Origin of the sequence: Candidatus Nitrosocosmicus agrestis, from assembly GCF_008389435.1 — an archaeon.
Taxonomy (GTDB): domain Archaea; phylum Thermoproteota; class Nitrososphaeria; order Nitrososphaerales; family Nitrososphaeraceae; genus Nitrosocosmicus; species Nitrosocosmicus agrestis.
Genome location: NZ_VUYS01000016.1, coordinates 57,672 through 98,558, shown reverse-complemented (window position 1 = coordinate 98,558; position 40,887 = coordinate 57,672). Strand labels below are relative to the sequence as shown.

Below are 40,887 nucleotides of genomic sequence, written 5' to 3'. Positions count from 1 at the left end.
GATAGTAGGAAGATGGAAGATTATGGTTATGGACAATCCTTGCTTTCACTTCCTTCTGGATACAGGTCACAGTTTAGCAAGAGAGATAAGAAGCTATATTTCTATCGAATTTTGGGATAGGCTCTAAGTATATATCCTCCGGCTCATTTAACTGAATATCATCTTGTACTACCTAAATACAATATCATCAAATAATATGATATAGTCCATTAACTATAATTCGCTTTGTGTAATGCACTTTAAGAAGATAAGTTCTATTTGGATCGTTTAAATAAAATTTGTATGAGTAGTTCCCTTATTTATGATTCTAATCGTAGTAATAGAATGCCATAAATATTAGTCATGCTATACAGTTCATAAAGCTAAGAATGAGTGATAGCGTTGAAGTTATTCAAAACAAAGAAAATGGCCAACTTCGACTTAATGGGCTAATAGAACACACTCAATCAGCTTTAGATCTTTTAATCGGATTAGATGGTTTGTTATTTCTGAAAAATGATTCTAAATTTACTAAATTATGTTCAAATCTAATCAAAAGCGGTGGGATAATTAGGTGCATCATAAAATTTCCATCAAGGAATCATTTTGAACTTCCACCGTTCCTTAATTTATGTACTGAAATTAAATGCCTTGACAAAATTGATGGGATTGTTGCCGTATCTGAATGTGAATATGTGAAATTGTCTATTAGTGCAACTGGTACAGCTATATTGGATGGTATGTATAGCAATAATAAAGACGTCTTGCCAATTACTCGATTTTCATTTGAGACTTTGTTTGCAAATGCGTCACCTTTTAGATCACATATGTTGAAATTAGTAAAGAATAGGGATCATTCTTTATCTTTGCCCTGCATTAATTCAACTGATAATGCAGCATATAAATTGTCTCACTTCATAGAAAAGTCAGAGCATATCTGCATATACTCATCAATTGATGAACTAACATTTGGTTATCAGGATTACATAGATCAATTTAAAGTCATAACATCCAAGGAAAAAAATGGACAACATATAAGGATTAGATGGCTTACCACCATTAGAAATAAAAATGATATACTTTTTGTTAATAGGTTCTTAAAAATGGGAATTGAGATTCGCCATTTAAGCGAACAACCTGCGTTTAGTTTTGCAGTATCTGACAAATATTTTACCTCAATCATTAAACGAATTAAAAAGGGAAAGAACGTTATCGATAGACTTTTCCTAAACAGCGATCAGGATAATCTCCTCTACTTTCAAAATACTTTTGAAAAGTTATGGGATACTGCTACAGATTGTGACGAAAGAGTGCAACAGATTGTAAATCATATTGACGACAAGATTGAAGTAATTTATGACTCAAACCAAGCACTACAGAGGGTATATGATCTAAGCACTTTGGTAAAAAAAGATATTTTAATCATCTTACCCTCTATGAATGGATTTTATCGTACAGAAATTTCAGGAGGTTTTAAAATGTTAAACAGATTGGGTGAAAGAGGAATCAGAGTCAGGATATTAACAATTCCTGATCCAGGGAACTTAATGGAAGTAAACAAAATCAAATCCAAGTATCAGAATCTAGTGTTCAGGGATTTAGAGCAGACTATGATGTCCTATAATAGAATAATAGTTTTTGATGATAAAAATACCTTATTATGGGAAGTAATAGATGATAATCAGCAAAAGTATGCAGATGCACTGGGCTTGGCATTATTCATTGAGAGTAATAAGATAACCGAAACCATAACCATAATTTTCAATAGTTTATGGAGACAGTCTGAAATACATAGTCGTCTCAAAGAAGCACACGAAAATCTGAAATCTCATGGAAGAATGCAAAGCAGGTTCATGGATCTGGTTGCACATGAGCTACGTACGCCCCTGCAGTCAATCTTGGGTATTACTGAGTTACTCAAAGAAGAGATCAAAAATAATGATCAGAATTTTATGTTACGTGTAGCAATGGCTAACGCCAAGAAACTTCAAAGACTATCGGAGAATATATTGGATATTACTCGACTCGAAGGAAATATACTTTACCTAAATAAGGAGCACTTTAGTATCAATCATTTGGCAATACAAATAACATCTGATCTGGTAAGGAATGTAGAATACAACAAATATGTTGCTATAGAGTATGTTAATTTTGATAAAGATATCCTTATATTTGCCGATAAATTCAGAATAGGGCAGGTAATTCAAAATTTGGTGGATAATTCAATGAGGTTTGTCCGAAATCGAGGTAAAATCACACTGAAACTTAACACCAAACGAGTCCATTCTAAAAATATTCTCGAATTAAGTGTAGAAGATGATGGTGAACAGCTTAAGCCGGAAATTTTCTCAAAACTGTTTACCAAGTTTGCGTCAGACTCATATTATGGCCCTGGCATTGGGCTGTATCTTTGTAGAAAGATTGTCGAGGCACATAAAGGCAGGATATGGGCAAAGAACAATCATAAGAATCATGGTTGCACTTTCACTTTCGGGATTCCCATTTAAATCGTTGTTGTATGTTTGCAAAAAACAATAATCAGCCATATTGTGATAATTTAATAGGTTGTCAATTAGTAACATTTTATAACTTGTCTTAACTTTTCAATCATCGAAAAAAAACATTATTCTGTGTTTCATGATACTTTTACATATTGAAGAAATAATCATTGTAATTGATAAAAGTGTTTTACCTAGCGGTTATCGTAAAGTCCGAACAAATAACAAAACGCATGGTTAATAGATCCAATAAGCAAAAAAGGGCTAAAAGAATTAGCCAAGCGGAATAGTTCTTATATTGGAGAACCATTTATGAATTTTAGATAGTATTGAAAGTATTGCGAATTTAGTTATAATTAAAATTAGCATTATTATTCAACTAATTCTCTCAATTTTTCAAATCGTTTTATATATTCATGGCCTTTGGGAGCGATAACAAAGTACTTGTAATTCTGATATTCACTTATCAAATTTTCCTTAGGTTTCACTTCTCTAATTAATCCTTTTGCCAAGAGAATCTTCTGTACGTTTGGATTATTGCTAATCTTACTTAGTGTTATTGGGTGGGTAATTTTGGTATTAATAAGATTAAGAGATTTATAAATCGCATCATAAATTGTCACATGACGGATGGTAATATTCTTTCCACCAGGTTTTTGAATGATACTCATTTTTATGTTGACGCGCATATGATATATTTCAGCTATAAAGTTTAGTTATTTAGAAAGTAATCTGCAAAAGCCTCAATTACAAATTATTATATGATTTGTATTGATGAAATCAGTTCAATATGAGTCAATAAATTGTAAAAATTGATTGACTATGATACCCTTCACCCTTCGAATTCCAATACAGTTGGATTGTTATCTAAACTGTTATAATTTATATGACGCAATTAGGATAGATCACAATCATTAAATGGCTTTATTATAGTATTTTAGATTCTCGATCAGTGAGACTCGTTTTGATTTATAGTTTAAATGTTTTTTCAGAAAACTGCCCACCTTTATCTAATTTTTTGCACTCGTCTCTTGATGCATTATTGGTAACAAAATAATCACATTCAACGTGTTTGGGTAAAGTGTAAAATACTTAACTTTATTGTTTTAAGTATTTTTAAATATTAAATATTTAATGCTTATAAATAGATATTTTTAATAGTAAAATATGATGACCATACTGTTAGATCTCATTTTCATCGTAAAATTTACTCAAAAGAAATAATAGATAATTTACTTGGCCAATATTGTAATATTTCTTCAAAATTTTTCTAAGTTTTCAGAGTGAAGATGGGTTTACAAATTTTGTACAAATTTATGGACGTCTATGCTGTAGATTTCAAATAACTAACAACTAGAACATCTTAAATATCTTTTTGCATTTAATAAAACCTATGGTAAAATTAATCAATCCAACTGATTATTTGCCTTGTAAAAACTGTTCTCACTCCAGAAGTCTACACGTAAAACACGCTGAATTACCTAGATGCACTAAGGGTGGTTGTAAATGTACCTCTTACAAAGGATATTTTTGAAGACTATTGGCTGATCGAATATAAAAAAAGACAGATAGTTGCCTATAGAATTTGTGTCTTACTAGATTTCTCATATGTTCTTTGAACAACCACGTGTAAATTAACATTTTTAATTTTAATGTCTCGTATTTGCATATTTGGACACCCTGTTAGTTTAAAGTGAATATATCGGTCATACGATAGATTTATATGAATTGGGTATAAAACAAGATTATGGTAGACAAAAATGCAATAGTCACTGGTAGTTCAAGCGGTATAGGAAAAGAAATTTCTTTAATACTGGCAAGAAATGGATACAACACGTTTGCAACTATGCGTAATTTGGATAAATCATCTGAATTAAGATCAATTGTGGAGAAAGAAAAACTTTCCACATTGCAATTCGAACAATTAGATGTCACCAATGAACAATCGGTACAAACCGCCATAAGAAATATCCAAAATAAAGCAGGCAAAATTGATATACTAATTAATAATGCTGGTTATGGGCTTGTCGGAGCATTTGAAGATACTTCAATAGATGAAATCAAACAACAATTTGAAACTAATTTCTTTGGCCTCATCCGTACAACCCAGACTGTTGTACCGTTAATGAGAGCGCAGAAATCTGGTCTAATCGTAAATATCAGCTCTGGTGTTGGCAGATTCGGAATACCAACACTATCTGCATATGCAAGTTCCAAGTTTGCACTAGAGGGGCTTTCTGAGTCAATGTCATATGAGCTAGAACCATTTGGGATTAGAACAGTATTGATAGAACCAGGGGTAATCAAAACTAATTTCTTTAATTCTACTGTTTTTGCCAAGAAATCACAGGATCCGAATTCTCCTTATGCTGATTTTATGAAAAATATGGAAAAAAATTTTACACAAATGATTGAGACCAAAAGCTCAACTCCAGAAGAGGTTGCAAAAGTCGTCCTAGAAGCGATAATAGATACAAATCCAAAGATCAGATATCTAGCTGGGAAGGATGTTGAAGAATGGATTCAAGCAAAGAAAAAGATGACTGATGAAGAATTTCATAGAATGTTTAAGGATCATTAAATTTTCTATTGTTTATTAAATAGTCATATATTGCTTTTTTACATCCTTAAGAAGAATATCGCTAAAACCGCCTAAAGATTTACGCATCAAATTTGCATACGGGAGGAATTTAAAAAAAACTAAAAAAAAAGAATGGTTTACTGATAAGAAATTATTATGTTTTATTGTTATAACTTTTTTGAAGAATATGGAGCTATTTAATGATTAATGCACCAACAATATCATGTTAAATGTTCTAATCTTTAGTCTGCTTGTTTTGATCACCGCAGGCTTTTCAATACCTGTGTTTGCTAGTGGTGGCCTAGGAGCGGTTTTTGATAATAAATCGTCAACTAATAGTGCAAATCTATCTTATACTGATCTTAACCATAACCTGAACTTCACTCGCGATAATACCACAGTGGGAGCCGAGGACGAGGTGCAAAACACGCTCGGAAATACAACAAAGTCTCCACAAATAGATCCTAATCCTAAGCCTCCTAATATGACTCAGGATACAAAGTTTGAAACACAAAATAGAGGTATCTGAGAAGGAGGATTATTTCATTATTTCTTAACAATGGTTATTGGTACCACAGTGTTTGGATACACTGGTCGATAATTTTATTCGAACCCAGAAAGTTCGTCCTTATCGACATTCTTTTGAAACGGTTTCTTATAATAGTAATAATCTCCATATTCTTTGGAAATGTTCTTACCTGTATTATTATGAAATTGTTTCGTTAAAGAGCCCATTGTATTGTCTTTTCGTAAATTGAATATTTTTTCTAAATTAAATGAGTCCGCCCATACTTCACAACTAGGACATTCACTTAATTCTTCGTTTAATTGAATTTTCTTTTTCATATCTAAAAAGCAATGTGGACATTGGATAGTCATATTCTAATTTTTACAAATATAGCTTATAACTCATTTTATGTACTATTCTGGAAAAGTTTCATACTCTAATTTTAGCATTTAAATTGGCTTATATTTACAATATTTACCAATAATATCCCAAATTTTATATAATAAATAAAAGTTTAGAAAAGGACATCCATCCAATATGTTTTGAATCAATTAACAAAAAAGTAGTTTATGTAAATTATTAATTCATAATTTAAACCCACACATGAATCCACTCTTTGATGGTGTGTATACTGCATAGAAGATAAATATGTGAATTCCATCACTGATCTTTGGTCTACATGTGGACTAGAATTTAAAAGATGAGGTGTGAGGAACATCTACACCAATGCCTTCGCCACTTTCCATCCGATCTAATCCAATCGAAATCTTTTCCAAGACTTTATAAACCAGGTTAGTAATGCCTGATTTTGCAAAGTCTCTTTATGGATCAGGACTTGATTGAATACTGCTGCTTTATAGATTGGATTTAGAAACGTATTTGTAGATCAATTCTATATCTTTGCTAATGACGATAATTCTTAATGTCTTAACAGAGATAAATCAATATTAGATTGACAATAAAAAGAAATAAACTCTGAAATATGTAGTTTGCAATTTCTCAAAAAATCTGTATCTTCATTTTTTAGTGAATTATAAAAATATGTAATTACACTTTATCCGTTAATTTAAAAAAAGAAGAAAGTTAGTCGTTTGATTGTGCAGCTGCGTTATTACCAGTGTTACCTTGGAATTGGAAGTTAAGGTTATTTCCTGAAAAGAAGGTACTACCACCAGAAACGACTTGGCTATTTTGTTTTGATTTTTGAGATTGAGTAATAGCTTGTTTTGCTTTGTTACTCTTTTTTGCTAATGCATCTTCTGAAATTGCCAATGGAGCTAAAACCAAAGCAAGTGCTAAAACGACTGCTGCTGATACTAGTAATGTTTTACCTGTATTCATACTTGTAAACTTGATTACAATAATTCCATATATATTAGCTATTTTAGAATTTTTGGTAAACAAGTTTAAGTATTGTCTAATAGTAAAGAATTCTACACGATTTTTCTATAGTTCAACCATAAGTACAAGTGAACAAGTTATATTTCTAAAGCCAATTAATGTTTGTGCTTTGTAAATATTCGTCTTCAAACAAAACTCAATACATCCAATTTATCTTTGACCATTTGAATAATGTTCGAGTAAATTTTTATTGTAAAATTATTTCAAATCAAATTATAGTATCTATGCATAACTTATATAGAAATGATGTCAGAAAGAGATACTCGTATCCTATTAGTTGAAAAATGCAAGTATCTGATGTCAAAGCTTCCAGCAGGCGAGTTTGAAATTGATGAGATGGGCACTACCATAATAGTAATTGATAGATTTTCTGCTTGGAATAACAGACCTATTAGGGAAATATTGATAAATATGGAACCTTTGGATAACCACGTACTCTTGTCTTCTTTTACTACACCTGAATTAATTGATTTGGAAATAACACTTTCTCGATACTATCAATATAACAGCTTTGTATAGGGGTAGGTTTTAACTAGCAGATAAAAAGAGACATTTCCAATAATTCGTTTGCAATTTTACTTTGACTCGGGTTGGGTAGGTAATCGGTCTATCGGAAAAAGAGATTGATTGTAGATTAAACTTGCAGATTCAGACGGATATTAATTGATATTTGCCATTATCTTGAAAAAAAGGATTTGCAAATATCATTTTTATTTGTGTATAATACTAATTACAAAAGTTTTATGAAATATGATTGATAATTAAAATATCTTGTGCTTTTAAATCAACTAATAAAAACAATGTACGGATAAAATACAAAAGCAGTTATTTATTAAAATATGATCTTATATCTTTCTTTTTGGCATTTGTTACAGAATAAAGTTTTCAAGAGGGCGGATTTGTTCTTAAGTATGAAAGTAGCAATGATGTTCAATGCACTTTGAGCATCAAGAATGGGTATTATGTCACGATCTGGATGCGTGCAACGCAAACCTTTGACTAGGTTTTTATCTGAACCTCTTGGCAAAATCGCATGAACTCTCTTTTGAAATGTTGATTACCGCGATTGCCAAAGTAGTTTTAGTACGTGAATTCGATATTCAAATCTTGTCAGTAGCTTTGCATACAACAATATTTCCATATAATTCATTTTCATTCGCTGTTTTGCTCTCATCTTTTTTTAAAAGATGTTCATATATGTGAATTATCTACCTTAGTTGAAATTTCCGGCTTTACAATTGATATCCTCTTGCGTCAACATATCCATTCTTGTCTATCGTTGAAACGGCAGAATAGAAATGAGATCTGTTTCTTTTATTTCCAAAAGAAAATTTACCCAAAAATACTAGTCTTTGCAGGAATAGTTATAACCAAAACAAATCCTAACGACTTGAATCATCTAACATTTCATCCTGCTCCATATATTATAAAGACAAGTTAATAAATTTAAAATGAATTATTGGAATTGGGATGGTTGAAGAAAAGATTATATTTGCATTTTTTTTTGGCAAATTTTCTTTAATGGTGTAACCTGTTATTATTGTTGTACCCTGCTTCCTTGAAGCGCTGGGATTCTTTTCAAGTTTGTACTTGTAAAATATGGATTTTAACCTGAAGATTTAAGTAACCCATTGTCAAATTTAAGAACAGCAATTAAGGGACCATGACCTAGAATAATGTATATGAGAAAATAATGTTGTTTATTTATTATATATTGTTTATTTGAATTTTGGACAATAGTAATAGTTATTATTTATAAGAATAACTGTTCGATATATTCTTATATTACCCATAGTAACATATATGTAGGCTGATTTTTTTGACGAATGGCAAAAATGGTGGATTTACTTTTAACACAATATTTGAAAAAAAGAATCTTTTAATAAATGATACTAATAATCAGATGTATTTATTTGTATTGGGGTTTTGTTTATTGCTAACAATGTATATATTTGCTTTTTCAAGTACTGCATCTCTGGCAAATTGGGCTTACGCTACGGTAGCCCAGAATCAGAATATTTCAAGTCAATTGGTGCAAAATGTGACTACTGGTCAAACACAAGAATTACCAAATATAGATGCTAAACACATATTTGATACAAAAACCGCAACTCTTGGTAACAATATTAAAAACCTAATTATACTCATCCCAGATGAAGCACATCATGGTAACGGTGAAGCAAAAGAGAACAGATTCATTGAACAATCTTTCTTACCACAAAATGCGATTATAAATAAAGGCACTAATGTCATATGGTTTAGTGGCGATGTTAGTCACGAGCACAGGATAATCATTAACAACGATGAAAGTCTGTTTGATAGTGGCGTCCTACCGGAATACTCTGCATCAAACCCTATGGTTTTTAATACCATTGGAAACTTTGGTTACTACAGCCCCGATATAGATCAAGAAGCGGTGCAGAAGGGTTTTGTGATGAGGGGTGATGTGAAGGTAATTGATCAGCCAAACAAATTAAACACCAATTCAAGTTCTAATATAGAAAGCGTTGGTGTGTTCATGGTACCAACAAAAGATATTGATGACTATAGTAAGGATTTCACAGAAAAAGGCTTTTCAATTGAAAGTACATACTCATTTAAGGACCTGAGGGGTATAGCCAGAGATACTGATTCAGAACAAACATTGGTGGTGTGGACTGCTGGCCCAAGCATGACAACAGAAATGATCATCTCGGCATTACAAGATATTGGTTCTAATTTGCCTTATAAATGAATATACTCACACTGTTGATTTGAGGTAGCCAGCCATGATTACTCATCGCAATACGTTACAGAGTATTTTAGCACTGTTTGCATTTTTGTCATTTTTAACAATTGTATTATATGGTAACTCTGTACATGCTTCGATTATTAACATTAGTAGAGCCGGAACGGACAATTCAACAAACGACGACATGGTAAATTTAAAAAATGTTCTTATGCAGAATCACTCAAATTTTGCCAATGATCCCATTTATAATGGATCTCTTACGGTATCAGAATACGATAAATTTAAAAATTGCGCTATGGACACCGATAAGAGACCAACTTCCATTGAATATCTGACTTTTTTTAATTGTGGCCATGTGATTTCTGAAATCAAAAACAATAGTAAAAATAGCTTTAACCAAACGACTAGAGAATTTACATTAATCATAGATGAAAATAGCTCTATACCTATTGCTAGTAATGGATTAGTTTTTGACCATGCTTGGACATTCAACGGTACTATCCCCGGTCCCACAATGAGGGTAACTGAAGGAGATATTGTAAAAATAAAAGTAATCAATCCTCAAAATAATAACCATACTCATTCATTGCATATGCATTCCATTCATCCAGGAGATATGGATGGAGTCGATGGCCCGGGTGGATACATAAAACCAGGACAAAACTTTACTTATATTTTTAAAGCAGGTCCTTATGGCGTATATCCTTATCATTGTCATGTATCTCCTGTAGATCAGCACATTAACAATGGATTGTACGGTGCCTTGATTATAGATCCAAAAATACCCAGGCAAAATATGACTGAGATGGTTATGATGATGAATGGATATGACTTGGATTACGAAAAAGAAGGAGTGGGTCCAAGTCGCATTCCAACGCCTGAAGAATATGAAGAAGATTACATGCCCCAAGAATTTGAGCACGGAAACGAAGTCTACACTGTAAATGGAAAAGCCTTCGATTACATGGAAAATCCAATCCCTATCCACCAAAATACAAACTATAGAATATATCTAATCAACATGCTAGAATTCGACCCGGTAAATTCGTTCCACCTTCATGGAAATGTTTTTAAATATTATCCAAGTGGCACATCAAAAATACCGTCCTTTGTTAATGACATTTTGACTTTGGGACAAGGAGATAGAGGAATTATCGAATTTAGTTACCCGTACACAGGCCAATACATGTTCCATTCTCACATTAATGAATTTTCAGATTTGGGTTGGATGGGTTTGTTTAACGTGACTAAATAACTTGACGTTGGAAAATCGGATTTAAATGATCTTTATTATATGTCGCCATGATCAAACCATTGTCCAACACCTTTAAGGAAATTTCATAAGCTGCATTGTCTGTGCCTACGATCATAGCCTTTATTTAATAATCTGATAAGCAAGGTGTTTTTTTAGAAAAATTTTTACAATTTACAACGTATTCAAACTTGACTTTTTGCTTTTTAGTTTGGAATTATTTATTTTCTTCTCATTATATTTAAGTTAGTCTTATCGCACTCATGTGAGCAAGTCCTGGCTAGTAAATTATCACAAGTACGATTAGTTCTTCCAACTTTTGAAGGTAGGGCATATCCCCATCATTGATACATGATTTTTTCCCTCGAGTATGAGTACAATGTCTACTATCAGAAGTGTAATTGAAATTTACCCTGTATCCTGACAAGATCTTACTGCATCTCCCATAACGCTACTGACTAACGGGCGCCTATAGCCAAATTTGTATTAAAAATCTCTCGTTGAGGCAATTCTTTATTAGTATTGTTATATTCTCGTAATCAGGATAGCGATGAAAAGTAAATCTCTATACCAAGGATCAGTTCTGCCAAAATATGCAAATCCATTCTACTTGAAAAATGATCAAAGACTAATAAAAAGGAGATCTATTCGAACACCTTGTCAAAATGCAGTGAAGAATGAAATAGGATAAATATTGTTACCCTTCGGTTAATATAGTCCGCCTTCTTTATCTTTGCTTTGACAAATTCCATGTCATGCTTTTTTGGTTCAATCTCATTACTATTCAAAAACCTACCTGAAATAGAACCACAATCAATTTATTTACAAAGAATAAAATCTCATTGTAACGCATTTTAGTTCCTAAATTTAGGATACTTCATATATTAGTAAATTAGACTAATTTTAAAAGACCTTTATAATCTCAAATACTTTGAATTAACAAAACTACGCAAACAAATTCATTACAAAAGAGTCATTCATATATTTTCTGCCTTATTGGTGAGTTAACTATGAAAATATTTAAAAACACGTGTATGATCCTGGCCTATAAGGATCTACTTAAAAGTCTTGACCTGATAAATTGCCACAAGTTTTGCGAATGCTTATATTCTTATATTGCAGAATAATGGCTATGAATGCAAATGATCCTACTAATACTTCTGAACCCTTTAACTTTGACAATGAACAGGCATATCAATTATATGATCTAAGTAAGATGGATTTCAGAATTATCTTAACTGGTGAGCAAACCAGGGGTAAATATTCTATACTTGAAATTGATTTTTTATCAGACGGAGATCAGGAGGTTCCTTTACATGTGCACAGTAGAGAGAATTTGGTAATTTATGTTATGGAGGGAGATTTCCTATTTAGGTATGGTGGAGACGTTATTTCTAGTTCAAAAGATAAAATTCTAATTTTAGACAAGGATATACCGCATTCATACAGGAAAATTGGAAAAGGTAAAGGGAGTTTATCCATCATGTTTATCCCTGCGGGTTTTGAACATTTCTTTAAAGATTTGGGTTTAACCCATCATCATGATTCTGATAGAGAAAGGAATGAAGAACAGATTTTGTTACACCTGTTAGAAAAAAAATATGGAGGCAAATTTGTTTTTGGGTAAATGGGCCCAACTATTCAAACCATATTAGTATTGATACATTTAGTTCTATTATTTAGTAATATAATTCGATCAAATTAAGAGGTATAGATCGAATAATATTTGAATAGGTAGTAGTTTTTTGTATTTATCTTTAACAAAAAAGGTTTGTGACAGAATCACGATCTAATAAAAAAGTGGCTTTTGGGAAATAGGATTAAGACTTTATTAGATCAACTCGAAGTTATAAACCACTAGTTGATAATTCGGTAATTGAAATATGTGTAAAATAAATTCCCATTTGCATATATTAAACGTCAAGATATATTTTGAACTATTATTTCTTCATATAAATTGTGGATGTAAGGTATATCTACTTAATACTATTATAAACAAAGTGAATAAGCAGTTATGAAAGCAGCGGTTTTTAGAGAGCATGATAAAGATCCTGAAAAAGTAGTAAAAATTGAAGATATAGATATTCCCAAAATAAAACCAAATGAGGTTTTGATAAAAGTTGAAGCAGCGGCATATAACTATAATGATTTGTGGGCTATTTGGGGTAGCCCAATTAAAGTTCCAATGCCTCACATATCAGGGACCGATATTTCGGGCACTGTTGAGGATGTTGGTGAAGAGGTTACTTCAGTGAAAAGAGGTGATAGAGTTGTATCGCACGGAAATTTGAGCTGTCGAATATGTAATCTCTGTACTTCTGGTAGAGAGTATGATTGTGAAAAGAGGCAGGTATGGGGATTTCAGACAGGTCCTTTGTGGGGCGGTTACTGTCAATATGCACATTTACCTGAGGTAAATGTCACAAAAATAGCAGATAATGTATCATACGAATCGGCTGCGGCAATCTCCATGGTTGGAATGACATCATGGCACATGCTTGTAGACAGAGCTAGGATAAAACCTGGTCAGACGGTGTTAATAATGGGGGGAACTAGCGGTGTTGGTATGGCTGGTATTCAGATCGCTAAACTCTACGACTGCGCTGTCATTGCTACAGCAGGCAATAAACAAAAAATGGACAAATGTATTGAGTTGGGAGCCGATCACGTTGTCAACCACAGAGAAGAAGATTGGTACCGGAAGGTCAGAGAGATCACCAACAAGAAAGGGGTAGATATTGTTTTTGAGCATATAGGGAAGACGGTATTTCCACAGGAAGTATCGCTATTGAAGATGGGGGGCACATTGGTTTCTACTGGTGCAACTACAGGATATGATTCTACAATCGATTTGAGATATCTCTTTTTCAGAGGGATAAATCTAGTCGGTGCTACACAGGGTACAAAAGCAGAATTAGAAGATGTATTATTTTGGACATCAAAACAAAAAATCAAACCACTCATAAACGCTGTGTTGCCATTTAGCGAAATGGTAAAAGGACATGTGATGATGGCACATGGGGATCAGCTTGGCAAGACAATTACTACACCGCAAAGGATGTAATCCGCAAATCAAATAAATGGACTTTATCATTAGTGTAACAAGAATTCCTATCAACACTCATTTTGTTACCAATATATGAAAAAAATATGATATATATGATCAAATTTATGAGTATAATTTCTTGGTATGGCTCTAGCAATATGGGATAGTAAGAACCATTACTTACAAATGATGAGAAATACTACATAGGATAGTTGAAAACAATATCTAATTTTTTTTATTCATGATATCGCTATCTTTTTATTTTTAGTTACTTGGAAATTTGTTATTTTAGCGACTCGAAATACTGGAATTATATTATGGGAAAAGACTTTCACATCTGTACTTTGGATAATAAAAAAATGTAGACATATTGTTTTTATTATAAGCCTGATATCGAATACATTATCAAATAATGGTCTCAATTAATAACGTTAAATTAGATCATGTTATAGCATTTGGAGATGCAATATTTGCTTTTGCTATTACCTTTATAGCAGTTTCAATAGATATACCAGATTTGCCATCCAATTTGTCAGAAGGTGAAGTTACAAATAGACTTCTTGATCTTTTACCTCAATTCGAAATATACTTTGCAAGTTTTGCTGTGATAGGGATATTTTGGATTAAATATCATCTAATATTTAACAAAATTAAAGATTCACATTCTATCATGCTATGGTTAAACCTCTTATTTCTGTTTTTAGTTACACTAATATCATTTGGTACTGCTTTGCGTTTTGAAGGCGACTATGTTATCACATTTGCTTTATATGCAATAATTTTGACCGCTACAAGTTTTTTACTTTCCCTGATTTGGATTCATGCCTTAAGATACAATCTATTAAAGGATGATCATATGACCATTAGGCAACAAAAATTATATATATTACAAGGACTGATACCTGGACTGATATTTGCGAGTTCAATTGGTATTGCATTTTTTAATTTGCAAATTGCATCTTACTTCTGGCTTTTGATCATACCTTTTCAAATTATATTCAAAAAAATGACTAATCTGAGCTAGAAAAGAAGCGAAGAAAACTCTATCACAATAGAGTGAAATATCCTTTCATGGTTTTAACTTTGAATCTTAAATTCATCTCACAATGAAAATTTATTGTTTGTTTCTTTTACTTTCGAATACCCTTTGGATAAAATAGTTTGAGGCCTTTTAAACCATTTTCTATTGTTAATCACTATTATTTACTGTCATAATAAGTTAAAATAGAATACAAAAAAACAAAAAAGAATCTAAGTTAATAATCCACAACCGTAGTTTGATTAAGCAGGTTGGCCATTATTAATGGTGTTCCTATGATTGAACCATTTATCACATCGGAATTGTTATAACCTGCAATTTTGAGGCAAATTTCGCATATTATTACCTTACCTCCATTATGAATGAAATCAGTGACGTTACTAGTTAAGGGTTCTAATCCAAGATAATGGTGGGGGTCTTTTACTCCTATCTGAACTCCCTCGATACTGAGCATTAATGTAACATTGTATCCCATTTTTAGCATTGTTTGTGAATCCAAGAGGGCAATTGTAGCTCTCCAAGGTTCATCACTGCTTAAGTGATAAACAAGTTTAGTCTTATTGGATGCCGTCGGATCAGTTTGAGCAAAAACAAACTGAAAGGTATCATCAGATGATTGTATCTTGAGGTATGTAAATACTGAGTTTAACTGCTCAGGATTAATAAATAAATTACATGTTCCTGCTATTAATGATACAAATAATATTATTCTAATTTTAGATTCTATTTTTTTTGGATATAGTCGATAATCCATTACTATTGATGATGATAATGGTGAAGTAGTTATTATCATTTTTTTTGATTTAAGATGTTTAAATTCCTTTAACCTTTCACTCAACTTAAAAAACTATTTACTGTTTGATTGTAAAGCCAATAGTGGACATAAGAAATAGAAAGCTGAGGTGATTTTTTGACAATTAAAGTTTGGTTATTGATAAATAAATCATCTTTTTTCAGTCTAAATGTTTATTACATTAAAAAACCGATACGTACATCTTGAAAATTTTCTTTAATGATTCTACCTTTTCTTCACAATTATTAAGAACTTTGGGATCTGCCTATTACAAGTGTGCGGATATAGGAGAATGTTTCTCAACAGCCTATCGCGTGAAGGAAGGGGACTTTGAAAGTTGGCATTCAGAGTGGTTTAAAACAGCCGAAAGAGTACGCAAGTATGCCAGTGAATCGCTTTCTAAGGGGCATTTCACAAGTGCAAGAGAAGCATTTCTTAGGTCTTCTAATTACTATAGGTCCTCTGAATTTATGTTAATTGATCCGTCCGATAAAAGAATTTTAACCACGAGCCAACTGAGTAAAGAATGTTTTAGACAAGCCATTTCGTTATTTCCATTTTCAGTGGATAGACTCCAAATTCCATACGAGAATACGACTATTCCTGGGTACTTTTTTCATCTAAGGAATTCAAATAAAAGCGAGAACAAGGGTTATTTCAAAGAAAAAAATGAAAATGAGATGATAAATCAGGACAAATTTGATCATCTGATCTACAAAGAGGATACTTCTTTGCCATCTACTTCAAATTTGCGACCCACGTTGATTGTTCATGGAGGATTTGACTCTACTATTGAAGAACTTTATTCATTTGCAGCGGCTCCGGCGTTAGAAAGAGGATACAATTGTTTAACATTTGAGGGTCCTGGTCAGGGTGAAGTTATTCGTACTCAAAATATTCCCTTTAGACACGATTGGGAAAATGTTGTGACACCTGTCATAGACTACTTATTGGAAAGGAAAGAGCAATACAACATTGATCCTAAGAAAATAGCCTTGATGGGAATTAGCATGGGAGGCTATTTAGCAGCGAGAGCTGCTAGTTTTGAACCACGATTGACTGCATGTATCCTCTATAATGGTGTATACGATGGATTTGATTCAATTCAATCGGGGTTTCCTGAGGATCTGTCTAAAGCAGTAAATAGTGGAAATGCAGATTATGTAAATGATTTTCTGAATGAATTAATGAAGTCGGACACAAACATACGATTCAACATGATGCACGGAATGTGGGTGGCTGGTGCAAAATCACCTTTTGAGTTGATTCTTGGTGCAAAAAGGTATACTGTAAAAGACCTTTTGCCTAATATTAAATGCCCAACCCTAGTTTTGGAGGCAGAAAAGGATGATTCATTTCCAGGCCAGCCAAAAAAAGTATACGATGGTTTGAGTTCGTTAACTCCTAAACAAAAAAAACATATTGTATTTACAGAATTAGAAGGCGCAGAAGAGCACTGTCAGTCTGGCGCTGCCTCATTGACAAATCAAAGAATATTTGATTGGCTTGATGAAATGTATGATAACAATATTAATTCTAAGGTAGAAGGCGACTGATTATTTTAAACGAGTAGCAACCTACTATATTTCTATAATTTATGAAATTACTACATTGTAGACCATAACTAATCAATTCGAGTTACTTTTATTTGTACAGAAAAAAATTACAGCATACTTGACAAATAATACAATATGCAAATAATGGTTAGGAGCCAGAACAAGCTGTCAACGTCCCTCCCCCTTTCTCATTTTTTTCAAGTTTTGGCAAAAAAATATTAACTCTGTGCTGCTGCATTGCTACCAGAGTTTTCCTGGTTTTGGACGTTGATATTGTTACCAGAGCCTATTGTATTTCCACCAGAAACTACATTGCTTGTTTGGCTTGAGGATTGTGATTGACTGATACTTTGGTCTGCAAAGTTGCCGCCATGACCACTTTGAGCTAATGCGTTGCTACCAGTATTTTTTTGATGTTGGAAGCTTAGATTATTGCATGAGAGAAATGTTGTTCCACCAGAGACACACCCAGCATTTTGACTTGATGACTGTGATTGTGATATAGACTGTTTTGCTTTATTTGCTTTCTTATGCGTTGCAAAAGCGTCATCGATAGCCACTAGGGGACTTGCTATCAAAGCTAATGCGACCACTATTGCGATTGATGCTGAAATTACGTATTTCTTGTTGTGAATATTGGTTTTATTCATATATTTGCTATAATATAAAAAATATATGGCATTTGCTAACTAGATGCAATACTCTAATATTCTGGCACTTTTAGAATTAACTTATAGAATCCGAAAATAATAGGGTCCTATTACACTTTACAAATAGTAAATCCTTTGACCTAAGTATGTTTATTTGTGCTTAAAATAGGACAATTTGAATTGCTTCTTAGTAACAGTCTGGGCGCGTGTGGGTTAGGTTCAAGATTGAATCTAATTTACTATCAACGAAATTTATGTCAGGAGTTGGAATGTAAAATCCTTTATAGTTTACCCGGACCCGGAGGATTGCAGGTCACATTTATCTGTAATTTATTTAGATATCAATATTTAGAAATACTATAAAATGTCATTTGGAAAAGTACGATACCGAGTTGGTTTAACCTGTTGAATAAATATCGATTATTTGAGATATAAAAAATAGGGAAGGGTATCTACAAATATTATCCATTATGAGTTACTTAGTACCATTAAAATCAATTTTATTAACTATTTCGGGCTGAACCAAATTTGCTGACAGTTGATATGAAACAAGAAAAGGTTTGTCCTCTGGATACCACAATCCAACACTACTAGCAACAAATGGAATGGATGCAGAATAGTATGGAGTTGAAGACCCATAGTCTGGCTGAATGCCTCCTATTATTTGGGTAGTGGAATTAGTCAGATTGTGAATTGATGATGCAGGATCTATCCAATTCGGTGATGATTCTCCAAATCGTTCAGTAATCTGAGAAAGAGTGGAATTGTCTATATTAATTCTACTCAGGAAACCTATTTCCACCGGGCTAGATGCTGAGTACGTCAAAACACCCGAATAAATCTTCCCGTCATCTCTATGGGGTAAAAGGAGTGCAACTTGCGACGTTTCATTTGGTCCCGATTTAGATGATAAAATCAGACCTTCTCTGTAAAGTGGGTTGTTTGACTCGTCTTTAGTGCCGTTAACTGGGCTGCTATCAGCAGAAGTTTGAGTGACAGTACTTTGACCTAAAGCTTGTTGATAAAATATTTGAGAGTATATGATGTTACCTAATGGGATGTAATTAAGTATTAACAAACCCGATACGAGAACAGTACTGATGGTGTAAATTGACAGTGTCATAATGATTAATGATTTTTTAGTTGTTAGCATGTGGAGTTATTTAATATACTATAGGTAGTTAAGTTTTATCTTTAATCATGATTAGAATGGTGATGAATTAGTTGAATCAAAAGTGTAACCTGTACTGAACCTAGGAGTCTTTTTGTAGAATTTGGTTAATTATTCCAAAAAAGTCATTAACGATGTTAAATGGAGGCACGGGGGGATTAAGTTCCCTGTAGTAGTGGGGTTCTATAAAACAACTATGATAAAATAAGCGCAACATATCTAAAACCATTAGTGTTTTGAATCTAGAGACATGATCAATATACAATTCTAAAGCAAATCGGAAATGTTTCTGTGGCGCGATGTTATCATTCTTATAAAAAACTTTTGTATCTTGATAGACAGTTTTATCAGAACCTAGAACAATAAAGTTGTAGTGTGAGTAGTCAATATGGTCGTCATATATAAAATTGGAATATATGAATAGTTAAAAAAACTCAATCTTTTTAGTAATTACACATTTTTAACAAGGATAATCTTACAATATCTGCCGGATCTTAGAAAAAAAGAAAATATAGATGTTCTAATAAGCAGAGACAATTAGGGAATATCCACTAACTGTCCTCTTATTTCACCATTGGGATTTGCTTCTGTGTGAACATTTACATATGTAGTATTATTCTTTATCGCATCAATTAAGTCGGCCACAGTTTTTCCTTGCATCGGGCCTTCCAGGTTATTTGCAGCTATACTTCCGTTTATGGAAATACCGTCTTGAACAGGATTCAATGTAAAGAGAGTTACTATTATTGGTCCATTCTCTCCAGGGCTTCCACTATGTATATGAGCCTGTGTTACTGCTTTAATCCCAGTAGCATTTACATAGAAATCTATTGTATCATTTCTTGGTTGAATCGGAACAAATATGGCTTCACCCATTGCTTGTGTATCGACCGGGGGAACCTCTTGTTGCCCAGTCATGTTAGTTGCGAACTCGTGGTTTGCAAATACGGTAGCTGGAGTGAAGCTCATTGATGCGGCCAGGATTCCAGCAATTGTTGCGGTCATTGAGAATATCATTATTGTCATTACAGGATTTCTGATTGTCATCACCTAATAATCTAGAGGGTAGTATATAATATATTTGATAAATTCAGTACATTTTTTTTAAAAAAATGAATAAAAATAATGAAAGAGAAATTGATTTTATTATTTTCTAAAAAAATTAAAAAATTTTTATATTAGGAAAAATTAAGAGGATATATGAAAATTGTGATAAAACTATGCACGATGGTAATTGCCATAATATCCTTGGCCTTGGCTCCATCGATATTATACACTCAACCTGTCGAGGCTGCATCGCACTGGTGTGAGAATCAAGGAAAATCTCAAAATTGGGTAAATGGATGCAAACAGGGTTGGAGTGATCATGATCATTGTTATTCATATAATCCAGATGGTGAATCAAATGCCTTTGCTAGCGGATATAAAGTAGGATGGAAACACGGTTCCTGTAAGTAAATAGCGAGTCCGTCGGAATATTCAATTATTTTTGGTTGGATCAGCAGTTAATACAATATCTATTTTTATGTTATACTGAAATTCAGTATCTTACATTAGATTTCTTTCAAAGCCCAATGGGATATGTTTCATATATAAGTAATAATTTTCATTCACGGGTATTAAGTTACTAGAAGTAACAAGATTCCAATTCAACTTAATTATTTTCATAAAAGCAGATCGGACAAGGATTTAAAAAAGTATTATTAAAGCTTTTTGTGTTTAAGATTTGAATCATAGTTCTGGAATGCGAACACAATTTAGCATTTGCAGGCATTGGATCTTGGTATTGAGATCTGTTGGCCGCATCTCAAGACCTTTATTGGCTTTCGCCAAAGCCTACATCCTTTTGCAGAAGGAGTATACATATACGTAAAATTAAAATAAATTATTTTCTAAAGCGGAATTTTTTACCTTTGTTTTTGTTTTTGTTTTTTTATCTTGCAGTATTGGTGACAATTTAAAGACAAAATTTAATTTCTTCATTCTCACAGAAAATACACAATTCCTGACAATAAGAATAAAAAGAAAATTATATGCTACTAATGAATCATCGGTTTTAGTCGAGTACAAAAATGCTATGGTGCGCCGACGTGGGGACACGTTTCAAGGTTGAATAGAATCCGTATTAGAACCAATAGAACAGGTAAAAATATTTGGATTCAAAATAAATTATATGGTTATCGACGACAAATTACAAAACTATCCATATTTTTATATTATTTACCACCTATGTCATCTTATTTTCTTGCTACTGTCAAAAGATAACCTAATCGTATATTATTTTCTACTACATATGGTTCTATGACGCGTAAGAAATCATCTCTAAACGAATTGATTTGTTCAACACTATTTTGACTCTTTAAAACCTGTATTGTTTTGAGCAAAGGACCATAATTTGTACTCATAAACTCCCAAAAGTGACCTGGACTAAGAATGGGAAATAATGCTGTACCTCTTTCAAAGTAGATTTCTGATACTCCATTTAATCTCTCCTTTACGACCTCTGGGTTTCCCCAAAGAATTGGTGAAAGTGGTGCGTCTGGTTTTTTTGGCAAATATTTACCGTTTACTCTAAATATCGACCCAATAGCCAACTCAGGTGGCCAAGTTGCAAATGCTATTTTACCACCTTTTTTTGTTACACGAATCATTTCTTTGCTCACAAGATCAGGTTGCGGTGCGAACATGTGTCCAAAGCTTGAAAGCACTACATCAAAGGATTCGTCCTCAAATGGTAGATTCTGGGCATCTCCTTCCTTCCATATTATGCCATCTAGTAACGCTATTTTTTCTTCCTCCGCAGCACGCTTCAATAGGTCAGATGTGATATCAATCCCAGTTACGTTTGCACCCTTTCTTCTGGCAGTAATTGCAGTGTTACCATTGCCACATGCTACATCAAGAACATATTCTCCTGAATGCACATCAGCTAGCCTCACCAAATGATCAGAAATAGGAGGTAACATGGTAGATATACTACTATAATTGCCCAGTTTCCAAACATTCTCTGCTTTCAAATTCAATGATTTTTCTCTATTGCTTTCTATATTTAATTGACTCATAATTTGATATCACGATATCACAATATATATAGCTTTTTATTACTGATATCGTGATATCACTTATATGATGTGACATATATAATAAAACTGTGACGCGCAATTTAATAATCCGCGGCTTTGACGACGAGATCCATTCACAATTGGGCAATCAATCAAAAAAGAAGGGCGTCTCTATCAATTCTATTGTCAAAGATGCCGTGGACCAATGGCTAAAAAAACAAGATGAAATACCAAAAAGACATCACTTGCTTCTCTATGATAACGAAGAATCGATGCAAAGGCTGATGAAGTCACTAGATAAAATGACTCAAAAAGACGACTGGTTCAAATGTTTTGTTCGTTCTTCAAATACTTCAATCACAAAAGCCCTTGAAGGCCTGCGTTGGTTCGATGGAACAATAGTGCAGTATAAACAATCCCAAAAAGATAAGATGAAACATATTAAAGACATCTTACAAAATGTTTGGCAAAAGTCTAACAACAAAGAGATTTTGTTAGTAGATTTTCTCATCAACGATATTGCATCTTCCTCAATTTCTGAAGCGGTTTCGCTGGAAAAGCAATACGATAAGAATAGAATGGCTGGTCTCATATTTTGTGCCTATGAGATGACCAATCTTTTTAATGCATCTTCATCAGAAATTATAGAGATGTTTGATTCCCATGATCAGGTATTTCTCCTCAAAGATGATCAAATATTTAAAATACACATAACCAAAGAAAATACACACAAACTACTATTGAGTTAACTCTATGCTAAGAATGAAAAGTAAATGAAAAATTGGCGATAACTTATCCACCTCATGGTGATATTGCCTAATAAGAGATCACTTAGTTTGACCGCGTGGAGATTAGTGATAAATTTGACTATATTTAAGAGTGCAGGTCAGCATTTCATAGAGAAAATTAAGAATCCAAGGGGATAAGTAGCATAAAACAGATTTCCTTTAAAGCCTAAGTCAGAATATTTGATTTATTCCATTAAGATGACAAAGTGTTACCAGATATAGTTGTCGAGAATTAATGTTTGGATTTGTAAGAATAGATCACTCTACTTTTCACAAGTATGGATTACATTTTTCGAGTGATCTAATCTAATATGATCACGTAATACTCATATCAAAAAATGTTTTCCTGTTAGCAGTTTACTTATTTGACCATTTTTTCATCCATTCTAGCAAATATATTATCGATTCAACAAGTTCTTGTCCTTTTTGTGTTAACCTATACTCTACTCTTGGTGGGATCTCATTATAATACTGTCTATCCAAAATCCCTCCTTTCTCAAGTTCCTTTAGACGACTTGCCAAAGTTTTGCTACTAAACCCCTTCATTGATTTTCTAAAAGTCATATATCTTACTGGATCAATTGAACAGCATAGCGGAATCAAAATCTCAAATGTTCCCCTTTTTGTGATTAGTGCTCGGAGTTTGGATGTCTCCTTCATTAATGTACCTGTATTGTAGCCCTGAAAGTTGCATGTTTCTTGATTTTGTAACAAAGGTAACTTGGACTTGGAATACCGGTTTGCTTTTTCACTCAATTTTCTGAAACTCCTTTAGTTTCTTTGATTTCACTTACTTTACTACACTCGCCTTGCTAACTTAAATAGTTTCCTTGGTAAACCTATTACCATGAGTAAACAATTACAAATAAAAGAAAGAATAAAAGAACAATACGGAAAGTTTGCTTTGAGTGGAGATTCTGACTCCTGCTGTTCTCCAACAAAAAACTGTTGTGGAACAAAAGATAATTACCTTAATGCTATCAGAAAAGCAGGTTTTGTTGATATTGAAATACTTGATGAAATACTGTACAGTAAAGTGGAAGATGAAAATAATAGTAATGTAAAAAGCAGAAAGGTTTCAAGTATCACCATAATAGCATACAAGGCATGATGGATGAAGTTAAAATGAGACTCCTATTAACGGTAAACTAAGAAGTCTTTTTCTTATTATAATCGCAATATTTCAACACTAAGAAGATATATTTGCTAAAAAGACAAAAAAATCATTGTTCGTATTATTAATTTGGTCATTTTACCCAAAAAGTTTTTAACTAGTTGATTTTAATTACCACGTTTAGAACTTGTCCAAGAGGAGCAAAAGAAATAATAACAATAAAAAGATTTCTTCTACCAAAAACAAAAGAAATAAGATACCTGAACCTATCAGTTTAGAAAACCCACTTATCTTTGATAAAATAAATGTTGAAATTATTAAACATATTTGGAAGAATCCGGATATTAGATCTTCAGAGATATCAGAAAAAGTCCATATTCCTTTGTCTACCATCCAAAGAAGAAGAAGCAAAATAGAGAATTCGACTTTATTTACCAAAAATTTTGATCTAGATTATCATAGGTTGGGAATGAGAGTAGCAGATCTATTGATAAAGACTTTAAAAGGAGATGTTGAAAGAATTGTAGACCAGATCACCGAGAAACATTCCAAAAGTATTCTAGAAGTTACAGTACGCATCGGTCATCCTGATGTCAATCTAGTAGTTAGGATTGCATACAAAAATAACGATGAGATTTATGAAATAATACGCACATTAAATACACTTGAAAATGTAGAAAGCATTCAATGGTCTGAAATTCTTAAAGAAATAACTACTGATAAACAAGGACTAATAGAAAACCTTTTTCAGAGGTCAAATCCATAGGATAACCAGAACGTCTTGTACATCTAGTACGAGATACTTAATTTAGTTCCATAACACCATATAAAACTAAATCCTGCATTTGATAGTATGATTACAAATTTAAAGTCGATTTACTGCTAGATGGCCTTTTTTCCTTACGTGTATTAAGTTTGGAAGCGGGGACACGGTTTAAGTTGGAATCTAATCGGGTTCAGTTTAACTAACTGTATAAAGTAAAATTCAAATTTTATTGCATAATCATAATCCCATCAGTTAGCACTAACTTATTGATGGAAGGTATTGGGATTAGAACACGGTTTGTATCTAATTCAAATTCCCAATTGAAAAGGAACAAATTAGTAATTCCTTTACTAGGATGTATTTTGTTTATATACTATCTCAATAGAATTTGTTTATGTATAGCAATAGTAAGTTAAGAAAAAATCATCTTTTAATCATAGTAGTTCTATCGAGTTTACTTTTATCAAGTACTTTATTAATTGACGATGGTCATCATGGTGTTACTAGTGTTGTGTTTGGTCAGACAAATACTACTCAGCAGATCAATTCCTCTCATACTACTCCAAACTTGGTAAATCTACAAGATATTTCCTTAGAAAAGGTCCGTGTTGGGGATATTGACATCGCATACAAGATGTTTGGCAAAGGTGATCCTATAATACTTTTTAATGGCGCCTCTGATGGTCTTGATGCTTGGGATCCAGCACTTTTGACCGTTATTTCTACAAATCACTCTGTTATTGCGTTTGATCAACGTGGAATTGGAAATTCGACGGTTGGTTCCCAACCCTATACTCATCAACAACTTGCAAATGACACTGCAGGTTTGTTGGATGCGCTAAATATTTCAAAAGTAGATGTTGCAGGATTATCTCTTGGATCATATTTGGCTCAACAATTTACAATTATGCATCCAGACAAGGTCAACAGCTTAACTCTTGTTGGTTCTTCTTGCGGCGGAAAAGATCATACACCCAAACCAGCCGAGTTTATAAAATTACAATCAGATATTGTAAACAAATCTCTAAATAACATTTCACTTTCATCTAATGAATTAAGAGAGCTGGTTGCTGCTTCATTAGGTCCCGGCTGGGTCAAACTACATCCAGAATCAGTTGACCTTCCAGCAAACATTACATCACTACAGCAATTGAAACCAGGCTTGCCTCCTGAAATAGCTGACAGTCAAAACAAGGTAGGAAAATATTGGGAAGACAATCCACAATGGAGTGGTTCTTGTGATAAACTTGCTACGTTGGACAAGCCCACTTTGGTTATAACCGGAACCGATGATATAAAATATCAACCTTATGTCAATTCTTTAAAAATTGCAGAAAAGATACCAGGCGCTTGGCTTGTACAGATAAAGAATGCGGGTCATGCAGTAATGGATCAATATCCCGAAGAGGTAGGTATGATCTTAAACACATTTCTTTCGACCATAAAATGATGACCGATCTGACGAAAAGAAATGGATAATGAATAGGATAACTGGATTATGATTATTTATGTTCACTCTAGTTATACCAATATCATTATCATATAAAATATCATTTAGTTTGGCCGCGTGGGGATTAAGTCCTAGCTGGTAGTGGAGTTCTACTACTTGTAATGAATTTAAGGAATCGAAATGGAAGTTGTATGATTCTATATTAATCAGGCCCGAGATATAGTTATTGCAAAGTAGTGATTAATTTACAATTGGTAAATATCATCTACATTGATTTTTTCTATTTCTTTTATCTATCCAATAAAGAATATTATCTTGTATTTTCTTGTATTGATTGAATGAATAATAGTACGAACGAAACAACAAATAATGGGGTAAATACAAATATGCTGAAAACCCTGTATGAGTCTCTTCACAATAATCCTTCTGAAATGACAACAGCAACGTTTTATGTGAGATCTGAATGGAATGGCGGTTTTGGTGTTACATCCAGTTCCAAAAATTTCAGCCTTGGCGGTAGAACCATGGAAAGGAATACTGAATTCAAAATGAATTATGATTTTCCAATTCAATTTTCTGGCGAAGGAAAAGGTCCCACTGTTTGTGAAGTCTGTATGGGCAGTTTGGCAGCATGTCTAATACAAACTATAGTAGCTCATGCCACCTCAAAGGGTATTCTAATCGATAACATCAATATTGATGTAGAAGGTGATGTTAATTTGCGTGGTTTTACAGGCATAGATTCAAACGTTAGGCCTGGAGCTCAACAGTTTAGAGTAAATCTAAAAATCAATAGCAATACTGCATCAAAGGAACAAATAAATGAACTATATGAGATTGGTAAGAAGTTCTCTCCTGCATTTGACACTCTAACCAACGGAACTTCAGTAGTTATAGTTGGCTCTGAATAACTCGATACCCTAACGCTAAAATAACTTATATTAGTAGCAATCTGGGCGCATGGGGATGTAGTTCACAGTTGGATAGAACCTCCGTTACTTAATGTAGTTTTAAAACCCCGTGAATATTATGAGCACTTCAATCCCCTTTGACAGAAAAAACGAAAATGGTTAATTACTTAGTACCCCACCATCTGTTGGAATCTTGTTAGATGTTCCTCTATTTGAGACTTCTGATTCTTTTAGAACTCCACCATTATTGCCACTTTCATCGTCACCATCGTCTGGTACATTACCACTAGTTGATCTAAACTGGAGCTCTGGTTGTTCGCAAGTAGAAATTTGACCTGTCTGAGGATTAACTGTGCATGTCTGACAGTAAGATTCTCCAAGATTCGTTCCTGTAGATGTCCTATAACAACAGGTTTTTTGTTTAGTACCCTTCCACGTACAATCCCCAGATGATTTGTAGCCAGTTGTAGGAGGTTGTGCAAAAACGACGGTCACGACGGAAGTGGAGATCAAGAATACAGACAATACACCTACAACAACATATATCATTAGTTGTCTATTTATCCGATTTTCTTTTATATTATACAAATTTCTCATATCATTTGATTTTTTGAATCAATTACTTAAATTAATCTAACTAAATGCAATACTCTAATATTCTGGCACTTTTAGAATTAGTTCATACTCTAGTACTAACTGCAATAGTTTATGCTATAGGATATCGTTCTGGTACACAGGTTAATCCTGCTGTTACAATCGGTCTGTTAGTGACCAAGAAAATTGGAAGAAAGGAGGCAGTTGTATGTGCATAATCGCTCAAAGCATAGGTGCAGTAATTGTTGCTGCGGTCGTCTATTCAATCTTTGGTTCTGAAATGTCTGCAAGTGTAACATTGCCTTCCGAAGATAATGTTGTAAGGGCTCTCACTTTAGAAACTGTAATGAAGTTTACATTGGTATATGTTGTATTTGTTACTGCCACTTCAAGGAACTTTAAGATAGTTCTCTTAGCTGGAGTAGCCATAGGTTTTACCCTTGGGTTAAATGTTATTTACGGAGGCTAAATTACTGGAGGATCATTAAACCCTGTACGCTCCTTTGAACCTGCTTTGATAACATGGGATTTTGCATATAACTGGATTTATTTGATAGCGCCGATTGCTGGTGGAATAATTGCAGCAGGAGTATAAATTACTTCATCCCAAAGAGGAGGAGGAAGAAAAACTTCCACCAATAATTTTAAGAGAACCGTTTCCACCTTCTTAGTTAATACGTATGTAATTAAAATTGAATGTTTTCTACGGTATTGATTCTCACTATCACTAAAGTCTATCATAGATACAGATCAGTTCAGATACATGTTACTTCTACTATATCGAAAACAAGGACCGAGCAATAACTTCTTAGCTTCTATTTTAAGCTGAAACAGCACAAATCTAATCTTTTAACACCATACTTTTTGCAATTAGTTTAAATAATTGCTATTGATCCAGATATTATGAGTTCGACTAATACAAATCCTATCGACTCTAAGAAACTTGAAGAATTTGTAATGAGGGCAGTAGCCGATATGGGCATCAGTTTGAGTGCTATGATGATTATGCTTGGTGAAAAACTTGGATTATATAAAGCGTTACAACAGGGGGGTCCGTTAACTTCGGAAGAACTATCTAATGCAACCAATACCTCTGAACGATATATCAGAGAATGGCTTGCCAGTCAGGCTGCGGCTGGTTATATAAGTTATAATCCGTCAGACAAGAAATTTTCCATATCTCCTGAAAATGCAATGGTTTTGGCAGATGAAAATAGTCCAACGTATCTATTAGGAGGTTATCAAATTTTAAGATCCATCTTTAAAGATGAAGATAAATTCGTAAAAATTTTTCAAACCGGTGACGGATTAAGATGGGGTGACCATCACCATGACCTTTTTGAAGGGACTGCAAAATTTTTCAAACCGAGTTATATGAGTAATTTGGTTCAATCATGGATACCTTCTCTTGAAGGAGTCGAAGAAAGACTAAAAGAAGGGGCCAAAGTTGCTGATATTGGTTGTGGATATGGGGTATCAACCGTGATAATGGCAAAAGCATACCCAAATTCAAAATTTTATGGGTTCGATAATCATCCACCTTCAATCGAAAAAGCTAAGGAGAATGCTAATAGATATGACTTGAGAAAAAATACTAGTTTCTCATTAGTTTCTGCTAATGAATCCATAGGTAATGATTATGATCTTGTGGCCTTTTTTGACTGTCTTCATGATATGGGCGATCCTCTTGGAGCATTGAATTTTGCAAAACAATCCCTAAAAAACGATGGAACCTGTATGATTGTCGAACCAATGGCAAATGATAACATGGAAGATAACTTAAATCTGACGGGTAGAATATATTATGCGGCATCATCTTTGATCTGCGTACCAAATTCTTTAGCAGATGACGGGATTGCTCTGGGCGCACAAGCAGGAGAAAAAAGAATAAAAGATCTAGTCCATAAAGCCGGGTTTACTAAGTTCAAACGAGCTGCTCAAACACCATTTAATATTGTTTATGAAGCAAAGCCATAATTTTTTTGTAATTTATAGGTAAATAATTTGTTGATAAATTATTATTCCTTTAAATTGCCTTAATTCAAAAGATGATATACTTCTTGCATGATCTAGCCCTCATCTAATTTTTTAAAGGATTGATGATTTCGATCTCATTTAGGTGATGGCGAAGACATGACTTTAGATGTGCATAACAATATAATTTTGAGCAACAAAGACATCGTGCTGTTGGTTTAGTCAAACAGCCATCATATATACAGCGATTAAGGTTGATAGACTTCACGCAGTTCACCTACACTACAAGATTTGTCATTTCTGGATCAAGAAGATAAACTAACCTACTTTGGTTATACTTTTTTGCCAATTTGGAGTTATGCGCGGCTAACTGATGTTCCATTAAGCGGGATTTTCGAGATATTACTCTTTTCATAGTTACAGTCTCTGATAAAAGTATAAAAAAAGGAATGTAATGTAATTTAGATTCCATATAACATAATTACCATTAAATTGCAATTCGACTGAGGAGTAATGTTCACACTGTCATGTGAGCGGGTTAGAGAATTCCGATTTTAATGAACCTTATGAAAAATCTAGATGCATATCTGGAGCATATGAAGGGTCGGAAGAGATGAATGCCAAAGTTGGCAGCTGTTATTACTACAAAAAGATGATTTATTAAAAAAAACAGATCTAAAATGATTTAATCGATTTTGAATTTGCATGATTGTTTGACAATGATTTAGATTTCTTTTTATGATGACCTATCATATTTTCGGCCATTTTACCTGCCTTAACAATTCAAAAATTGAAGATAATATGGGAACTGATTATCTTTTTCTTGAATTACGCAATATACATACTTGAAATTACTAATTCAAAGGTATCACAAAATGAATATCAATTTTCTTAATCTGTAAACGTATTTCTAAATTGACTTAAGAGATGTGATATATGTATATGTATAATTTAATATTAAAATAGCAAAAATATCTTTATGGCTGATTTTGATTCACATGTATGGCAAATATTTAGAACAAAATGCAAACAGACACAAAATTAAATTTTGATAACCAAGAACTATTGTTAATAATAAATTAAGAAACTAAAATTATTAATTTAGGAAAAAAAATAAATTATTGTTGAGCTGCTGCGTTGTTTCCGGTGTTTGTTTGGCTTTGATCATTAACGTTATTACCTGAAGCAGTAGTATCACCACCAGAAACTACACCACTCTTTTGGTTTGAAGATTGAGATTGGCCTATTCCTTGATTGATGCTATTACCACCTTTTCCACTTCCTTGTTGAGCTGCTGCGTTGTTTCCGGTGTTTGTTTGACTTTGATCATTAACGTTATTACCTGAAGCAGTAGTATCACCACCAGAAACTACACCACTCTTTTGGTTTGAAGATTGAGATTGGCCTATTCCTTGATTGATGCTATTACCACCGCTTTTACCTTTACCTCCACTGCCACCTTGTTGAGCTGCTGCGTTGTTTCCGGTGTTTGTTTGACTCTGGGAGTTTAGGTTATTACCTGAAGCAGTAGTATCACCACCAGAAACTACACCACTCTTTTGGTTTGAAGATTGAGATTGGCCTATTCCTTGATTGATGCTATTACCACCGCTTTTACCTTTACCTCCACTGCCACCTTGTTGAGCTGCTGCGTTGTTTCCGGTGTTTGTTTGACTTTGAGCACTCAAGTTGTTGCATGAAACAAAGGTTCCTGTTCCAGAAACACATAATGCATTTTGGTTTGAAGATTGAGATTGACCTATTGCTTGATTGGCTTGATTACCACCGCTTTTTCCGCCCCCACCGCTTTGAGCTAGTGCGTTGTTTCCGCTATTTGTTTGACTTTGAGCATTTAGATTGTTGCATGAAAAAAGAGTGCCGTCACCAGATACACAAACTCCTAATTGAGTCGAAGATTGAGATTGGCCTATTCCTTGATTAGCCTTATTGCCTTGAGCAAATACGTTCATGGTCAGCAAGGTTGGACCCACAAGAAGTATGAACGAAATTGCTAGAACTGTTGATGCAATTAATGCTTTATTTACACTAAATCTGCTATTCATAGTTTGTATGTAGTTAAAAAAATATATAAACTAAACTCTATAATTAATAGATATAATATTTTATAGTGTATTTGTAATATTGAATTTGTACATTAAATTTTAGAGTATCATATATCAAAGCTAATACTCGACTATTAACGCGTAAAGGCCGAGGTATGATCAATCACTATCAATATTGTTAATATTTGGACAACATGCAACACACCTCATACCTCTTTCAAACTCATTTCGATCAAATACCAGATTTTAGATCTCAAATTAGAATTTATTGAACTCGATGGCTAATTTCAAATATTAACAGAACATGGCGCGAATAAATCCGGATTAGTCTGGGTGGGTTGCGTTGCAATGTTGGTCTGAATAGAATAAAAGAAAATTCGCATGGAAGTGTAGACATTGATTAAATTACTTTGATGTGGGGGACGCACAACATCATTACCATGTCGAGCATCATTTAGTTTGAGCATGTGGGGGACAATGTTCAAAGTGGAATCTAATCCAAGATCAGGATTTCCATCGAATTCATCCTTAAGGATCAAGTTTCTGCTGTTAATATATTTAATATGTTGAATATTGGGAATAATTATTTAGAGATGAACTTAAAGCATGATACTTTATTATTGATAATCTTTGTTATTATTGGATTATATTCGACACATTTGCTAGAGGGATTTCCAATTGCAAAAGGGACTATACTTACTGATAAACAAGATAAAGTCTTTGTGATGTATGCAGGATCTCTTGTAAAGATATTTGAAGATATAATTGGACCTGCATTTCAAAATGAATCAGGGTATCCTTATGTTGGAGAAGGTAAAGGATCTGTTCAAGTTTCAAATTTGATTATAGATGGATTTAGAACTCCTGATGTGTTTGTTAGTGCCGGCAGCGTCCCAATGATAAAACTAATGAACACAACTCCTCCAATAGTAGACTGGTTTTTAAAGTTTGGATCCGCTGAAATTGTGATTGCTTACTCGTCCAATAGTCCACACTTTGACGATTTAGAGAAGGCAAGAAAAGGTGAAATTCCTTGGTTTGATGTTGTATCTCAGAACGGTTTTAAATTTGGCAGAACAGATCCTGAATTGGATCCAAAGGGATATTATGGAATTATTGCCGCCGAATTAGCAAATTCCTATTACAATGATTCATCTATTAAGAATAGAGTATTTGGAGAAGATAGGAATCCTAAACAAATATTTCCCGAAGAAACTCTCAAGACTGTGTTAGAAGCAGGTACATTGGATGCAGTCATAGCATACAAGCATGAGGCTATATCAAGAGGTCTTCCCTACATCACTTTACCCAAAGAGATTAATCTTGGAGATCCCAATTATTCTGATTTGTACAAGCGTGCAAATTACACATTGCAATCGGGTCAAAAAACAATCTATGGAGAACCAGTTGAATTCGCAGTTACCATACCCAATACTGTTAAGAATATCGAGGGAGCAACTTCATTTGTAAATTTTCTAATTTCAATGAATGGATCTCAGTTATTGAAAGGACAAGGTCTCAACCCTATTAATGTGACAGCTGAAGGAAATGCTGATGATATTCCCACATCCATAAGAGAGGCGATTCAGTAGAATCCAATCTTGTGTTTTGATAATATTTGTGAATCCAGAACGTAGCCCCTACCTACTGTGTGACCAAATTCAATTTAGATAAAATAAAACGATAGATCCTCCAGGTTTTAACCTCAAACACGGTTGAAAAGTTAATAGAATTTGATCTTAAATATAGGTTTCACTATCAACGAGTCATATTGATTTAACCTATAAAGTATCATTTAGTTTGGCCGCGTGGGGATAAAGTTCCCGGTGGTAATAGGGTTCTAATACTAGATACCGCGATGATTCGATGAAAAATAAAAGACATGGTCTATTCCTAATTCTATTTGTCTTAAGCAAAATTTTATTCAGTATTTTCATTATACAAATTTCCAAATAAAATTGGAACTGCAAGGTCATAAATCAAAGTACTTGTAATATATAGTGGTTATTTAACAAGGATGTTTAAGGATAAAATATACCTATATTTGAAAATAAATGAACCCTTTTGTCACCGTAAAAAATTATTAAAATTTTGAGAAAGAAGATGTGTTGTAGTTTACGGTACATTCATTAGCTGTCCTCTAATTTCTCCATTTGGATTTTTTTCGGTATGAACATTGATATAGGTACTACCATTCTTCATTGCTCCTATCAAGTCCTGTATCGTTTTTCCTTGCATTGGACCTTCAAGGTTACTCGCGGTAAAATTGCTGTACTGAAGAACCTCATTCTGAGGGGAATCAAAATTAAACAGAGTTACAACAATTGGACCGTTCTCTCCTTCAGCTCCACTATGTATATGCCCCTGTGTTACACCCTGAATTCCAGTGACATTTACAAAGTAATGCATAGTTTGATTTAGCGGTAAATCCTGAGTTAATATTGCTTCACCTACAGCTTGGGTGTCGACTGGTGGAACCTCTTCTTGTCCAGTCATGTTAGTTACAAAATAGATGTTTGCAAATACCGTAGATGGAGGGAGGCTTGTTGATACCATCGTTATTCCAGCTATTGCTAATGTCATAGCCAATACCAATAACCTACTTATTTGATTGCTGATTTTCATTATTTAACAATTACAATGGCGGTATATAACATATTTGATATGATGTGTCATTCTTAACCAAAAAACTTGCAAAAAATGATTAAATAAACAATAGTTTCAAAGATTAGTAATTATTAAAATATTTTTATATTAGTCAAATTCAACAATAGCAATGAAGATTACAACAAAATTGATTGCGATAGCAATTGTCGTAACATCATTGGCCTTTACTCCATCAATAATAAATATTCAACCTGTAGAGGCTGCTTCACACTGGTGTGAACAACAATATAAGAGTCCAGATTTGATACAAATGTGTCAACAAGGCTGGTATGATCATGATCATTGTAAAAAATACTATCCAATGGCTGATACAAAGCAAGAAGTAGCGGCATACAAGAAAGGTTGGAATCATGGTTCCTGTAAATAAATAAAAGTCAAGATTCCATAAATTTTTCTATTTTTTGGGCTGATCTTATTTTACCAATCACAGGTATTTAGCAAGTCAATAAAGAATTTCTTATAAATTTAATATCTTTTTCTATATCGAAATGATATTTTAATAGAATAGAAATGACATACCTAACCTCGATTAGGTTGTTCCTGGTGATAGCAGAGTTCTATAATAATCTGACCATGTAGTGGCAATCCTAAAGTAAATAAATTCTTCCACGAGTCGTCTACAAGTTCTTTGAGCCAAAAGATGAAAAAAATTTTTAAAGGTCAGGATAATAAAGAAGGAAAGGTATAGCAATTTGTAACATTTCTATAGGGGGCACATCACTGAAATGACAACTACATAGTATTACCAAGCCTATTTGTTTTGACGGGTTAAATCCAACAAATGAGCTATAACCATCTATTCCTCCATTATGCCAGACTACCTGAGTTCCTAAATTAGTAGTACTAAACCATGACAAGCCTTCGTAAGCATAGGGTGTTGATTCATTTCCGGAGGGATCTGGAAATGGAACTTGTAATTCGTAGAATGGATATCTGATGGCGTGAGTTTCTTCCATAGCAGGGTTGATCTTTGTATCAATTAATCCGAGGTTAGCTGATACATACTTTAGCAGATCATTAACAGTAGAGTATATTGCACCAGCTCCTTGAACTTCCTGGGGTAAGAACATCAATTCGCTTTCGTTTCCAGCAATATGACCTATTGCAAACTTTGATTTAATATTTTCTGGTATAGATACTCCTGTTGCATTCATTCCAATTCCAGTACTATTCATCCCTAGTACCTTCAAAATTCTGTCCTCTATGAGCTGCCCTAGACTAACACCCATCTTCAATGACATTGCATGTCCAACCATGCCCATTCCTAAATTAGAATATTTGGCCACCGTTCCTGGTTCATCTTCAAACTTAGAATTAGACAGAAATTCATAAATTTGTGGGGTTGTGTAGTGTTTGTTCTTTATCCATCCCGTAGGTTGGTATGGTAATCCAGAACTATGTGTAGCTAGATCGCCTAATGTGATCTTGTACCCATTATATGAAGGAACTGTTACATTGGATGGAAGATACATTTCCAATGGATCACTTAATTTCACAACGCCTTGATGGACTAAATCAGCCAAAACAGTAGCAACAAATGTTTTTGTTACTGAGGCAATGTCAAATGCTGTGTTTCCGTCTACTGGTGTAGGATTATCTTTGGAAATATTACCATATGCGGATACTTGTGTGCCATTTGGAGTAATAATCCCCACTACAATTGATGCGGGTATAGAAGAATTAGAAATAGTATTGGCAATGGTCTCATTACTAAATAGATGCTCTAAAACTCTTGGTTTGTATTTATCCAAAATAACTTTTGAAAGATTAGTTGTTTCTTCAGATTTATTAGAAGGTGATGACGATAATGATGATGATGATTGCAGGTTACTCTCTTTCTGACTTTGGGCTGACACATTGTTATTAAAAGATTGAGAATAAATAGTAGTTGAAAAAATCATTGCTGTGATAGACAGGACTGCAAAATTTTTAATTAATGAATGGTACTTTTTCAATATCATGGTTATTGTTAGCTAATATTTAAACAATTTTTGTCAAAATGGGTTTTTTTTCCATTACTGATAGATTTTCTTGAAACGAGACATCAACAGCATATTTTTGATACAAGAAATTGAATGACTTTCATGTCACGGATTGAGAACTACAATTTTATCCGTAATTCGAATTTTCTTTAGATTACTTAATAATAAAAAATAATACCAAAAATCAAAAAAAGATTACAGAAAGATATGGTTATTTAGCTCTGTGCTGCTGCATTGCTACCAGAGTTTTCCTGGTTTTGGACGTTGATATTGTTACCAGAGCCTATTGTATTTCCACCAGAAACTACATTGCTTGTTTGGCTTGAGGATTGTGATTGGCTGATGCTTTGGTCTGCAAAGTTGCCGCCTTGACCACTTTGAGCTAATGCGTTGCTACCAGTATTTTTTTGATGTTGGAAGCTTAGATTACTGCATGAGAGAAATGTTGTTCCACCAGAGACACACCCAGCATTTTGATTTGATGACTGCGATTGTGATATAGACTGTTTTGCTTTATTTGCTTTCTTATGCGTTGCAAAGGCGTCATCCATAGCCACTAGGGGACTTGAGATAAGTGCTAACGCGACCACCATTGCGATTGATGCTGAAATTAAGTATTTCTTGTTGTGAATATTTGTTTTATTCATATATTTGCTATAATAGAAAAAATATATTGCATTTGCTAACTAGGTGCAATACTCTAATATTCTAGCAGTTTTAGAATTATACTATTAAATCCAAAACTAGCAGGGATCTATCTCATCCAATAAAATTAAGAATTCCATTATCTGACTGCAAATATTAGTGCTTAATAGCAATAGGACTTGACATAATGATTAGTAACAGTCTGGGTGCGTGGGGATATAGTTCAAGGCTGGATAGATTCCATTTTCCAAATATCCGTAATACAATCTGAAAGAGCCGTTATAAATACAAAGAGTACTTGAAATATACATTATTAACATTATTCAAAGAATCTAACCGAACTCACATAGTGCAATAATAGCAAATAGTTTAATCAAACCAACTGAATCTCATAGCACGAGACATTGAAAAATATTTTTCTGAAGGATTTATTTTTAAAACGTACAAGTTCTGATAATACATATTGTAATTTTAGTATAAATTATCCAAATACATAGGTTTTACAATGTAATTTGGCATTTATGAAAAATGAAAAATGGAAATGTGTGTAAGAATGTCAATTTAAATATCTATTTGTTTTTATCCTCACAAAAGCTTAGTTGGGAGGTTCAATTTCTACCGCTTGACAGAAGTTACACTGACAATCTCCTTTTCCTACTTCATCCATTCGAACATAGAATCCCAGTTTGTCTCCACCATAAGTTACACCACTGTTTTCAGTAATTTGATTGGTACCTTTGTGCCACTTTCCATCATCTAAAAATGTGAAACCATTTTGCCATTTGTTTGGAGCTTCTTCTAATTGGTCTATTGGAGTATCCAGTACTGATAAGTCAACGTCTAACTCTCCTATCGTATTTCCGTTTTTGTCTACATAATGGTTAACTCTCATACCGAATGTCTTATCGTTTAGGTCAGGCAGTTTACCAACAAAGGCAATCTTTCTTTGTCCCTCCATTCTAGGAGTAGTTGGATGGTCCGTTTCCTTTGCAAGGTAAAATTTAGTCTCACCTTTTGGATCTACTTCAAGCCCTACACAATAACATCTTCCCCTTGTAGTTGGCTTGGAACCATGTTCACCAGATAAAGCCTTGATCACGATTTGATCTTTCTTACCGAATTTGGGATGCACGTATAGTGCTAATTGAGCATTAGTAGCAGAGAATATTCTATGGTCTTCATAGATACTATTTCGGTCCTTACCATCATGGACAGAGAAATCTGGTTTAGTAAATTTCTTTGCCACTTGCCCTCCAGCTTTAGCAACATACTTTAATGCTATATTGGATTCTGATTGAGAATTTCCATGACCAGTAATTACGGACCATTCAAGCCATTTCTTGAATTGTAATGCATCATCTTTTGTATCAAACATATCAGCCACATTTTTGTTCCCATCAGTGATCTTCCACTTATCAGAAGGGTTCTCCATTGGTACAATAATCCATAGACTCGGATCCATTTTAGCTCCCTTATTTCTCTGGTCACGACCGCTTTTTGGTTTTTGTGGTTCATCTGTTATTATTTCCATACAATCATATAACCTAAGCCTTCATTTAAGTGTATTGGTATTTATTGCCAAAAGCGTGTTATTATATTAATAATGCAATTCAAATTCGAATAATTAATTAAAAGAAACAAAACCTTGGGATATGACAGTCATAGCATTAGATAAAATTCATATATTGAGATCGACGGCCCATTAATAATCGAATTGTAAGGTTATGTCCCACTCAACTTATCTCCTAACTTTGATGCAGAATTTGCTACTAATTATTCCAAATTTGGTTAACGCAGCGGATAAGTATATAATACTTTTTGACAAAGTATAAAAAATCACAAGAAAAAGACGGAGAGTGAATCTCAAGTAACTTGTTAAATAATCAGTCTTTAAAATAACAAATGTAAATAAGATCCGCCCGTCATCCATCAGGTCAGAAAATTAGTTGTGACCTGGAATTCATTATTGCGTGGTTATACTCATCAGGTTAGAATTAATATCATACTAAATGCTTATTGGGTACGATACAAGCAAATATGACCGATTTCGATAATAGATAAGTATCTAGTCATTTGACATACTAGTATAACTCATTATTCACGTTTTTGTAGATAAAGTTAAATAATTCCCAATGTAATACCAAACTATGTTAGTAAATAAGAAAAATTCAAATGAAGAACTAAACAGAAACATATCAAAGTCGAATAATTTAGGGGGGATATTTCATGATCAGTTAGCAAAGATCTTGATTTTTTCAATAATAGGGCTAATAGTGGGATTAATAATAATTCATGTTTATGGAGTAGTATTTATGATGGGTATTGCTGGCGATGAGATAAAACAAAAGGCATTTGATTCAATTAACACTTCTAATCAGAATTTGTTCAATGCATTGCTTCCACTTTTCGGAGCTTGGATAGGTGCAATTATTGCATTTTATTTTGGAACAAAAAATATGGACAAAGTATACGATTCATTAAGTAATACTCAGAAATCCTTAGTAGAGGCAACTACAAATAAAAAAATAACAAGCGAGTCATTAGCTGAAATAATATCTAAAAATTCAGACAGTCTTAATATACGCAAGGTTAAGCTTGGCAACACCATTAAGGAGGCAGTGGATCAAGCTGGCATACTTTCCAACGTTCTACTTATTGATGATAACGAACAACCACTAGGTCTACTATTTATAAGTGATGTTACTAGCCGGGTGTCAAAAGACGAAATTGAAGCCAAATATTCAAAGACTAGTGTCAAGGACTTCCTACAACAATTTGAAGTATTAGATAATATAACAAAGCAGAAATGGACAGTTGCAGGAGTTAAAAATTATGTGGTAGTAAAAATTACAGACTCCGCAAAGGAGACCGCACAAAAACTTCAGGAATCAGGATTTGGACTCAGTGCAAGAGGAGTAATTCTTAATAATGAAAACAAACCTTTTGCAATAATAAGCTTCGATAAACTAGTGGTACAATAGAATAGGGTTTACTCCATTTTCTTTGTATACAATTACAAAAACATCATTGTATTGTTTACAAAGAAAACTTATTATCCTCAATATCTCGAATTGCAAATTTTGTTTCAGTTGAATATAAATCTGAGCAGTAAGTCAAACAATTTGTGGCCATTGGAGTCAAAAGTATTCAAATTTATACGCTCAATCCCTAAATTCGCTTAGTCAATTTTACCCAAACTATATTATATATTTGTAAACATAGTTTGGAATTAGTTTCCATATTTTTCCTATTCTTTAATATATTAGCCTAGTAAACGGTAGCATATGTCGAAACTAAAGATACAATTATTATAAAACTTTTAGAATTAACTTGTAGAATCCGAAGCCAATAGGGTTCTATGACACTTAAACGCACAATGAATTTCTTACTCTGATTTTGCATATTAGTGCGTAATTTCAGATGGATTAATATGACTTTTAGTAACAGTCTGGGCGCGTGGGGACCAGTGCTGATATCGGTATTTTAATTAGGATTCTAAAGTTAATTACAACAAGACACACTTAAACATTTTGTAAGCTGAAATTTTAAAGTAAGAATGGGATCACATCTATTGACTCTATTCTTCTGAAAGGAATGTAATTCAATTCTTTAAGCTATTCACTTCGCAATTAAGAAATAGACATCTTATCAAAATCCCAGGTAGAG

Annotated in this window: 40 protein-coding genes and 1 pseudogene (1 of these 41 cut by a window edge); 23 read left to right on the top strand and 18 right to left on the bottom strand. The window is 33.4% G+C overall.

Translation table 11 applies throughout. The features are described 5' to 3' along the window. Positions 1 to 368 precede the first annotated feature (368 nt). Complete coding sequence (locus tag F1Z66_RS11000; RefSeq protein ID WP_149863665.1) at positions 369 to 2,486, top strand: sensor histidine kinase; 2,118 nt, start codon at positions 369 to 371, stop codon at positions 2,484 to 2,486. A gap of 362 nt (positions 2,487 to 2,848) precedes the next feature. Here the strand turns inward: F1Z66_RS11000 and F1Z66_RS10995 are convergent, their stop codons facing one another. Further along, entirely contained in the window at positions 2,849 to 3,148 is a 300-nt protein-coding gene (locus F1Z66_RS10995; RefSeq protein WP_195907531.1) for a hypothetical protein, read from the bottom strand. 1,076 nt (positions 3,149 to 4,224) lie between these two features. On the opposite strand from F1Z66_RS10995, the gene F1Z66_RS10990 reads away from it, so the two are divergent. Both F1Z66_RS10990 and F1Z66_RS10985 read left to right on the top strand, forming a co-directional pair. After that, positions 4,225 to 5,058, top strand: a complete 834-nt coding sequence (locus F1Z66_RS10990) for an SDR family oxidoreductase (RefSeq protein ID WP_149863663.1) — start codon at positions 4,225 to 4,227, stop codon at positions 5,056 to 5,058. 223 nt (positions 5,059 to 5,281) lie between these two features. Then, positions 5,282 to 5,587, top strand: a complete 306-nt coding sequence (locus tag F1Z66_RS10985; RefSeq protein ID WP_149863662.1) for a hypothetical protein — start codon at positions 5,282 to 5,284, stop codon at positions 5,585 to 5,587. A 74-nt stretch (positions 5,588 to 5,661) separates the two neighbouring features. On the opposite strand, the gene F1Z66_RS10980 is transcribed toward F1Z66_RS10985, so the two are convergent. Both F1Z66_RS10980 and F1Z66_RS10975 read right to left on the bottom strand, forming a co-directional pair. Next, positions 5,662 to 5,904: a hypothetical protein gene (locus F1Z66_RS10980; protein WP_149863661.1), complete on the bottom strand. Its 243-nt coding sequence runs from the start codon at positions 5,902 to 5,904 to the stop codon at positions 5,662 to 5,664. A gap of 745 nt (positions 5,905 to 6,649) precedes the next feature. Beyond that, positions 6,650 to 6,907 carry a hypothetical protein gene (locus F1Z66_RS10975; RefSeq protein ID WP_149863517.1) on the bottom strand — a complete coding sequence of 86 codons (258 nt, stop codon included), beginning with the start codon at positions 6,905 to 6,907 and terminating at the stop codon, positions 6,650 to 6,652. 303 nt (positions 6,908 to 7,210) lie between these two features. On the opposite strand from F1Z66_RS10975, the gene F1Z66_RS10970 reads away from it, so the two are divergent. The 6 genes from F1Z66_RS10970 to F1Z66_RS10945 all read left to right on the top strand — a co-directional run bounded on the left by F1Z66_RS10970 (position 7,211) and on the right by F1Z66_RS10945 (position 15,020). Next, entirely contained in the window at positions 7,211 to 7,486 is a 276-nt protein-coding gene (locus tag F1Z66_RS10970) for a hypothetical protein (protein ID WP_149863660.1), read from the top strand. Between the two features lie 1,300 nt (positions 7,487 to 8,786). Next, complete coding sequence (locus F1Z66_RS10965; RefSeq protein ID WP_149863659.1) at positions 8,787 to 9,701, top strand: cupredoxin domain-containing protein; 915 nt, start codon at positions 8,787 to 8,789, stop codon at positions 9,699 to 9,701. A gap of 34 nt (positions 9,702 to 9,735) precedes the next feature. Further along, complete coding sequence (locus F1Z66_RS10960) at positions 9,736 to 10,953, top strand: multicopper oxidase domain-containing protein (protein ID WP_230207528.1); 1,218 nt, start codon at positions 9,736 to 9,738, stop codon at positions 10,951 to 10,953. A gap of 1,129 nt (positions 10,954 to 12,082) precedes the next feature. Next, complete coding sequence (locus F1Z66_RS10955; protein WP_159357456.1) at positions 12,083 to 12,577, top strand: AraC family ligand binding domain-containing protein; 495 nt, start codon at positions 12,083 to 12,085, stop codon at positions 12,575 to 12,577. Between the two features lie 387 nt (positions 12,578 to 12,964). Then, positions 12,965 to 14,014, top strand: coding sequence for a zinc-binding dehydrogenase (locus F1Z66_RS10950; RefSeq protein WP_149863657.1), 1,050 nt, complete (start codon positions 12,965 to 12,967; stop codon positions 14,012 to 14,014). A gap of 394 nt (positions 14,015 to 14,408) precedes the next feature. Then, a complete protein-coding gene (locus F1Z66_RS10945; RefSeq protein WP_149863656.1) occupies positions 14,409 to 15,020 on the top strand; it encodes a TMEM175 family protein in 612 nt (203 codons plus the stop codon). Positions 15,021 to 15,252: 232 nt separating this feature from the next. Here the strand turns inward: F1Z66_RS10945 and F1Z66_RS10940 are convergent, their stop codons facing one another. Next, on the bottom strand, positions 15,253 to 15,873 hold the full coding sequence (locus F1Z66_RS10940; protein WP_149863655.1) for a DsrE family protein: 621 nt from the start codon (positions 15,871 to 15,873) through the stop codon (positions 15,253 to 15,255). A gap of 158 nt (positions 15,874 to 16,031) precedes the next feature. Here F1Z66_RS10940 and F1Z66_RS10935 point away from each other — a divergent pair, with 158 nt between their 5' ends. After that, on the top strand, positions 16,032 to 17,384 hold the full coding sequence (locus F1Z66_RS10935) for an alpha/beta hydrolase family protein (protein ID WP_159357455.1): 1,353 nt from the start codon (positions 16,032 to 16,034) through the stop codon (positions 17,382 to 17,384). Positions 17,385 to 17,602: 218 nt separating this feature from the next. On the opposite strand, the gene F1Z66_RS10930 is transcribed toward F1Z66_RS10935, so the two are convergent. The 3 genes from F1Z66_RS10930 to F1Z66_RS10920 all read right to left on the bottom strand — a co-directional run bounded on the left by F1Z66_RS10930 (position 17,603) and on the right by F1Z66_RS10920 (position 20,252). Further along, entirely contained in the window at positions 17,603 to 18,034 is a 432-nt protein-coding gene (locus F1Z66_RS10930) for a hypothetical protein (protein WP_149863653.1), read from the bottom strand. A gap of 475 nt (positions 18,035 to 18,509) precedes the next feature. After that, positions 18,510 to 19,157, bottom strand: coding sequence for a hypothetical protein (locus F1Z66_RS10925; RefSeq protein WP_149863652.1), 648 nt, complete (start codon positions 19,155 to 19,157; stop codon positions 18,510 to 18,512). A 585-nt stretch (positions 19,158 to 19,742) separates the two neighbouring features. Beyond that, positions 19,743 to 20,252 (bottom strand): CHRD domain-containing protein, encoded by a 510-nt coding sequence (locus F1Z66_RS10920; protein WP_201448570.1) that lies wholly within the window; start codon positions 20,250 to 20,252, stop codon positions 19,743 to 19,745. Positions 20,253 to 20,405: 153 nt separating this feature from the next. Between F1Z66_RS10920 and F1Z66_RS10915 the strand changes: the two genes are divergently transcribed. Beyond that, positions 20,406 to 20,663 carry a hypothetical protein gene (locus F1Z66_RS10915; protein WP_149863651.1) on the top strand — a complete coding sequence of 86 codons (258 nt, stop codon included), beginning with the start codon at positions 20,406 to 20,408 and terminating at the stop codon, positions 20,661 to 20,663. A gap of 779 nt (positions 20,664 to 21,442) precedes the next feature. On the opposite strand, the gene F1Z66_RS10910 is transcribed toward F1Z66_RS10915, so the two are convergent. After that, complete coding sequence (locus tag F1Z66_RS10910; RefSeq protein ID WP_149863650.1) at positions 21,443 to 22,267, bottom strand: class I SAM-dependent methyltransferase; 825 nt, start codon at positions 22,265 to 22,267, stop codon at positions 21,443 to 21,445. 89 nt (positions 22,268 to 22,356) lie between these two features. On the opposite strand from F1Z66_RS10910, the gene F1Z66_RS10905 reads away from it, so the two are divergent. Next, the gene (locus F1Z66_RS10905; RefSeq protein ID WP_159357454.1) at positions 22,357 to 23,016 is read left to right on the top strand and encodes a plasmid partition protein ParG; all 660 of its coding nucleotides are present in this window, start codon (positions 22,357 to 22,359) and stop codon (positions 23,014 to 23,016) included. 396 nt (positions 23,017 to 23,412) lie between these two features. On the opposite strand, the gene F1Z66_RS10900 is transcribed toward F1Z66_RS10905, so the two are convergent. Further along, entirely contained in the window at positions 23,413 to 23,811 is a 399-nt protein-coding gene (locus F1Z66_RS10900; protein ID WP_230207527.1) for a winged helix-turn-helix transcriptional regulator, read from the bottom strand. Positions 23,812 to 23,902: 91 nt separating this feature from the next. Here F1Z66_RS10900 and F1Z66_RS10895 point away from each other — a divergent pair, with 91 nt between their 5' ends. The 4 genes from F1Z66_RS10895 (at position 23,903) to F1Z66_RS10880 (ending at position 27,296) form a co-directional block, all read left to right on the top strand. After that, complete coding sequence (locus F1Z66_RS10895) at positions 23,903 to 24,166, top strand: hypothetical protein (RefSeq protein WP_149863648.1); 264 nt, start codon at positions 23,903 to 23,905, stop codon at positions 24,164 to 24,166. 190 nt (positions 24,167 to 24,356) lie between these two features. After that, on the top strand, positions 24,357 to 24,935 hold the full coding sequence (locus tag F1Z66_RS10890) for an Lrp/AsnC family transcriptional regulator (protein ID WP_149863647.1): 579 nt from the start codon (positions 24,357 to 24,359) through the stop codon (positions 24,933 to 24,935). Positions 24,936 to 25,329: 394 nt separating this feature from the next. Then, positions 25,330 to 26,385 carry an alpha/beta fold hydrolase gene (locus F1Z66_RS10885; protein WP_149863646.1) on the top strand — a complete coding sequence of 352 codons (1,056 nt, stop codon included), beginning with the start codon at positions 25,330 to 25,332 and terminating at the stop codon, positions 26,383 to 26,385. A gap of 338 nt (positions 26,386 to 26,723) precedes the next feature. Then, a complete protein-coding gene (locus F1Z66_RS10880; protein ID WP_149863645.1) occupies positions 26,724 to 27,296 on the top strand; it encodes an OsmC family protein in 573 nt (190 codons plus the stop codon). Positions 27,297 to 27,455: 159 nt separating this feature from the next. On the opposite strand, the gene F1Z66_RS10875 is transcribed toward F1Z66_RS10880, so the two are convergent. Continuing rightward, complete coding sequence (locus F1Z66_RS10875; protein WP_149863644.1) at positions 27,456 to 27,845, bottom strand: hypothetical protein; 390 nt, start codon at positions 27,843 to 27,845, stop codon at positions 27,456 to 27,458. Between the two features lie 92 nt (positions 27,846 to 27,937). Here F1Z66_RS10875 and F1Z66_RS10870 point away from each other — a divergent pair, with 92 nt between their 5' ends. Next, positions 27,938 to 28,108 (top strand): aquaporin, encoded by a 171-nt coding sequence (locus F1Z66_RS10870; protein WP_149863643.1) that lies wholly within the window; start codon positions 27,938 to 27,940, stop codon positions 28,106 to 28,108. Next, positions 28,099 to 28,485, top strand: a pseudogene (locus F1Z66_RS10865) (aquaporin). The gene F1Z66_RS10870 and the pseudogene F1Z66_RS10865 overlap by 10 nt, the downstream one beginning before the upstream one ends. On the opposite strand, the gene F1Z66_RS10855 reads toward F1Z66_RS10865, so the two are convergent. Continuing rightward, positions 28,437 to 28,631 (bottom strand): hypothetical protein, encoded by a 195-nt coding sequence (locus tag F1Z66_RS10855; RefSeq protein WP_149863641.1) that lies wholly within the window; start codon positions 28,629 to 28,631, stop codon positions 28,437 to 28,439. The pseudogene F1Z66_RS10865 and the gene F1Z66_RS10855 overlap by 49 nt on opposite strands. 162 nt (positions 28,632 to 28,793) lie before the next feature. On the opposite strand from F1Z66_RS10855, the gene F1Z66_RS10850 reads away from it, so the two are divergent. Further along, positions 28,794 to 29,867, top strand: a complete 1,074-nt coding sequence (locus F1Z66_RS10850; protein ID WP_149863640.1) for a class I SAM-dependent methyltransferase — start codon at positions 28,794 to 28,796, stop codon at positions 29,865 to 29,867. A gap of 526 nt (positions 29,868 to 30,393) precedes the next feature. Next, entirely contained in the window at positions 30,394 to 30,528 is a 135-nt protein-coding gene (locus tag F1Z66_RS16290; RefSeq protein WP_255437920.1) for a hypothetical protein, read from the top strand. Between the two features lie 454 nt (positions 30,529 to 30,982). Here F1Z66_RS16290 and F1Z66_RS10845 read toward each other — a convergent pair whose 3' ends face one another. Then, entirely contained in the window at positions 30,983 to 31,927 is a 945-nt protein-coding gene (locus F1Z66_RS10845) for a hypothetical protein (RefSeq protein WP_149863639.1), read from the bottom strand. 287 nt (positions 31,928 to 32,214) lie between these two features. After that, complete coding sequence (locus F1Z66_RS10840) at positions 32,215 to 32,466, bottom strand: hypothetical protein (RefSeq protein WP_149863638.1); 252 nt, start codon at positions 32,464 to 32,466, stop codon at positions 32,215 to 32,217. An 81-nt stretch (positions 32,467 to 32,547) separates the two neighbouring features. Here F1Z66_RS10840 and F1Z66_RS10835 point away from each other — a divergent pair, with 81 nt between their 5' ends. Next, complete coding sequence (locus F1Z66_RS10835) at positions 32,548 to 33,519, top strand: extracellular solute-binding protein (protein WP_195907530.1); 972 nt, start codon at positions 32,548 to 32,550, stop codon at positions 33,517 to 33,519. Positions 33,520 to 34,042: 523 nt separating this feature from the next. On the opposite strand, the gene F1Z66_RS10830 is transcribed toward F1Z66_RS10835, so the two are convergent. Then, complete coding sequence (locus F1Z66_RS10830) at positions 34,043 to 34,552, bottom strand: CHRD domain-containing protein (RefSeq protein ID WP_149863636.1); 510 nt, start codon at positions 34,550 to 34,552, stop codon at positions 34,043 to 34,045. A 151-nt stretch (positions 34,553 to 34,703) separates the two neighbouring features. On the opposite strand from F1Z66_RS10830, the gene F1Z66_RS10825 reads away from it, so the two are divergent. Then, a complete protein-coding gene (locus tag F1Z66_RS10825; RefSeq protein ID WP_149863635.1) occupies positions 34,704 to 34,961 on the top strand; it encodes a hypothetical protein in 258 nt (85 codons plus the stop codon). 286 nt (positions 34,962 to 35,247) lie between these two features. Here F1Z66_RS10825 and F1Z66_RS10820 read toward each other — a convergent pair whose 3' ends face one another. The 3 genes from F1Z66_RS10820 to F1Z66_RS10810 form a co-directional block, all read right to left on the bottom strand. After that, entirely contained in the window at positions 35,248 to 36,495 is a 1,248-nt protein-coding gene (locus F1Z66_RS10820; RefSeq protein WP_159357450.1) for a serine hydrolase domain-containing protein, read from the bottom strand. 296 nt (positions 36,496 to 36,791) lie between these two features. Continuing rightward, positions 36,792 to 37,223: a hypothetical protein gene (locus tag F1Z66_RS10815; protein ID WP_149863633.1), complete on the bottom strand. Its 432-nt coding sequence runs from the start codon at positions 37,221 to 37,223 to the stop codon at positions 36,792 to 36,794. A 593-nt stretch (positions 37,224 to 37,816) separates the two neighbouring features. After that, positions 37,817 to 38,752, bottom strand: a complete 936-nt coding sequence (locus tag F1Z66_RS10810) for a hypothetical protein (RefSeq protein WP_149863632.1) — start codon at positions 38,750 to 38,752, stop codon at positions 37,817 to 37,819. Between the two features lie 616 nt (positions 38,753 to 39,368). Between F1Z66_RS10810 and F1Z66_RS10805 the strand changes: the two genes are divergently transcribed. Further along, a complete protein-coding gene (locus F1Z66_RS10805; protein WP_149863631.1) occupies positions 39,369 to 40,202 on the top strand; it encodes a hypothetical protein in 834 nt (277 codons plus the stop codon). A 648-nt stretch (positions 40,203 to 40,850) separates the two neighbouring features. Here F1Z66_RS10805 and F1Z66_RS10800 read toward each other — a convergent pair. Further along, on the bottom strand, positions 40,851 to 40,887 hold the 3' end of the coding sequence (locus F1Z66_RS10800; RefSeq protein ID WP_149863630.1) for a pyridoxamine 5'-phosphate oxidase family protein. 437 nt of this gene lie beyond the right edge of the window; 37 of the gene's 474 nt are visible here — the last part of the coding sequence; the start codon falls outside the window, past its right edge; its stop codon occupies positions 40,851 to 40,853.

Excerpts from the sequence above, each read along its gene's own strand:
- F1Z66_RS11000 (WP_149863665.1), top strand. The coding sequence starts at position 369 with ATGAGTGATAGCGTTGAAGTTATTCAAAACAAAGAAAATGGCCAACTT.
- F1Z66_RS10995 (WP_195907531.1), bottom strand. The coding sequence starts at position 3,148 with ATGAGTATCATTCAAAAACCTGGTGGAAAGAATATTACCATCCGTCAT.
- F1Z66_RS10990 (WP_149863663.1), top strand. The coding sequence starts at position 4,225 with ATGGTAGACAAAAATGCAATAGTCACTGGTAGTTCAAGCGGTATAGGA.
- F1Z66_RS10985 (WP_149863662.1), top strand. The coding sequence starts at position 5,282 with ATGTTAAATGTTCTAATCTTTAGTCTGCTTGTTTTGATCACCGCAGGC.
- F1Z66_RS10980 (WP_149863661.1), bottom strand. The coding sequence starts at position 5,904 with ATGAAAAAGAAAATTCAATTAAACGAAGAATTAAGTGAATGTCCTAGT.
- F1Z66_RS10975 (WP_149863517.1), bottom strand. The coding sequence starts at position 6,907 with ATGAATACAGGTAAAACATTACTAGTATCAGCAGCAGTCGTTTTAGCA.
- F1Z66_RS10970 (WP_149863660.1), top strand. The coding sequence starts at position 7,211 with ATGATGTCAGAAAGAGATACTCGTATCCTATTAGTTGAAAAATGCAAG.
- F1Z66_RS10960 (WP_230207528.1), top strand. The coding sequence starts at position 9,736 with ATGATTACTCATCGCAATACGTTACAGAGTATTTTAGCACTGTTTGCA.
- F1Z66_RS10955 (WP_159357456.1), top strand. The coding sequence starts at position 12,083 with ATGAATGCAAATGATCCTACTAATACTTCTGAACCCTTTAACTTTGAC.
- F1Z66_RS10950 (WP_149863657.1), top strand. The coding sequence starts at position 12,965 with ATGAAAGCAGCGGTTTTTAGAGAGCATGATAAAGATCCTGAAAAAGTA.
- F1Z66_RS10945 (WP_149863656.1), top strand. The coding sequence starts at position 14,409 with ATGGTCTCAATTAATAACGTTAAATTAGATCATGTTATAGCATTTGGA.
- F1Z66_RS10930 (WP_149863653.1), bottom strand. The coding sequence starts at position 18,034 with ATGAATAAAACCAATATTCACAACAAGAAATACGTAATTTCAGCATCA.
- F1Z66_RS10925 (WP_149863652.1), bottom strand. The coding sequence starts at position 19,157 with ATGACACTGTCAATTTACACCATCAGTACTGTTCTCGTATCGGGTTTG.
- F1Z66_RS10920 (WP_201448570.1), bottom strand. The coding sequence starts at position 20,252 with ATGACAATCAGAAATCCTGTAATGACAATAATGATATTCTCAATGACC.
- F1Z66_RS10915 (WP_149863651.1), top strand. The coding sequence starts at position 20,406 with ATGAAAATTGTGATAAAACTATGCACGATGGTAATTGCCATAATATCC.
- F1Z66_RS10910 (WP_149863650.1), bottom strand. The coding sequence starts at position 22,267 with ATGAGTCAATTAAATATAGAAAGCAATAGAGAAAAATCATTGAATTTG.
- F1Z66_RS10895 (WP_149863648.1), top strand. The coding sequence starts at position 23,903 with ATGAGTAAACAATTACAAATAAAAGAAAGAATAAAAGAACAATACGGA.
- F1Z66_RS10885 (WP_149863646.1), top strand. The coding sequence starts at position 25,330 with ATGTATAGCAATAGTAAGTTAAGAAAAAATCATCTTTTAATCATAGTA.
- F1Z66_RS10880 (WP_149863645.1), top strand. The coding sequence starts at position 26,724 with ATGAATAATAGTACGAACGAAACAACAAATAATGGGGTAAATACAAAT.
- F1Z66_RS10875 (WP_149863644.1), bottom strand. The coding sequence starts at position 27,845 with ATGATATATGTTGTTGTAGGTGTATTGTCTGTATTCTTGATCTCCACT.
- F1Z66_RS10870 (WP_149863643.1), top strand. The coding sequence starts at position 27,938 with ATGCAATACTCTAATATTCTGGCACTTTTAGAATTAGTTCATACTCTA.
- F1Z66_RS10855 (WP_149863641.1), bottom strand. The coding sequence starts at position 28,631 with ATGATAGACTTTAGTGATAGTGAGAATCAATACCGTAGAAAACATTCA.
- F1Z66_RS10850 (WP_149863640.1), top strand. The coding sequence starts at position 28,794 with ATGAGTTCGACTAATACAAATCCTATCGACTCTAAGAAACTTGAAGAA.
- F1Z66_RS10845 (WP_149863639.1), bottom strand. The coding sequence starts at position 31,927 with ATGAATAGCAGATTTAGTGTAAATAAAGCATTAATTGCATCAACAGTT.
- F1Z66_RS10830 (WP_149863636.1), bottom strand. The coding sequence starts at position 34,552 with ATGAAAATCAGCAATCAAATAAGTAGGTTATTGGTATTGGCTATGACA.
- F1Z66_RS10825 (WP_149863635.1), top strand. The coding sequence starts at position 34,704 with ATGAAGATTACAACAAAATTGATTGCGATAGCAATTGTCGTAACATCA.
- F1Z66_RS10820 (WP_159357450.1), bottom strand. The coding sequence starts at position 36,495 with ATGATTTTTTCAACTACTATTTATTCTCAATCTTTTAATAACAATGTG.
- F1Z66_RS10815 (WP_149863633.1), bottom strand. The coding sequence starts at position 37,223 with ATGAATAAAACAAATATTCACAACAAGAAATACTTAATTTCAGCATCA.
- F1Z66_RS10810 (WP_149863632.1), bottom strand. The coding sequence starts at position 38,752 with ATGGAAATAATAACAGATGAACCACAAAAACCAAAAAGCGGTCGTGAC.
- F1Z66_RS10805 (WP_149863631.1), top strand. The coding sequence starts at position 39,369 with ATGTTAGTAAATAAGAAAAATTCAAATGAAGAACTAAACAGAAACATA.